We start from the raw sequence: 57671 nt of genomic DNA, 5'->3' as shown, positions 1-57671 counted from the left end.
TCGCAGCTGGCTGCCGGTATGCTCCTGCGATTCCTCTTCAGAGTTGCCGTAGCTGATAACCATGACCGCGCCATCTTTGGTGTTCAGCGCCTGGGTCAGGCCTGGCGCTTTAGTATCCGGCGCGACTATCTGGCTGGCATGCGCGTGGTCAGCGGTTACTACCACCAGGGTATTGCCATCTTTCTTCGCAAAAGCAAGCGCGCGCTGTACCGCTTCATCCAGATCGACCGTTTCGCCAATCTGTCCGCACGGGTTGGCGGCGTGGTCCTGTTTATCGATTGACGCCCCTTCCACTTGCAGGAAGAAACCTTTCTCATTTTTGCTTAACAGCTCAATCGCTTTATCCGTCATCTGCGCCAGCGTTGGCACGCTGTCGTCACGCTTTGGATTGGGGGTACAGGTCACTACCGGTTTATCCAGATTGCCGTGATAAGACGCTTTCGGCCCTTCCCAGCGTACCGGCATATTGCCGTCAGAGAACAGACCCAGCAACGGTTTATCCTGATTAGCTTCGGTAATCGCTGCCAGCGTCGCGGCATCGCTCACCATCTGATAACCGCGGGCAAGGGCTTGTTCACGCAACGTTTTACCCTGCCACTCGCCTGCCGCAGCGGTTTCCGCAAACGTTTTTGCCCCGCCGCCCAGCGTAACGTCAGCCCGGGCATTCAGTAATTGTTCGGTGATGGATCCTTTGCCGCCTTTTTCCAGCGCATTGGTTGGGCATTTTTCACGGGTCACGTCGGGACCATAGCACTTACGCGAGGTCACATGAGCAACCAGCGCCGCCGGGGTAGCATCCTGCAATTCAGCGGTAGAAACGTTGCCTGTCGCCAGACCCGCCGCTTTTGCCATTTCAAGAATTGTAGCGTGATCTTTTTCATGTATATCAACGCCCAGAGCACCGTTATAGGTTTTCACGCCGGTGGTCCACGCCGTTGCGGATGCCGCAGAATCCGTCACATAATCGGGTTTACCCGTTTTTTTATCCAGCGCATAGTGCGTGTATTGTCCGGTCAATGGTAAAGCATCAATACCTTTAAAAAAGCCGCCCGCGCCTTCGGCATAATTTCGCGCTGCAGTAATTTCTGAGTCCCCCATACCATCGCCAATCAGTAAAATAATATTTTTGGCAGGTTTATCGTTCAGAGATTCGCGCAGAGCCGCAGTTTGATCGGCTGACAATCGACGGGCGCCGCCCGGCGTGGTGATATCACCCTGAGCGGCACGATTATCCATAACCGCTACGGTAGAAGTTTCTGCATTAATAATTGGGGTAAACAGCAAAGGTATCAGGGCAATAGCGAGTGCGCTTTGTTTCACTTTATTTTCTCCATGTATAAATACGGTAAAATTAAAACAAAGCGACTATAAGTATTTGATGTGACACTTTTATGATAATTTGTGGATGGAACGCCACAGATTACTCAAAACGCTTTTGGCACGCTCTCGCCAGCGTTATGTACGTTCGCCAGAAACGCAGGCATACGGCCAGCTCCAGCCAGGGCATCCTCAATTTGGCGAATGAGTATTTGCCGATCGCTCCACGTCATATTGCGCAGCATTTCGATGATTACCTGCTCCAGCGTTTCAACCTGCGCCGCCAGGTCTTGCGACTCTTCTTCTTTTTGGGCGAGCTTAAGTAACAACTCAGTGACGAGATTTTTCATTTGCGTATTCCCTTAACAAAATATAGGCCACGTTATCATTAAGACTCACAACTGCCTAGAGGATGAAAGTTGTATTTTTATAAGTAATAAAACGTTTTGCGAAAACAATCACAACACAAAATAAGGGGAAAAGAGTCGTAGCGCAGAATTATTCAATATAAAAGGGTAAGGGGATTAATAATCACACAGATATATAATGCACATTTATGGATTAACAACGCTGACGGGCAGCGTTGTTAATCAGCAATTCAGCGTGCGCGGCGCCGACGTCGCAGCGCGATAGCCAGTTGCCAGATATTGATAAGCACAATGCTCGCGGTGGCAATAAACACCCAGCGAAAGCCTGCCATTGCTGAAACCGTCGCCCCCATTAATGGCCCGGCGACGTTGCCGAGGTACATAAATGACTGGTTATAACCAAAAATGCGCCCGGTTATCTGGTCGCTGGAGTATTTCACCAGCAGCGTCTGCACCGCAGGCAACATCGCGCCGTCGGCAAAGCCGAGCAGAAAACGCAAAATCCCCAGTTGCAACGGCGTGGTAACCCACGACATGGCGAAAAACAGCACCACCGCGAAGATTAAGGTCGCCATTAAAATCCGCTCGGTCCCAATACGGTCGCCTAATTTACCGAGTCGGGGGGCTGAAATCAGCGCCGAGATGCCCGGAACCGACGCAATCAGTCCGCTGAGAAAGGCAATATTCGAACTGTCTGGGACCATCGATTTAATAAACAGCGCCAGAATTGGCCCAATTGAGCCGTTACACAGTTGGATCACCATCGTCGTAAAAAACAGGCTGATCACCAGCGCCGGATAAGGCAGCGAGGCAAACACGGCCTTTCCGCTCAGACGCTCGCTTTTTTTGATTGTCGGACGCACGCCCTCTTTGATTAAGAACAGCGTGACCAGGAAGCTCACGACCAGCAAGGCTGCGGTAATACAGAATACAGCCCGTAAGCCAACGTGGTCAGCAATAAATCCCCCCATCAGCGGCCCGCCAATGACGCCGCTAATTTGCGCCGTTGAGAGCGTACTCAGCGCCCACCCGCTACGTTCACGCGGAACCTGTGAGGCGACCAGCGCCATCGCATTGGGAATATAGCCTGACGTTAACCCCATCACCCCACGCAGCAGAAAAAGCTGCCAGACGTTTGTCGCAAAGGCCTGCAGTAAAATCGCAATCGCCATACCCAAAGAGGCCCGTAGCAGCATCAGCTTGCGTCCTTTACGGTCGGCTAAACTGCCCCACATCGGAGAGACAATGGCTGAAATCAGAAAGGTGACGCTAAACGTTAAGCCGGACCACATTGAGAGCGCTTCATGCGAGGTCACCCCCAGTTGGGAGATATAGAGCGGTAAAAAAGGCAGGATTTGGCTAATTGCCAGGCCGGTGAAAAAGCAACCGAACCATACGGAAATAAGGTTTACTCTCCAGGATTCCATAGGGACTCATAACGATAAGCAGCTGAAAACTGCGAGCAGCTTAACAAATTACTTAGCCAAATAAGGGTTCACAGGTGCGATAAATCACAGTTCAGGATTTTATCTTCCCGCTCATCGTATTTGTGATACGCCTCACATGAAAGCCACAATACTAGCAGGGAATTATGCTTCACAGGCGAAACGCACGTTTGCGCGAATCTATTCCCTTGTGGCCCAGCAAAACAATCTGCCAGAAGCCGAGGAAACCTGCGTTTTGTCGTGGTAATGTATGTGCTTTGCATTCATGGAATGGGTTTTTAAGATGGCAAAGTTGCGGGTAGGAATCGTATTTGGTGGTAAATCAGCGGAACATGAAGTGTCATTGCAATCGGCAAAAAATATTGTCGATGCCATCGACAAGACTCGCTTTGACGTTGTGCTGTTAGGTATTGATAAACAAGGGCAATGGCACGTCAGCGATGCCAGTAACTATCTGCTTAATTCAGACGATCCGGCGCATATAGCGCTGCGTCCTTCCGCGACCAGCCTGGCTCAGGTACCGGGTAAACAAGCGCACCAGTTGATCGATGCGCAAAACGGTCAGCCGCTGCCAACGGTTGATGTTATTTTCCCGATCGTTCACGGCACGCTGGGTGAAGATGGCTCTCTGCAGGGCATGCTGCGGGTGGCGAATCTGCCGTTCGTCGGTTCTGATGTCCTGGGGTCTGCGGCCTGTATGGATAAAGACGTGACCAAACGTCTGTTGCGCGATGCCGGATTAAACATCGCGCCATTTATTACGCTCACTCGCGCCAATCGCAACAGCATCAGCTTTGCCGAAGTCGAATCTCGCCTCGGTTTGCCGCTGTTTGTGAAACCAGCCAATCAGGGATCGTCCGTTGGGGTCAGTAAGGTGACCAGCGAAGCGCAATATGAACAGGCCGTCGCGCTGGCATTTGAATTTGATCATAAAGTCGTGGTGGAGCAAGGGATCAAAGGCCGCGAGATCGAATGCGCGGTGCTGGGCAACGATCATCCGCAGGCCAGTACCTGTGGCGAGATCGTGCTGAACAGTGATTTTTACGCTTACGACACCAAATACATTGACGATAACGGTGCCAAAGTGGTGGTTCCGGCAGCGATCGCACCGGAAATTAACGATAAGATCCGTGATATTGCTATTCAGGCCTATCAAACGCTGGGCTGCGCCGGCATGGCGCGCGTGGACGTGTTCTTAACCGCAGAGAACGAGGTTGTGATCAATGAGATCAACACGCTGCCTGGCTTTACCAACATCAGCATGTATCCAAAACTGTGGCAGGCGAGCGGCTTAGGCTATACCGATTTGATCACTCGCCTGATCGAACTGGCGCTGGAACGCCATGCGGCGGATAGCGCGCTGAAAACCAGTATGTAATCCCGCCAGGATGCCTGATAGACCTCTATTGGGCATCCTTTGCTTCTTCTTCATCTTCCACGCGGCGACGGATAATTAATCCGGCCAGCCAAAAGCTAATCACCCAGGTGACCAGCCCTACCGCATAGGTTTGCCACCCCTGCGCTTCAAAACCGAGTAAGCCCACCACGCCGTTGAGAATAAAGATAAGCCCAATAGCGAAGGCATAATAGTGCCAGTCTCGGCGGATTTTAACAGGCAGGTTCATAACGGCTCCGGTGGATATACAACATGACAACGCATCCTCGCACATTTCCTCATACACGTCTGTGGCCTGTGCGGAATTTCTGAAATGTAAATTAATTTCACTTAAGGTTGCGCAATTGTGACGATCAGCAAAAAACCGAAATCCAGGAATAATCTCTACCTGAAATTACCATCATTCTGATATTGACATTGCCGATCACCTGTCAGACTCACTGTCAGTTCCAGGCAATACGTCAAAAAAGCAGGTTATTTCCGGAGGTCTTTATGGCTGATTTTACGCTCTCTAAATCCCTTTTTAAGGGCAAGCATCGGGATACCTCCTCCCTGCCCGGCAATATTGCGTATGCCGTTTTTGTGCTGTTTTGCTTCTGGGCGGGCGCGCAGATTTTAAATCTGTTGGCCCACGCTCCCGGCATCTATGAGCAGTTGATGCAGTTGCAAATGCAAGAGACAGGGCGCCCGCGAGTTGAAATCGGCCTGGGTGTCGGAACTCTTTTTGGACTGGTCCCTTTTCTCGCCGGAAGCCTGATTCTTGGCGCCATCGCGGCATTCGTGCGCTGGCGCCGCCGTCATCATAACGATGACTGACCCATACATTTCGCCCGACGATCGTCCACGCGTTTAGCAAACCACGCGGTAGTCAGATTACGTGTGATCTTCGGGCTTTCAAGTTGAATGCCAGGCAGCATTTCACGGGGAAGCGTTTTCCCGGCCTTCGCTTCCGCCAGCTTATAGACTTTCTCGTACAGCGCGGTCTCTTCAAAGGCCAGGCTGTCGCCTTTTTGCAGCTGACGGCGGATCTCACTCTCGCTCATGTCCAGCTTCCCGGCCAGTTTACGTACCGCCAGCTCCGTTTTGCCCGGCTCGCTGCTGCCATAGAGAATTAAATCACCGTCCATCGCCAGCTTCACGCCGCTGGCTTTACTGACCGCATTCTGGAAAGCTGAATTGCGGCTGGCATACCACCCGGCATTGAAATCGGCGAAGCGGAAAATTGGCGCACTGTAATTCGCCGGGTAGTTAAGCAGATGATACGTACCGAACCACAGCCCACCGCGGCGGCTAAATACTTCCTGGCGCACGGTTCCCGCCATTTTCCACGGGTAGCCGCTGGCATGCTGCTCAGCAAAGGCGATGCTGACCTGCATCGGCCCACCGGTATGCACCGGATTAAGCGAACCAAATAACGTCTGCCCCATCGGTACCATGTTGATAAAATCATCAAATATCGCGCTAAGCTGTTTTTCCGTCTTCACCGTATCCAGGCGCTCGCTGTAGCTTTTCCCCGTTGGCGAGTTAATCTTCAGCGCGGTATGCACCACAAATAGCGGGATGTGCATACGCTCGGCACGACGATCGATCTCTTTCCAGGCGATTTTACTTAAGTTCGGCACGGCTGGATCCGCCTGGTAATTTGACTCCTGTTGCGCGACCGCCAGCACCGAACAGATATTTTCAACCGTCGGCGCCAGCTTCTGGCTTTCAAAGGTCTTCGCCAAATCCTGCGCCCACGCGTCCCGGTCTTTTACGCTGGCGGGCATTTTCTGGCGCACCACGCTCGCCACATCGACGGCTTTCTCCCCTTTTTTTAGCGGCTGCGCGGGTTGGCTACTACATCCCACCAGCACCAGTGCAGCAAGACCAGACAAGGGGTAAAGACGGGAAACCGTCGACATAACATCTCCTTATTAACTAAGCGTATGGGTAACTTCCTGAATATCCTGACCATCAAGCTCTCGTTCAAAGCTGCGCAGACGCTTATAAATAGACATCAGTTCCACTAACGTTGTCCAGGAGTTAATCAGATACTGGAACGAACCGCGCACCTGGCCAAACACGTTGGTGATTTGCGTCATCAGGCCGAGCGTAATCGTACCGGCAACAATCGACGGAAACAGCAGGAACAAGCCGAAAACGTTATCAACCTGCAGGTAAAGAATACGGGCGATATTGAAGTACATATAGTGAAAATAGAGGCGGAAGTAGTTCTGGCGCACCGCATGAAACAGCTCACGCACCGTCGGCGGTGTCGCACGATTAGCGTCATCTTCGCCGTATACCAGTTCTTTACGGTAGGCCGCTTCCACACGCTGGTTTTTAAACTCCAGTCCCGGAAGTTTAATCCCAACGACCGCCAGCAAGCCGGTTCCCATCAGCGACCAGACAATTGCGGCAATCACCAGGCCATAAGGAACATGCCCAACAATCGGCAGGTCCGGAACATGGGCAGAGAGTGTGACCAGTACAGGTAAGAAGGCGATCAGCGTCATAATCGCATTGATAAAGCTGACCCCCATATCTTCCAGCGTGGAGGCAAAACGCATGGTGTCTTCCTGCACACGCTGCGCCGCACCTTCGATATGGCGCAGATGCTGCCAGTGCGCCATATAATGTTCGTTCATTGCTGTACGCCAGCGGAACACATAGTGACTAACAAAGAAGTTGTTCATCACGCCGATGACCACGGCAATCAGCGCGATGCCAAGAAAGATGCCCACTTCATGATAGAACTGCTCAATCTTCACCTTATGCGGTGCGCTGAGCGCGGATTGAATCAAATCATAAAATGGCGCATACCAGGCGTTGACGGCAACGCCAACTTCAACCAGAAACCAGGTCACGAAAATAATCAGCGACGTGCCGAGTATGGACCAGTACTGCCAGCGGTGCGGGCTGTAGAGAAACCAGAACAGCGCGAACACTCCAACGCAAAGAGTGTAGTACGCATAAAAAATCAGGTAATCCAGCGACCAGAAACGGGCCGCGCTAATCGGTACGTCTCCCGACGCGCCGGTAATGTGTGCAACCCAGGCTCCCCCACCTGCTTGCCAGAATACAACAGCGACCAGTGCCCAAATAAATGCCGAAATAAAGAACGGCCCCGGCTTTGGGAAAAAAGACTTAAACATAATGCTCTCCTGCTAACTTCTTATCGTTATGACGACTGCTGTGTATTTGCCACCGTGGAGTGCGGCGGCAAGACGGCTTACGCCCAAAAACACAAGCTGAAACCGACAAGTGTGACCAGAACCGCAGCGCTTAGTTCGCACCTGGGTTATGAAGAATTGTTTCTGTGGTTTTCACACTCGACAACGTTCCAGCAAGTGCAGATTATCACAGCGTGAGATCACAAAAGCGAACATCCATAATCGGGGAAACGCTCGCGTTTACTCATCGTTACGTTTTTCACACTATCATTGGCTGATAAGCGCTTTGCAATACGCCGATGAGTAGTATAAATACGCATACGCACGACATCCTTTTTCACTTTCTCTAACTCATGGACACCACCGTTGAAACGTAGTCTGCTTTTTTCTGCCGCGCTGTGTGCGGCGTCATTGACATCTGTCCAGGCGGCGCAGCCTATAACCGATCCGGTCTTCGCCTCTGATATCGTCGATCGCTATGCCGACCATATATTTTACGGCAGTGGTGCTACGGGGATGGCGCTGGTGGTGATTGATGGTAATCAGCGCGTATTTCGCAGTTTCGGCGAAACACGCCCCGGCAATAACGTACATCCGCAGCTGGATTCCGTAATTCGAATTGCCTCAATCACTAAATTAATGACCAGCGAAATGCTGGTAAAATTACTCGATCAGGGTACGGTTAAACTCAACGATCCTTTGAGTAAATATGCGCCACCTGGCGCGCGCGTGCCGACTTATCAGGGCACGCCGATTACGCTGGTGAATCTGGCAACGCATACCAGCGCGCTGCCACGCGAACAGCCTGGCGGCGCGGCCAAGCGCCCGGTGTTTGTCTGGCCAACCCGCGAACAGCGCTGGAGCTATCTCTCAACCGCCACGCTTAAAGCTGCACCAGGCTCGCAGGCTTCTTATTCCAACCTGGCGTTTGACCTGCTGGCTGATGCGCTGGGAGCCGCGTCCGGTAAGCCTTATCCGCAGCTGTTTGAAGAAAAAATCACCCGTCCGCTGGGGATGAAAGACACCACCTTCACCCCGTCCCCCGATCAGTGCAAACGCCTGATGGTCGCGGAAAAGGGCGCCAGCCCCTGTAACAATACGCTGGCAGCGATGGGCAGTGGCGGCGTCTATTCAACGCCTGGCGATATGATGCGCTGGATGCAGCAGTATCTCTCTTCTGATTTTTACCATCGTAGCCAGCAGGCTGACCGTATGCAGACGCTGATTTATCAGCGTACGCAGCTAACCAAAGTGATAGGGATGGATGTGCCGGGCAGAGCCGATGCGCTAGGTTTGGGCTGGGTCTATATGGCGCCGAAGAATGGGCGACCAGGCATTATTCAAAAAACCGGTGGCGGCGGCGGATTCATTACCTATATGGCGATGATCCCGCAGCAAAACGTCGGGGCGTTTATCGTGGTTACCCGTTCTCCGCTAACCCGTTTTACCAATATGAGCGACGGTATCAACGATCTGGTTGCAGAGTTGAGCGGGAACAAACCGCAGGTTATTCCCGCATCCTGACTTAATACTCAAAAGGCAAACGGTTAATGCCTACCAGTTTGCCTTTATTCATTTCAATGTAACCACCTTTACGCAGTGCCGCGAGAACCTCAGCAACAACTGAGCGTGAAATGCGAGTGCGTTGGTGAATATAGTTCATGACGCCGATACGTGAACGCAGCACATCGTCCCATTTCGTCATGGATATCAGCGTCGCGCGGATCTGATCGTAGGAGTTATTGCCGATCAGCTGCAGATCGCGCAATTCAAGGATGGAGTTTTGCCAGGCTAACCAGCAAAAGGCTTCCCGCCAAAGCTGGCATTGTTCAATTATATTTATCGTTTGCGAAGCAGGTAGGTGGTATCCCGTACAATTACTTTCGGTCATTAATCTGTATTGTACATCTGTTTTCATCACGCCATCGGAAAGGCCCATAATAAAAGGCGCCTGTGCAATCCCCACCAGCACGTTTTCCCCTCTACGCAGGGAAACTACACCACTTAAAATAACAAAAGTATCGTCGCTATTTATATCACTGGAATATATTATTTCTTTATCGTTATCACACTCAAAGTGTTTGCCATATTTTGCCAAACATTTATCAAGCTTACCAAATTCAAGAAGAGGTTTATTTGTAGATAGCATGAGCGCATTCCTTGCAATAAATGCCCGTCAAATCCGTGACGGGCATTATTCTGAATTAAATTACCTTATATTTCTCAGTGAGAAAGTACTTACCAGGTATATTTAACACCAACGTTTGCAGACCAGTCTTGATCGACATCACCGCCACCGAGGTAATTAGCATCGGTGTAGGCGCTGAAGTTCTTGGTGAAGCTGAACTGAGTACCCAGTCCAACACGTACTGCAGAACCTTCTACGCCGTTGTCGATAGAGTCACCGTTTACATCAGAATCGTTGTTAGAGTCGTCGTAAACGTAGGCCAGTTTGAAGTACGGGGTCAGCGCCTGGTCGTCGCTGTAGGCGAAGGTATAACCTGCATCTACACCGAGTTCATAACGCATGCTGTCATAAGACTGACCATCAACTTTCATGTCGTTGCTCAGCTTATAGTCATCACCAGACTGGAACAGACCGGATACGCTACCGTAAGGCGTTACGTAACCTGCATCACCCAGCTTCAGGTCATAACCCAGTTTCAAGCCAAAGCCCCAGGCATCAGAAGAGGTGCTGCCATCAACATACTGACCGTTGCTCATGTTGGCAGACAGATCGTTGTTGAAGTGAGAGTAGCTCAAGTTACCGTCAACAAAGATGTTGTTGGCGAAATGCGCAGAAGAGTAGATGTAGGCAGTCTGGCTGTCCTGATCCACCTGACCGGTACGGTCGCTCATATCACCTTTCGCGAAGCCTGCTGCGGCACCGACAATCCACTTAGCGTTGTTACCATCAATTTTGGAGTCAACACCGACCATGATGCCGTTAACGTCCTGATCGTAGTTAATGGTGCCGTTATCTGCATCGAAGCTACCACCGAAGTAGCTCACCCATGCGCCGCCGTTATCAACCAGACCATGACGCGCGTTAGTCAGACGAGTACCAACGGTGTCTTGTTCCAGGTTCCAGATATTGGTGTTGGCAGACGGGATGCTCAGCGCCATATTCGCGTAGTCGGTCAGTTCCATCTGCTGCAGAACAACGGTGTTACCCTGCTGCTGAGCCTGATAGGTGTAAGCGCCGAGGTCAGCTTTGTTAGCTGCAGAGAAGGTCGCGTTGCTGTTCGTGTCGTTAACGTAGATCAGCTCGTTACCTTTGTAATCCGCAACAGAACCCGCGCCAGTCGCGTTATCGATGCGAACTTTATAGTTACCGGTTGCTGCCGCTACGTGGTCACCGTAGTTATCAACTTCAGACTGATCGCCTGAGGTGTCGGAATCGCCGTTACCATTGATAGTCAGATGACCATCAGAGTTCATCGCGATCACGCCATAACCGTAGTTAGCCTGGGTCGTATCGTTGGTACGATCGTTGGTCAGGTCAGCATTCAGTACATAGTTAGTGCTGTTGATGTCGAAAACACCCGCATTAACATGGTTGTAAGCGTCGGTGTAGCTGGTCAGATTCAGCGTATCAACCTGCAGTGCATCGCCCGTGCTGTTGCCCACATCCAGAACACCGTTGTTGGTAACGTTGATGGTGTTGGCATACAGCGCAGCACTACCGACACCCCAGCCAGCAGCAACATCATCAGCAATCGTGACGATACTGTTGTCGATAGACAGCGTATCCGTCGCAACATGACCATCTTCGTTGATGTTCAGTGCAGAAGCACCGGTCAGAGAGATAGAGTCAGAAATCAGGGAAGAATCACCCACGTTGACGACGGAACCGCTATTGATGCTCAGGGTGTCGATCAGAGACGTTTTGGTGGTATCCCACTGTGAAGCGCCGTTCAGCGTGACGTTGAACAGACCGCTCTGGTAAACAGCGTTGCCAACCACATGACCATTTTCGTCATAAGAGGTTGTGTCGCTATCGATACCGTAGGTTGAAGAAGGCCACAGGCTGTTGGCAGCGATGTCGATCAGCGTTGCAGTGGCTTCAGTGCCTGCAGCATAGCTGTCGTAAACGCCGTCACCATCAACATCAACCTGATGTACGGACATGGCCGCGCCAACCCACTTACTGCCGTTGTTCAGGGTCAGATCCAGACGGTCAGTACCATCCCAGCCGTTGGTATCCAGATCGGCATCGGTATCACGATAAGTATCAGCACCGTTCGGGAAGAAGTTCTCGTCAAAATTGCTGGAGAACAGCACATCGCCCATCAGCGTAGAGTTATCAAACGTGGCAGTGGTCTGCATCGCGTTGTCGGCATCTGGATGCGCAATAACCGCTAAGGCAATATCGTCAGCAGTATAAGAACCGCTGTAATCGCTGGCGTTAGACGTATTACCAAACCAGCCTGATGTTCCTTCATCAGACCATGAACCAGAGGTAACGGTAGAATCGGTAACTGCGATGGTGTTGTTAAACACTTCGCCGCTGTTTACGCCGGTGCTGACGGTGTTATCGTCAATATCTTCCCACTCATAACCCTGAGTCAGCGTAATACCCGCAACGTGAGAGTTATTGGAGATAGACAGATCAACTTCTTGATCGAGAGTGATCGCCGTACCCAAGTTATAAACGTCGACAACGTGTGTATCAGCTGCGTCGTTATAGGTACCGTTGTAGGTATAATGTTCGTAGTTGTCATCGATAGTGGAGTTGATGACGTTCATCGCCAGACGATCGTAGTAATAGTCGGTACCCGTACGGTTAGTACAATCCGTGGTCATACACTCGGAAGTCACCATACCGTGAATGGTACTGTTTTTAATCGTCAGGCTGTTGTTATTGCTGTTAGTTGACAGTCCATCATCCAGATAATAAGTAGAAATAACGCCGTTAACAGTAGCGTTATTGATTACCGGATAAATATCACCGTTATAAATACTATCAGTATCGTAATTGTTCCAACCGACATATCCATCGTAGTAAACGCCATCAGCATAAGATGCGTCATTATAATGGGTGAACGTTGTGTACGTGGTTCCAGAAATATCAGTAGAAGCATTCGCCTGAGAAGTGATTGCCAAAGTGCAGGCTAATGCTAATTGTGAGACTACAAGTTTCTTTTTCCAAGTGTGCATTTGTCATCCCTCCTCAGGGACGTAATATAGTTGATCCATCAATTATCAATGCAAAGAAAACATTTTATGTTTCGCAGGACCGATTATGCGGTTTCACAACGGAAAGGTTCAATTATTCTTTGTCCGCTGTCCGAAACCGGACAACGCCATGAATTACGCCAGCCAAAAGGAGTTAACAAAAACACAATAACTTTCAATCAGATATGGAACACACGACATCTAACACATATAATTATCAAATGATTCACCTAGCATTCAAATAAATAAAAAATAAATATTCGAGAGTTATATTTCGCGCTAAACAAATAAATACATCGATATTTAAAATAATAAAAACAAGAACAAACAAAATAATGAATATGAATAAATTGCTATGCATGTGAATAAATTGCTCTAATGATTCAGCCTTGCACCACGTAAAATCCAGATATAACGCCAACTTTCGTAAACCACCCGCCCTCAGGTTCGGGTATACTACGGCCTTCGATTCCACAAACATCAGGCATACCATGACAGACCTAATCCAACGCCCTCGCCGCCTGCGCAAATCACCTGCGCTGCGCGCTATGTTTGAAGAGACAACACTGAGCTTAAATGACCTGGTGTTGCCGATCTTTGTTGAAGAAGAACTCGACGATTACAAAGCTATTGACGCCATGCCCGGCGTGATGCGCATTCCGGAGAAGCACCTGGCGCGCGAGATTGAACGCATTGCTAATGCAGGCATCCGCTCGGTCATGACCTTCGGCATTTCTCATCACACCGATGACACCGGCAGCGATGCCTGGAAAGAAGACGGTCTGGTGGCGCGCATGTCGCGTATCTGTAAGCAGACCGTACCGGAAATGATCGTCATGTCCGACACCTGCTTCTGTGAATACACCTCGCACGGTCACTGCGGCGTGTTATGCGAGCACGGCGTTGATAACGATTTAACCCTGGCTAACCTCGGCAAACAGGCAGTCGTTGCCGCCGCAGCGGGCGCAGATTTCATCGCCCCTTCCGCCGCAATGGACGGCCAGGTGCAGGCTATTCGCCAGGCGCTGGACGCCGCGGGCTTCACCGATACCGCGATCATGTCCTACTCCACCAAATTTGCCTCTTCTTTCTACGGCCCGTTCCGTGAAGCCGCAGGCACCGCGCTGAAAGGCGATCGTAAAACCTATCAAATGAACCCGATGAACCGTCGGGAGGCGATCCGCGAATCGCTGCTGGATGAAGCCCAGGGTGCAGACTGCCTGATGGTCAAACCGGCTGGCGCCTACCTCGATATTCTGCGCGATATCCGCGAGCGCACCGAGCTGCCGATTGGCGCTTATCAGGTCAGCGGTGAATACGCGATGATCAAATTCGCGGCGATGGCGGGTGCTATAGATGAAGAGAAAGTGGTGCTGGAAAGCTTAGGCTCGATCAAACGCGCTGGCGCGGATCTGATCTTCAGCTACTTCGCACTGGATCTGGCTGAGAAAAAAATCCTGCGTTAATCACATTGTTGCCGGATGGCGGTTTCGCTTTATCCGGCCTACAGATCGTAGGCCCGGTAAGTCAATCGCCGCCGGCAATCATCCCGCCCGATAAAACGGCTTGTCTCCCAAAATTGTCGCCCGGTGCATAATGCGCCTCTGTGGCAGATAATCCGCATTCGCATAATGCTGCGTCACGCGATTATCCCAAATCGCCACATCGTTGGGCTGCCAACGCCAGCGCACCTGAAACTCCGGTTTAGTGACATGCGCGAATAAAAAACTCAGTAACGCCTCACTCTCTTTTTCCGTGACATCGACAATTCGCGTGGTAAATCCTTCATTCACGAACAGCGCCTGCTTCCCGCTCACCGGATGCGTACGCACCACCGGATGCAACAGGGGCGGATGCTTCGCCACCGCTTCCAGCCAGCGCTGATGCTCCTCTGGCGTCTTGCGGTATTTATATTCCTGAAATGATTTACGAAAATCATGTTCTGCCCGCAGGCCGCTCAGCAACTGGCGAAACGGCTCAGACAACGCATCATAAGCGGCAATCCCACTGGTCCACAGGGTGTCTCCCCCGGTCGATGGCAGCTCTTTTGCAGCCAGAATCGCCCCGGCAGGCGGCGTGTCAATAAAGGTGACATCGGTGTGCCAGTTGTCGTTATCCGGCGGATTGTCGTTATGAGTATCCAGTACGATAATCTCTTCTACCCCTTCGGCATGCGGATAGACCGGGTGAATATGCAGATCGCCGAAACGCAACGCCAGTGCGCGCTGCTGTTGCGGCGTAATCACCTGCTCACGCAGGAACACCACCTGGTGGCGCAATACCGCGTGATAAAGCTGTTCAAACTGATTATCGCTCAGCGGACGCGTTAAATCCGCGCCGCTAATTTGTGCGCCAATGTACGGTCCCAGCGGGGTTATGCTCAGACGTTCACTCATTGTAATTCTCCATGCCAGGGCGTCAGGCGGCGCTGAAGCGCGCGCAGACCCAGTTCTAAAATAAACGCGATAACGGCAATCACCGCGATCCCCGCCAGCACCACATCCGTTGCCAGAAACTCACCGGCAGACTGCACCATAAATCCTAAGCCTCGCGTGGCGGCAATCAGCTCTGCTGCCACCAGCGTCGACCAGCCCACGCCAAGTCCGATACGTAACCCGGTGAGGATCTCCGGTAATGCCCCCGGCAAAATAACAAACCACAGCACCTGCTTACGGCTGGCCCCCAGCGACTGCGCGGCGCGCACTCTCACCTGCTGCGCGCTTTTCACTCCCGCCAGCGCCGACATCGCTACAGGGGCGAAAATCGCCAGATAGATCAGCAAGATCTTGGAGGTTTCACCGATGCCAAACCAAATGACCATCAACGGGAGATAGGCCAGGGGCGGAACCGGACGATACAGCTCAATGATCGGATCGAGAATGCCGCGCATCGTCGGACTCAGCCCCATCGCGATCCCAACCGGAACGCCCAGCAGCACCGCCGCCAGCAGCGCGATAACAATACGCGTCAGACTCGCCGCCAGATGCTGCCACAGCGTGGCATCCATAAATCCCTGCGGACCGGCAATGACTATCAATTTTTGCAAAACCTGCCCCGGTGGAGGTAAAAACAGCGGACTGATTAACTGCAGCGCCGCCACCGTCCACCACACCGCCAGAATGACGGCCAGCGTACCGAGGCTTAAGGTAATCTGCCGCGAGAACGGCCAGCGCCAGTTGAGTGCGCGCTGGCGGCGGGGTTTATCATTAATGACCACGCTCATGAGAATGCCTCCCGTTGTTCAAAGACCCGACCTAACACATACTCGCGCATGGCGATAAACTGCGGGTCGGACTTAATGCTGCGGCTCGACTCTCCGGCCACAAAGCGACGGGCGAAATTCAGCGGCAGACGCTCCAGCACCCGGCCTGGGCCCGGCGACAGCAATACCAGCTCCGTCGCCATAAACACGGCTTCTTCGATATCGTGGGTAATCAGCAGCACCTGTTTGCCGGTCTCATACCACAGCTTCAGCAACAGGGTTTGCATCTGCTCGCGGGTAAAAGCGTCGAGCGCGCCAAAGGGTTCATCCAGCAGCAATAGCTGCGGGTTGGCCGCCAGCGCCCGCGCAATGCCGACGCGCTGACGCTGCCCACCGGAAAGTTGCCAGATAAAGCGTTTCCCCGCGTCCTCCAGCCCGACTTTCTGCAACATCTCCTTAGCGATTCGTTGGCGTTGGGACTTCTCCACCCCCGCAAGTTGCAGCCCGAAGGCTACGTTATCCTGCACGTTGCGCCAGGGCAGCAGTCCTTCGTTTTGGAATACAACCCCGCGCTCAGCGCCTGGACCTTCAACTTTTTTACCCGCCAACGTAATGCTGCCATGCTGATACGGCACAAACCCGGCAATCAGATTTAACAACGTGGTTTTCCCGCAACCGGAAGGTCCGAGTACCACCAGCAGTTCACCGCTATCGAGCGTCAGGTTGATATCCTCCAGCGCCGATTTTCCACCGTAGCTGGCAGCAAGATGAGAAATTTGCAGCATCAGCGCCTCCTTATTTATTGCACGAAGCGATCGGTCACGTACTGACTGTAATCCGTCGCGACCGCAGGAACTTTGCCCTGCTCTTTGAGGAACTGCGCGGTATCGATAATCGCTTTATTCACCGGCCCGGTTAACTCCGCGGTTTGCTGCTGCGCCGTCAAATAAGTATTTCCTTTCACCAGCCCTGGCACATCCGCCTCCGGTACCCCGCTTAAACGCGACAGTTTGCTGATATTTTCCGGCTGCTTCAGCCATTCATCAGGATTAGCGATATAAGGCTGCTGCGCATCGATAGCGCTTTTGGCAAAGGCTTTCACCACTTCAGGATGCTTCTGGGCAAAATCTTTGCGCACCACCCACACGTCCAGCGTCGGCGCGCCCCACTCGCCAACCTGCGAGGAGTCGGTTAACACCTTACCGTCTTTTTCCAGCGCGTTGACCGCAGGCGCCCAGACATACGCACCATCAATATCTCCGCGCTGCCAGGCGGCAATAATCGCCGGTGGTTGCAGGTTCACAATCTCAACCTGCCCCGCTTTGATACCCCAATGTTTCAACGCCGCCAGCAGGCTGTAATGGGTGGTGGAGATAAACGGCACGGCAATGCGCTTACCAATCAAATCTTCCGGTTTACTGATGTTTTTCTTCACCACCAGCGCTTCGGAGTTGCCGAGTTTTGACGCCAGCAGGAAAACCTCAATCGGCACCTGCTGACTGGCTGCGACCGCCAGCGGGCTGGAGCCAAGATTACCGATCTGCACATCACCGGATGCCAGCGCACGAACGATGCTCGCGCCGCTGTCGAATTTGCGCCAGTCAACGGTAGCACCGCTTTCTTTAGCAAAAGTGTTATCTGCCTGCGCCACTTTGGCGGGTTCGGCGGAGGTCTGATAAGCAACGGTGACGTTCACCGCCTGCGCCTGAAATGCGATGAATGCCAGTGCGGCAAGAAGTGCGTTACGCGATGAAATAGCCATGATTGTCTGCTCCCCTGTCTTGTTATGAGGGCAGTATTTCGTTGCGGCACAATTTGATAAAGGAATTAAAAATTCTGGCTAAGAACAAAGCGTTTTTAGAAAAAAAGCGGCAATAGTTAGCTATTTCGCTCATTACAGAACGTAGGCCGGATAAGGCGCTTGCGCCGCCATCCGGTAATCATATGCCTGATGCGCTGCGCTTATCAGGCCTACACTCGCTATAACACCCGGCAAATTATTGCGATTTTGTTACATTCGTTACATATCCGCGCCACGGTGATTGCCAGTGCGGCGCTGACAGGCATCATAGACGCCATTATCAGGTAAGAGAGTAATATCATGATTCATGTTGTGCTGGTGGATGACCATGTGGTGGTGCGTTCCGGCTTTGCGCAATTACTCAGTCTCGAAGACGATCTCAACGTCATCGGCCAGTTCAGCAGCGCGGCCCTGGCGTGGCCTGCGTTACTGCATGATGACGTCAACGTGGCGGTGATGGACATCGCCATGCCGGATGAAAATGGCCTGAGCCTGTTAAAACGACTGCGGGCGCAGAAGCCCGGTTTTCGCGCCATAATTCTCAGCATTTATGACTCGCCCACGTTTGTGCAAAGCGCGCTGGATGCCGGCGCCAGCGGCTACCTGACCAAACGCTGCGGACCGGAGGAACTGGTGCAGGCGGTACGTTCGGTAGGTATGGGCGGGCATTACCTGTGCGCCGATGCGCTGCGTGCGCTACGCGGCGGCGAACAGCCCGCGCAGGTTCTGGAGGTACTGACCCCACGCGAGCGCGAAGTGTTTGATCTGCTGGTCAAAGGCGACAGCGTGAAAGAGATCGCCTTCAAACTCGATCTCAGCCACAAGACGGTGCACGTTCATCGGGCGAACGTGTTGGGCAAACTGCAATGCCATAGCACCATCGATCTGGTGCATTTTGCGCTCGACCACCAGCTATTGACGGGGCATTAATGTCGCGTAACCTTCGGCATTGGGTTATTTCTCTGTTTATTCTGCTGGCCTGGGGATCGGGCTGGCTGATGCTGTGGACGCTGGGGTTTTATCTGACCCACAACGGCCAGCAAGCGGCGCTATTTCTACCGCACGGCGTCTATCTCGCGCTGTTAATCCTGCTTTCTCGCCGTTACTGGCCCGCGCTGGTTCTGCCGCCGGTGTTGATGTTGCTCTGGCTGCACAGCGAGCAATTACTGAATGGCTATATCCTGCTGGCTGCACCATTAATTAGCCTGATTCCGGCGAGCATCGGCCAGTCATACTGGCACCGATTCCCCCTTTACTGGCAGCGCTTAACCCTGCTACTAGCCGCCGTGACGCTCACTTCATTGCTCAATACCGCCCTACTTTCACCGTTTATTCAAAGCCCGGCGACGTTAATAGGTCTGGCGTCGTTTACCGGCGGCGTGCTGCTAACGCCGTTTGTCTATCTGATCTATGAATTTTTGCGCCAGCAGCACCGCTATCATCTGCTCGGACTGGATACCACCAATCCCCCGCTGCGCACTTCGCTTATCATCTGGTGCAGCCTGTTTTTTATTATTGGCATCGGCACTCAGATGGTTCTGTCGCCGGAGATCGAGCGCCTGTTGCTGATCGTGGTGTTCTTACCGAACGTGGTGATGGCGTGGAAATTTGGCTGGCAGGGCGGCGTGTTATCCGGATTGCTCGGCAGTATGATGATCACCATCGCCCGGCAAATCGGCGTCGGGTTCAGTAACTTACTGGAGCTGGAAATTTTTCTCGCCACCCAGGCGCTACTGGGTATAGGGCTGGGGATCGCCATCAGCCGCCAGCAGCATCTGGCGCAAAATTTGCACCATTATCGCCAGCGTCTGGAAACCGAACTGGCGGCACGACGCGCGCTGACCGAACAGCTGATCCGCACCGAAGAAAATACGCGCAAAAGCCTGGCGCGGGAGCTGCATGACGAAATTGGGCAGAACATCACCGCCATTCAAATTCAGTCGCAACTGGTCAAACGCGCGCCAGGCCCTGAGCAAACGCTCGAAGCGGCAAATCAGATCAACAACCTTGCCCGGCGCATTCACCATTCCACCCGCCAGTTGCTGCGCCAGCTACGCCCACCCGCGCTCGATGAACTGGCCTTTAAAGATGCACTACATCATCTGGTGAATGAATTTGCTTTTGCTGAACGCGGTATTCGCTGTCGCTTTGATTATCAGCTAGAGAATACGCCAGAAAACGAAACGGTGCGCTTCACGCTGTATCGCCTGCTACAGGAGTTACTCAATAACGTCTGTAAACATGCGAACGCCAGCGACGTGTCGATTACGCTGCGCCAGCGGGAACAACGTTTGTTTCTGGATGTCGCTGACAACGGCGTTGGTATTCTGCCTGAAAAAATTCCCGGTTTCGGTATCCAGGGGATGCGTGAGCGGGTGAGCGCCCTTGGCGGCGAACTGACGCTCGAATCAAACAACGGCACGCACGTAATTGTTAACCTGCCCACAAATTTGCAACAAATCAGCCGCTAACCAGGAAAAAGTCTTAGTCACTGCGGACTTTCTCTCATCCCCTTTTGCTTTCACTTTCCTATAGTCAGCACAAACGGAGACTGCCATGCACGCACGCTCAACCAGCGAAACAGACCAACAATACCGAGCGCTACGCCCCCGGCTGCTGATGTGTATGGTGATAGGCTACGCCGCATTTTATTTGACGCGCAAAAGCGTTAACTACGTCCTCCCGGCGCTACAAACGGACCTGGGTCTGGATAAGGGCGATATCGGCCTGCTCGGGTCACTGTTTTATCTGACCTATGGTCTGTCGAAATTTACTGCCGGGCTGTGGCACGACAGCCACGGACAGCGCGCGTTTATGGGGATTGGCCTGTTTGCCACCGGCGTTTTAAACGTGCTGTTCGCCTTTGGTGAATCACTGACGCTGCTGCTGGTGGTCTGGACGCTGAACGGATTTTTTCAGGGCTGGGGCTGGCCGCCCTGCGCCCGCCTGCTGACCCATTGGTACTCGCGCAACGAACGCGGATTCTGGTGGGGCTGCTGGAATATGTCGATCAATATCGGTGGCGCCATTATCCCGCTGATTAGCGCTTTTGCCGCCCACTGGTGGGGCTGGCAGGCAGCCATGCTGGCACCGGGGATAATCAGCATGGCACTGGGAATCTGGCTCACTCTGCAATTGAAAGGCACTCCCCGGGAAGAAGGATTACCTACGGTTGGGGAATGGCGTCATGACCCGCTGGAACTGCGTCAGGAGCAGCAAAGCCCGCCGATGGGGCTGTGGCAAATGTTACGCACCACCATGCTGAAAAACCCGATGATCTGGTTGCTCGGCGTGTCGTATGTGTTGGTCTATCTGATTCGCATTGCGCTCAACGACTGGGGCAACATCTGGCTGACGGAAAGCCACGGCGTGAATCTGCTCAGCGCCAATGCCACGGTGATGTTGTTTGAAGTCGGCGGCTTGCTGGGGGCGCTGTTTGCCGGATGGGGATCGGATCTGCTGTTCAGCGGTCAGCGTGCGCCGATGATTTTACTGTTCACGCTGGGACTGATGGTGTCCGTCGCCGCGCTGTGGCTGGCGCCGGTACACCACTACGCGCTACTGGCAGTGTGTTTCTTTACCGTGGGCTTTTTTGTGTTTGGCCCACAGATGCTAATTGGCCTCGCAGCCGTTGAATGCGGACACAAAGCGGCGGCAGGTTCAATTACCGGTTTTCTCGGGCTGTTCGCCTATCTGGGGGCCGCGTTGGCGGGTTGGCCGCTGTCGCTGGTCATAGAACATTACGGCTGGTCGGGAATGTTCAGTTTGCTCTCGGTTGCCGCTGTCTTTATGGGTTTATTGCTGATGCCTCTGCTCATTGCGGGCATTACCCCTTCTCTCAGTCAAAGGATAAAACAATGAAACTGACGCTTACCTCTACCCTGATTGCTTCCGCTCTGACGCTGGCGGCTTTCAGCAACGCAGCCCAGGCACAGGGTCGTCTGGTGGTGTATTGCAGCGCCACCAACGAGATGTGCGAAACCGAAACCAAAGCCTTCGGTGAAAAATATGATGTGAAAACTTCATTCATTCGTAACGGCTCGGGCAGTACGCTGGCGAAAGTCGATGCCGAGAAGAAAAACCCGCAGGCGGATGTATGGTACGGCGGTACGCTGGATCCGCAGTCTCAGGCCGGTGAAATGGGCCTGCTGCAGCCGTATAAATCACCAAACCTCGAGCAGATTATGGAGAAATTCCGCGATCCCGCGAAGGTAAAAGGTAACCTCTCTTCGGCGGTTTACGTCGGGATTCTGGGCTTTGGCGTCAATACCCAGCGCCTGAAAGAGAAAAACCTGCCGGTACCAAAATGCTGGAAGGATCTGACCAAACCGGAATACAAAGGCGAAATTCAGATTGCTGACCCGCAAAGCTCTGGTACCGCCTACACCGCGCTGGCGACCTTTGCCCAGCTATGGGGTGAAGATCAGGCTTTTGACTACCTGAAACAGCTCAACGCCAACGTCTCCCAGTACACCAAATCCGGCATTGCCCCGGCGCGTAACGCCGCTCGTGGCGAAACGGCTATCGGCATCGGTTTCCTGCACGACTACTCGCTGGAGAAAGAACAGGGCGCGCCGCTGGAGCTAATCTCCCCATGCGAAGGTACTGGCTATGAAATTGGCGGCGTAAGCATCCTGAAAGGCGCGCGCAACGCCGACAACGCCAAACTGTTCGTTGACTGGGTGCTGTCGAAAGACGCACAGGAGCTGGCGTGGAAGAAAGGCAAATCCTATCAGATCCTGACCAACACCACCGCCGAGACCTCTCCTAACTCACTGAAGCTCGACGACCTGAAGCTTATCAATTACGACATGGATAAGTACGGCTCGACCGACGTACGTAAGGCGTTGATCAATAAGTGGGTTAGCGAAGTTAAGATGGGTAAATAAGCCCACGTTACGTTCATTTGCCGGGTGTGGCGCAAACGCCTTACCCGGCCTGGATTACCGGAAACGCTATGTCACACACACTTGCACTCCATCCCGTGAAAAAACGGGATGCGATATTCCTTTGGGTTTTGCTCGGCTGGCTGGCGTTTGCCCTGCTTCCGAGCTGGAGCCTGGACTATGGTCTGCTGGAGTCCACGCGCGAAGAAATACTCGCCGCCTACGGCTGGTCACAGTTCAATATCAGTTGGCTCTGGTATCTGCTGCCAAGCCTGTTGCTGGTGCGTCCATTCCATGAAGCCAGACGCGAGCAGCGCAACCGCCATTATCTTGACGCGGGATGGGCATTTTTCTGTATGGCCTTTATCGTCGCCAGCGCCACCCTCGAGGGCCGCGGCTTAGGCTATGCCACCATCGTGTTGTTTGTGGCACTTGGCGCAATCATGACCCTGGCGCTCACTCGCCTGGAATGGCTGGGCGGCGACCGTTTCGTCATCGGCTCGCTCACCGCGATAGTCGCTCTGATCGGTATTTTTATCGTCTGGCCGAGCATCGCCATTTTCATTCCGATGTTCACCAACGACGCCGGAGAATTTGCCCCGCTGGCGTTTATGAATGTGCTGTCGCAAGCGCATATCATTCAGGTGATCCTCAACTCAATTATGCTGTCGATTGCCGTCGGCGTCGGCTGTACCTTCTTTGGTCTGGTACTGGCTATCTATACCACTCGTATCGCCAGACGCAGCGCCATCATCGGACGTATTTTCTCGATTTTGCCGATCGTCACTCCGCCGTTTGTCGTCGGTTTAGGCGTCACGCTGATGATGGGACGCTCCGGTTACATCACCGAATTTATGGTCGAATGGTTTGGTTTAACCAACACCAACTGGCTGTATGGTTTTACTGGTATCTGGCTGGCGCAGGTGCTGGCCTTTACGCCAATGGCGTTTATGATCCTCGATGGAGCAATCAAAACTATTCATCCATCGCTGGAAGAGGCGTCATATACCCTGCGCGCCAGCCGCTGGCAGACCTTTAACGGCGTGTTTGTCCCGCTGCTGAAACCGGCGCTGGCGAACGCCTTTTTAATTGTGGTGGTGCAGTCGCTGGCCGACTTTAGCAACCCGCTGGTGCTCGGCGGTAACTTCGACGTGCTGGCTACGCAAATTTACTTCTACATCACCGGTTCGCAGCTCGACTACCAGGCCGCCAGTACGCTGGGTGCCTTCCTGCTACTGTTCTCGCTGCTGGTGTTCTGCGTGCAGTATATGTGGATTGGTAAACGCTCGTACGTCACCGTTTCCGGTAAATCCTACCGGGGCGACGTGCAGCCGCTACCAGTCACGCTGGTGTGGAGCGTGGTCGCACTGCTGGCGGTGTGGATTGCCTTTAACGCCCTGCTCTACGGCAGCATTTTCTACGGCAGTTTCACCGTCAACTGGGGCGTGGACTACACCCTGACGCTGGCGAACTTTACCAAACTGTTCGGTCAGGGGATGAGCGACGGCGCGTGGCCTTCACTGCTCGACACCCTGCTCTACGCCGGGATTGCCGCGCCGATCACCGCGATTTTCGGTCTGCTGATCGCGTGGATTGTGGTGCGCCAGCAGTTTAAAGGCAAAAAGACCATCGAGTTCACCACTATGCTGTGCTTTGCCGTTCCGGGCACCGTCGCGGGCGTGTCGTACATTCTGGCCTTTAACAGCGCCCCGGTGTATCTCACCGGCACCGCCGCCATCGTGATCATCTCGATGGTGATGCGTAACGTCCCGGTCGGTATCCGGGCGGGTATCGCGGGCTTAGGCCAAATCGATAAATCGCTCGATGAAGCCTCGCTCAGCCTGCGCGCCGGTTCTCTGCGCACCATTACACACATTCTGCTGCCGCTGCTGCGCCCGGCGATCCTCTCGGCGTTGATTTACAGCTTTGTGCGCGCCATTACCACCGTCAGCGCCATTGTGTTCCTCGTCACCCCGGATACCCGCGTGGCGACGGCCTACATCCTGAACCGCGTGGAAGACGGCGAATACGGCGTGGCGATTGCCTACGGTTCCATTCTGATCGTGGTGATGCTGGCGATTATTTTCATCTTTGACTGGCTGATCGGTGAATCACGTACCTCCCGTTCAAAAGCCAAAAACCAGGCGTAATGGAGCGCACTATGACTCAGAAAAATTTCGTTGAACTGCGCAACGTCACTAAACGATTTGGCAGTAATACGGTAATAGACAATATCAACCTCACCATCCCGCAGGGGCAAATGGTGACCCTGCTCGGCCCATCCGGCTGCGGCAAAACCACCATATTGCGCCTGGTCGCCGGGCTGGAAAAACCGAGCGAAGGACAGATTTACATTGATGGCGAAGACGTCACTCATCGCTCTATTCAGCAGCGTGATATCTGTATGGTGTTTCAGTCCTATGCCCTGTTCCCGCATATGTCGCTGGGGGAGAACGTCGGTTATGGCCTGAAGATGCTCGGCGTGTCGCGCGCAGAGGTGAAAGCTCGCGTCAAAGAGGCACTGGCGATGGTGGATCTGGAGGGTTTCGAAGACCGCTTTGTCGATCAGATTTCCGGCGGGCAGCAACAGCGCGTGGCGCTGGCCCGCGCGTTGATCCTCAAACCGAAAGTGCTGCTGTTTGATGAGCCGTTAAGTAACCTCGACGCCAACCTGCGTCGCAGCATGCGCGACAAGATCCGCGAACTGCAAAAGCAGTTTGATATCACCTCGCTGTACGTCACCCACGATCAGAGCGAAGCCTTTGCGGTTTCTGATACCGTGTTGGTGATGAACAAAGGACACATCATGCAGATCGGCTCACCGCAGGATCTCTATCGCCAGCCCGCCTCCCGTTTTATGGCGAGCTTTATGGGCGATGCCAACCTGTTCCCGGCTACCTTCAGCGACAAATACGTTGATATCTACGGCTATCATCTGCCGCGCCCGCTGCACTTTGGTACACAAGGTGAAGGCATGGTCGGCGTGCGTCCGGAAGCGATCACGCTCAGCGATCGCGGTGAAGAGAGTCAGCGCTGCGTGATCCGCCACGTCGCGTATATGGGACCCCAGTATGAGGTCACGGTGGAGTGGCACGGGCAGGAGATTTTATTGCAGGTCAATGCTACGCGTCTGCAGCCGGACGTCGGCGAGCAGTATTACCTCGAAATCCACCCGTACGGCATGTTTGTCCTGGCGGATGCGGCATGATTTGTGCCGCATGGCGCTGTGCTTATCAGCGCCTACAGTGAACGATGTAGGCCCGATAAACTCTCAGCTTCGCGCTTTTAGCGCGGCAATATCCGCAGGCGTGGTGCGACAGCATCCGCCAATCAACCTTGCGCCTGCGGCCTGCCACTGCGGCAGATAATCCGCCAGCTGCGCGCAATGCTCACCGTGATGGTGCCAGGTTTTGCTCACCGCATCGTAATGCTCGCCCGAGTTCGGATACACCACCAGCGGCAGCGTCGTTAAGCTGTGTAAATACTGCAACGCGGCAGTGGTGTTCTCCAGCGCAATGCAGTTAATGCCTAACGCCACCACCTGCGGATATTGCTCAAGGAAAGCGACCACGTCGCACAGCGGCGTACCGTCGCTCAGGTGCTCGCTGTCGCGCAGGGTAAACGAGAACCATGCCCGCGCACGCGGATACGCGGTCAACAACTCAGCCAGTGCGCGAATTTCGGCAAAATTTGGCAGGGTTTCACAGGCCAGCAGATCGGCCCCGGCATCCAGCAAGGCTTCCACGCGCGGGCGATGAAACGCCTGGAACGCCTCGGCGCTGCACTGATAATCGCCACGGTATTCAGAGCCATCCGCCAGATACGCGCCGTAAGGCCCGACGGATCCCGCCACCAGCAGCGTGCCCGCCTGCGGGTTCTCTGCCAGATATGCTTCACGGGCTTTACGCGCCAACTCCACGCTTTTGCCAATCAGCGCTTTCGACTGCGCTTCATCCAGACCTCGCGCGGCAAAGCCCGCCGGCGTCGCCTGATAGCTGGCGGTGATCGCGCATTGCGCCCCCGCCCGGTAATAGTCAAGATGAACTTCGCGGATAAGCTCCGGGTTTTCTACCAGCACTTTGGCTGACCACAGGCTGTCGGCTAAGTTACACCCTCGCGCTTCCAGCTCCGTCGCCATCGCGCCATCCAGCAACAGGACATCCTGTTTATCAAGGAGAGCGCGTAACGGATTATTCTGCGACATGTTCTGGCTCCTGTTTTGCGTTACGGGGTTGAGTAAGGAAATAAGCACCATAGCACACCGCGACAAACGGTAACCCGCACCACAACGCAATTCTCTGCGCTGGATCGAATGCCAGCCCTACACAGGCCACCAGGCACAGCACAAAACCTAATACCGGCACCAGCGGATACCACGGCGCACGATAATGTAATTCACTCAATGCCTTACCTTGTTGCAGATGACGGCGGCGAAAAACAAAATGCGAGGCGCATATGCTCAGCCACACCGCCACCACCGCAAATCCGGAGATTGCCGACAGCGCAACAAATACCGTATCCGGAGCCACCACACTGGAAAACAACGCCAGCACGCCGCCGAGCATACTGACCGACAGTGCCGTCAGCGGCACACCGTTTTTCGTCACTCGGGCAAAACAGGCTGGCAGCGTACGTTCATTCGACAGCGACCACAGCATGCGCCCGGAAGCGTACAGCCCGGAGTTCGCCGCAGACAGGATGGCCGTCAGAATCACGAAGTTAAAAATATCGGCGGCGTACGGAATCCCTACTTTCTCAAACACCAGCACAAACGGGCTTTTCTCCACGCCCGCCTGCTGCATCGGGATCAGCGCTGCCAGCACAAACACGGTGCCAATAAAGAAAATAATCAGCCGCGCGATGGTGGTACGAATCGCCACCGGGATAACCTTGCGCGGGTTTTCTGTTTCACCCGCGGCAATGCCGATAAGCTCGGTGCCCGAAAAAGCAAAGTTCACTGCCACCATAGTCATCAGGATCGGTAAGCCGCCGTGCGGGAACCAGCCTTCTGCCGTGATGTTACTCAGCCCCGGCGCGGGGGAACCATCCTGCATCGGGATAAAACCGAAAATCGCCGCCCCACCGAGGATGATAAAGGCGATGATAGTGACAACTTTTACCAGCGAGAACCAGAACTCCCCTTCGGCAAAAAAGCGCGTGGAGATAACGTTCAGGCCAAAAATAATCACGCAGAACAACACACACCAAACCCATACCGGCACCTGTGGAAACCAGTACTGCATACAAAATCCGGCGGCGGTAAAACTCGAACCCAGCGCCACGGTCCAGGTCAGCCAGTAAAGCCAGGCCACGGTATACCCCGTTGCCGGGCCAAGATAGCGCGCAGCATAGACGTGAAACGCCCCCGTCTCCGGCATCGCCACCGACAGTTCGCCCAGACACTGCATAACCAGCCAGACCACCAGCGCACCAATCAGATAGGCCAGCAGCGTTCCCGCCGCTCCGGTGGTGGAGATGATGTACCCGGTATTAAAGAATAACCCTGTGCCAATCACGCCGCCTAAGGAGAGCATAATCAGGTGACGCGTTTTCATTGTGCGCTTCAGTGGCGCATTTTGTTGTGTTGTTTGCATATGACCTTCTAAACGTATGGACATCTAAACATCCAAAGAAGGTTTGTTATACCGCGTTTGTTAACAGAATGCAAAGTCAACCCTGCACCAGACGCAGATGACCACGCCGGGCGCTTAATATCGGGTGAGGATTAATAATCAAATACAAAAAGGGCCGCCAGCTCATAACACCTCCGTTGCCAGACTTTATATAAACTCTGGCAACGTGGTCGTCGGCTGACGCTCACCCGGAAGTGGGAACCGTATCTCCCCGCTCATACAACCGAATGAGTGCTTAAGCACCGCTGGCCGGGATCGGCCTTTACGATTTGCGGATCATCTGATTGATAGCTGGAATAACTCACTCGCTGACCAAAATAACACTGTGACGTCTTGCCCTAAATATATCTTCATCGCATAGTGTGCATTCATTTTCTGCCAGGAGGCTGCATGTTAAAGGTCATTGCCGAAGATTTCATCAAACCTGAGTTCATTGAAACCGTTCTCCCTTTGTATCGTGAGCTAATATCGGCAACGAAGAAAGAACCGCAGTGCATTGCATATGACCTCTATATTGATGAAAAAGATCCGGGCCATTTTGTTTTTATCGAAGAATGGCCAAACCACGCGGCTCTCGATGAACATTGTGCCAGCGAACATTTCCGACGACTTGTACCGTTAATCGATCAATACTCACGCCAGGAAGCACGTTACATACTGATGGATGACGTGGTAAATCCGACTGTTGCTTAAAAATAGAGGAATATGGTCAGGAGGGTAATAACGAAAGTAAGGAAATAACTTTTTGGCAGAATGCTTAAAAGCGCTGCTGTTAATGATAAAATAGCAAGTACAAATAGTAAGTTGAAACTGGGTGGCCTATTAAAAATGAATAAAAAATGTCTGGGATATATTTCGATTGTTGTCGATGATTACGACAGAGCTATCGATTACTACACAAATAAGCTCGGCTTTACCCTGATTGAAGATACTCCGCAACCGGGGAAACGTTGGGTTGTGGTATCACCGAACCCCGACAGTGACTGTCATTTGTTACTTTCCAGAGCGGCTAATGAGATTCAGGAAGCATTCATCGGTAACCAATGTGGCGGACGCGTATTCCTGTTTCTGCAAACCGATGATTTTTGGCATGATTACAATGCAATGAAGTTGGCTGGCGTTCAGTTTTGCGAAGCCCCCAGAGAAGAAGAATACGGTACCGTTGTTGTTTTTGAGGACCTCTATGGTAATCGATGGGATTTATTACAGAGAAAGTAAACGCCATATGTGGTCATTAGACGTATCCAACTCAACTGGATGTCTGTTTCTGGCACAACGTTGTTCTTCCCACGCCCGAAATAAAAATACCGAAACCCCGCTTCAATAAAGAGCAGGATTTCGGTATTCATTCAGTCCGCAGGGCTTCAGACCTTAAGCAGTTTCACCGTCTCGTCGATATCGATTTCATCTTCCGAGAAAATCAGCGTCGTCCCCTGGAAGGTGGTGATCGCCAGTTTTTTCAGTGTGCGCATTTCGCCAGGCTTGACGTCTGATTTCGGTCGGATGCTGTTCATCAGCACGCCAACAGACAGCACCGCATTTTCTTTGTCGATACGAGTCTCAGCAGGGACTTCTTCGCTGTAGACTAGGTATGACTTGATCGCCGTGAGCTTCAGACGCTCGCCTGCGATATAGATATATTTGCTGTCTGGTATGACTTTTACCGCATAGGCAGACAAGCCTTTGTTGTTGGTGGTAGGCTCGAAGGTCACCGCCGCGTCTTTCTTGATCAGCTCAGGGTTAGCAACCTTAATCACATGAAAATAGCGGTTGTCGCCGTTTTCATCTTTGATAAATCCAAAGCCTTTATCTTTAAACCACGTTGTGATTGTTCCGTTCATTGCTGTTTCCGCCTGATTAAACCTAATACTCGTAGAGTATATCTACTCAATTTGCGCGCAGTGTAAAACACAGGCCATGTCTTTGGCTACTCGTTACCCCAGCGATTGAGGAACTCCGCGATATCATCGATACGCAGTGGGTCGACGCCGGCCATGGTTGCCATCTCCTGCTGCGCTTCTTCACTGATCTCTTCGTTGTTCATCAAACGAGTGATCAACTGCTGGAAGTAATGCGCCAGCGCGTCGCGTTCGGCATCGCTCACCGACTTTGCGGCCTCGGTCGCGTACTCGTCGGCGATATCATAATATTTTAGCGGAATGTCGTTGTTCATCAGGTGCTCCGGGGTGAATGCGTGTGCCAGCAGTTGCCTGCCGCGTCTGATGTGAATGATAGCATTCTTATTTCATGGTTCGCGATCTGTTTTATTGGCTGTAACACATTACATATATCAACACTATTTTCTGGAGCCACTTTGCATTTAATAAACATGCCATTTTTAAATGACGACATTTTTATTAATTACGGTGTGATAGCCATAGGTTAAATAGTGTAGAAGCAAAGGAGCACAAACACCTTTATTCCGCTTAGCACATGACTATTTACAAGAAGTTGATTTTCGCTGACACAAATTTTATGCCAGAACCCGCCGTTGCCCAAGCAGATTCAGGTGTTTTACCAGATGACCCGTAAAACCACGAGCTACTACGCAAAAAACCGCTTTCCCCCTGCACAGTATGCTGACAGGTACGGCTAGTATTCACCCACGAACGTAATCAGCGCAGGACAGTTCCGCTTTCAGCCAGCTTTTCCCTGACCTGATTTTTCAGGGATTCAGCAGCCTGTTTCGCCGCTTCGCGGGCCCGATCACCACTGAGCGAGTTATTCTCAACTGCGTTTTTACCAGACTGCGCACCCGTTGTCGTGCTTTTCGAATCACCACCGGCCAGATTACCTGCCAGACCGGATGCGATGGTCGCAAGATTGCTGACTAACTGCCTGTCACTTTCATCCAGCTCGCTGGCGTGCTTGCCCGGATACATCGTTTTCAGTATCGCATTCGCAGCAAGCTCTCCTGCCGCTGCACCAGCCGCTCCGGCTGCTGCATTGTTCCCCTGCATAGCCGCCGCAGCACCGCCCAGTATCGCATGCGCGATGGCTTTAGCCGCGATATCATCCTCATTGAGGCCCGCCTTATGGCCTATGATATTGGCAAGCTCCGGTGCCGATGCACCCGCCAGCGCCGCGCCAATATCACCGCCAGCCAGCCCCTGCAGAGCGCCTACGGCAGCCTGAATACCCCGCTGAATATCGCTAACCGTTCGCCCATCGGGTAGTTTACCGCCCCTTCCACTTGGTATTTCTTTAATTTCTGTGGGAGATAAGGCATCGAACTCTTTATTAGCAGCATTACTACCACCTGTTCTTTCGAAAAGTTTTGAACGCCCTGTAGTTTCAGGCCCCTTCGATGATGTCGAGGTTAAATCCTCAACAGTAATATTTTGCTTTTGACTGTTCTGCGCATTCTCCTCATCCTGCGGCTCCCAGCCGCCCGGCGTTCCTGAACCTGCACCACCAAATTCAGCCTTCTCAGCATCCGTCAGGTTATTGCCCGCATTCGGCCCTTCTGTCTGCCCTACATCATCAGCAGAACAGGCCCGACCGAAGGAACACTGGGTCGCTTTATCCAGCGCCTCCTTCATTTCTTTCAGCTTCTTGTCCAGGGCCGTTGCTGTTGGCATCATTCACCGCATCGCCGGTATTGTTGCCTGCGACCGGTGGCGGCGGAGCTGGGATTGCCAGCGCATTATTCTCAACAACAACTCGATCCTGTGCACATTGCTGTGATGAAACAGTTTTGCCCTGTGCTTTCCGTGAGTTACAGCGGTTTTTCCCTGTTGCATTTTCTCCACGTTTTTTTTTGCGTTGTTACCCTGTCCCGCTGTTGAGAGGAAAACCGTGTAAAGCTATGGCAGATGACGCGCAAAAAAATCCCGGCATAATGGCCGGGATTTGCAAGCTTTCCCACTATTTCTTGATTCCTAAACGGAACATATCAGTTGGGAATAAAGGTTGTATTATCACTTCATCATTAAAAATGAATAATTTGGGCGATAAAGCTGTTACGTCATAGATATTTTCAGCGATTAATCTTAGATTTGACCTAAAAACTGGAATACTTGCATCATCTGCAAAGACAAACATGTCATCGTTTTTTACAGAGTTTGCACTCAATAGCTCATCAAAACTCTCATAATCAGAATGCCTGATCTCTGACCAAGTAACACTTCCTTTCGCGAGAGGATACTTATTTAAAATGCCCAGAGCCTCCTGCTGAGCCAGCCCCTCTACTATATTAAAATCAGCACTCAGTGCTTCCCGACACTCATCAAATAAAGTCATTTGCTCTACCTGTTTAGCTGTTTCAATATTGTTTCAAAAGACTTTTCATTGCCTTCAAAAGGTATGACTTGCTTCACCGCTTTTCCAGGGCCTTTACCCTGCGAGTAATCCCATATATTGATGTGTGTGCCTTTTTCAGGATCATAATCAACACGCCAACCAACTTTTCCGTCGCTGGATTGCCGCCCTATGACTTTCCCATTACCAGCGCTGACTTCCAAACGTCCGATAACTGGCTTAGAGTCCGCTCCTAAATTACCTACAAGATCCAATGCCTTGTTTCGAGCCGTTTCCCAGTTTTTCTCTGGCTTGAGGATTTGTTCAATTTTAGGCTGGGAATTCCCTTTAGCCTTACTAATTCCCCCAAATGCTGACGCCGCAGCGCTCGCGACTATTCCCGCCTGAACTTCATCCAGACCGTATTCTTTCTGGAGTGCTTCCGAGACTTTGTTGGTCGCGACAACCCCTTCGGCCTGCATTTGCTGCGCAAAAGTCGCCGTCAGATCGTAGACCATCTTGATCGGGATATCTTCACCCAGAGCACGATCTATTGCCTGCTTCACCGCCAGACTGTCAGTCAGTACATCACCGTATTTCTGCTGGCAGGTTGCCGGGCTAGCTGCACAGTCGCTGATCAGTTGCTTCTGCTGTGCCGTACTCAACTCTTCGTACTTTTTGATAATACCGCCGCAGTCACCGCCTTTCGCCTGACAGGACTTCATTTCAGCGGACCAGGCATCTAACTGCTTACTGCTCAGATAGTTATTCTCAACTGCGTTTTTACCAGACTGCGCACCCGTTGTCGTGCTTTTCGAATCACCACCGGCCAGATTACCTGCCAGCCCCGATGCGATAGTCGCAAGATTGCTGACTAACTGCCTGTCACTTTCATCCAGCTCGCTGACGTGCTTGCCCGGATACATCGTTTTCAGTATCGCATTCGCAGCAAGCTCTCCTGCCGCTGCGCCAGCCGCTCCGGCTGCTGCATTGTTCCCCTGCATAGCCGCCGCAGCACCGCCCAGTATCGCATGCGCGATGGCTTTAGCCGCGATATCATCCTCATCGAGGCCCACCTTATGGCCTATGATATTGGCAAGCTCCGGTGCCGATGCACCCGCCAGCGCCGCGCCAATATCACCGCCAGCCAGCCCCTGCAGAGCGCCTACTGCAGCCTGAATCCCCCGCTGAATATCGCTACCCGTGCCGTATTTTGCCTGCTCGGTCTTATATGCCGCTGAGTTCCGTAGTTGCGTCTGGTATCTTGCTTTTTCTTCATCACTGGCGTTCACATCCGGCTCAGGAATACCTTCCTTTGCCAGCGCTTTTTTACCCGCATTCAGGCCATTTATCTCACCCTGCGTCCTCGCGATATCCGCCGCCTGGTTACCTATCTGGCCTATCAGTTGCACTTCCTGCAGGCGCTTCTGCTCTTTTTCCTTGTCAAAAATCGGACTGATGCTGCCGTTTGCATGCTCCGCATCACGGCTCAGACCGGCGACATCCTGCTTCTGATTTTCCGTGTCGCGAACAGTTATCGTCCCCTCACTCACCGCCGCCTGCGTTGTTCCTTCCGCATGCCCACTGCTGCCACCTCCGGCAATCAGGGCGTTCGCCAGATTACCCGCGAACTGTTGACCAATACTGCCCCCTGTACTGATCCCTCCCCCCTGGTGCTCCACTTTGTAATCTGCCTTATTGTGGATATCGCCAAAGCCCAGCGTGCCCGTATCCAGACTGTTTTTATCCGCCGAACCGGTAGAAGCAATGACCGCGCCATCCAGTTGGGTATGCTTGCCCACTGTGATATCAAAGCCACCGTCACCCGCGAAGATGCCACTCTGCTCCTGCACTGAATCAAAGTCGCTCTTCATCCTGTCGCGGCTGGCATTAAGACTTGCGGAAGCGGTCCCCGCGCCGAAGGTGTACCCCACACCTCCGCTCACGCTGTTCTGTTTACTGTCGTAGTGGTCGCTATCTTGTGTGCTGGTTATCGTCAGATCGCGGCCTACATCCGCCGTCACCTGTTTGCCATTGACCTGCGCACCAGCAAGCGTGGTATCCCGCCCGCTGTGTATCGTGACCTGATTACCCGCATCCACCGTGGTTTCATTCTGCCAGGTACCGTTGCCTTTCTCATGCCCTTTGCTGCTGTTGGCGTTCGCCGAGACGCTGATCCCCGCACCACCAGAGCCCACGCCGATACCCACGCCAATACTGCCACCGCTGCTACTGTTTTTACCGGTTGTCAGTTGCGTATCCTGTGAAGCGATGAGATTCACGTCCCGGGCGGCATCCAGTGCCACATCCTTACCGGCCTTCACTTCACTACCAGCAATAGTAATATCGCTACCTGTGGACGTGATATTGACGCTGTTGCCTGCGTTCAGAGTACTTCCCGTCGTTGAATCCTGCTCACTATGGGAGGTCGATTTTGAGGACTGTGAGCCCAGAGAGGCACTAATACCTATCGTATTGGTATTGTCTTTAGCGGTCCCTTTCGCCTGATCCAGAGCCACGGCCTGGCCGGCTTGTACTCCGGAGAGCACTGCCTGCGTACCCTGCAGTGCCGCCAGTCGGGAATCGCTGCTTTGTTTTGCCCCCTGCGCTGCTGAAACCGCGCTGTTCACCGCACTGCCAGCAGCCCCCGACAGCGCCACCGTCAGTCCGCTGGTTTTCTGCTCAAACTTCTCATCACGGGTGCGTTTGTCATGACCCGGTTCAATAAGTACGCTGTCGCCGCGAACAGCAATATCTTTCTGGGCGATGATATCCGCTCCGCCGATATGTGCCTGCTGGCCTGCGGTGATACTGACGTTGCCCCCCGTTGAGCCGACAGTGCTGAAGCTCTCGCTTTGGGTGGTGCCTTGTTCGCGCAGATCGTGCGTCGTTTTACTGCTACCGATGGTGAAACCGATCCCGCCCGACCCCATCAGACCGCTCTTTTTAGTCTCTTTAAAGCGCCATGAGGTATCCGTATTGGTGGCGGCAACAATATCCACATTGTTGCCAGCCCCCAGCGCCACATTGCCGTCACCGGCAACGGCTGAGCCCTGTACCAGAATGTTATTCCCGGCGGCGACCGTCACATTGTTCCCACTCAGCAGCGCGCCTTTTTCCCGCGTAGCGCTGTCTTCTTCAATCGTATGGGTAGTCTTTTTACTGAGGAATCCTTTTTTGGTTTTCGTGGTTTCCTGGTAGTGATAATCGCTCTCTGTGGCGGTCGTAAGATTCACATCCCGGCCTGCCGTTACGCCGATATCGCCCTGCGCCGTAACATCCGCTGCCTGTGCGTTTACATCACGCCCGGCAATAATGACGGCGTCGCCGCCGCTGGCAATTTCCGTTCCCTGCTGGCGTACGGCGTCATTGACCACGGTTTTCTTCTTCGCACGATAACTGTCGCCGTCTGTCGTTGCGTCAGCCAGCAGGTTGACATCTCGCCCGGCCAGCAGACCGACATCATTCTCCGCAGCCAGCCCGGTCGCATGGGAATTAATATCCTGGCCCGCTTTTAACACCAGATTGTCACCCGCTGACACGGTGGTACGGGAAAGTCCTGTGCTGTGCGATTCACTGCCGCCGTTACGGCTACTTTGCTGAGTGGTGGCCGCATTCAGATTAAGATCGTTACCCGATGTAAGCTGAGCATTCCCCCCCGCGTTAACATCGCTGGCGGTGACGTTGAGGTTATTCCCGGCATTGATACCGAGCTTACCGCCCGAACTGATGGTGCTACCCTGCCAGTCCACTGACGAACGGCTAGTCTCGGTTATCCAGCGTCCGGAGTGGCTCCGTGCATCGTTAATCTGGTTGGCATTTACCGCAATATCTCCCCACGCCTCCATCAACAATGAACCGCCCGCAGAGAGATTGGCGCCCGTAACGGTGATATCTTTGCCTGCCGAGAGCGACAATCCGTCCTGCGCGGTAATGGATGCCGTAGACCCCAGCAACGTATCTTTAAAGCTCACATTGCGGTATTTGTCCCTGGCACTCACATCAATCTGTTCCGCCAGCGTCAGGTTATTGATGTTGCCGCCCAGGCTTTCCAGCGCCACCGTTTTTCCGCTGATGGCGGAGCTGACGTTATTAATATCACCCCTCGCGCTCAGGTCGAGATTACCCCCGGCCTGCATCAGACTATTGTTAAGGTTGTTAATACTGTTTTGGCTGTCGAGAGTGAGATCGTTTCTCGCCAACAGCGTACTGCCGGAGTTGGTGATATTCCCGCTAGTCAGTTGGACATTATTCCCGGCAATGACGCTACCGTTGTTCACGGTGATATCTTTCGGCGAGAGATACAGCTTCGGTATCATTACTGTCTCACCGTTGACGGTCGCGGCTTCCCACCACAGCATGCTGTGCTCAAGGGACGCTATTTGATCGGCCGTCAGCGCCACGCCAAATTTCAGTCCCAGCGACTGCTGGGTGCTGGCAGCGCTATCCATCAGATAACGCATCTGATCAAGGTCAGAACCAATACCGTTGATATATCGACTTCCCGTCTGATTCAGCATGGCGTTACTGACATAGCGAGTATCAAACGCCGCATCACCGAGGAAGCGGTAGTCATATTCCGGGTTCAGTTTGAGACGATCGAGCATATAGGCCGATCCCAGGAACTGGTTTTGATCGGTATACGCAATATTGGTTTCACGCGGCGCTTCGCCAGGTTTGATACCCAGCATTGCATTCAATTCACCAAACAGGCTGGGATCGAGCTGACCAAGACCGTTCAGTTTCGGATTAACGTTGATCAGGTACGGGCTTTTCGGATCGTCAGAGACGACGAAATACCCGTTCTTTCCGGAAGGTAACGGATACGAGCTGGTATCCACCGTTTTGCCCTGATTTTGCCCGGCGGTATTCACGCCCTTCTCGCCTGGGTTAATCAGGCCATTGAGTTGACCGAGGCTGGCGTTACCTTTCTGCGTGGTAGAAACAGGGTTGAGCGTAGAGTCTGATACGCCACCGCTTTCCAGCGCGCCTCCGCCGTTAATCTGCTGCAATGCGTCATGCAGTCGATCGTTCCACTGTGGGGAACTGACGCTCACCGTGTCATTGCCAGCCAGTGCCTGCTTTTGCACCCCATTACTGATAGTTTGGTTGCTGAGGGTGTTGAGGGTCGGGGTAACGATGGTATTGCTAACCCGTCCCCCACCAGAGGTTGCGTTTTCGTTGCCAATAGAAGCAGTAAACCTGGCGTTTACATTACCGCCCGCCTGAATCACAGAACGGTACGTTTCTCCCCCTTCCTGAACCCGGTCATGCCCTTCCAGGGTAAATGTTATTGTGCGTTCTTTAGGAAGCACAATAGTTTCACCTTTACTGTTTCTCCCCTCGTTATAACGCGGAGGTAACACATCTATATTATTTACGGCAAATTTCTGACGTGAGTATTTCTCTGGGGTATAGGTATAAACCAGATAATCAGTAAGCGTCCCGGACTGCCAGCTCTGGTTATTTAATGTGCTTCCTGAAAGGTCGATATTATTATTTGCCAGAATAGTACTGGCTGCGTTATCCAGCGTGTTTGCGCCAATTGACAGATTTCGCCCTGATGAAATACGAGCTGCGCCGCCAGAGCTGGAAACCTCTGTTTTTACCTGGCTGGAAATGAATTTTTGCGTCGCGGTATCTTTGAACGGCGCGTAGTAATACTGATAATAATGGTGGTAGCTACAGGCTCCATGTGCGTTACAGGCTCCTGATTCTGTTGTGTAGGAATAACCATTAACACCATAGGAGCCTGACGGTAATTCGCTTATATCAACTTTTATTGTCGCATCACCTATCCCTGGAATACTGTTTGATCCAGCTATTTGTGTCTGGTTTGTTTTCAACCCATCCCGCTGGTTCAGCAGATGTCCTGTTTTGATGGTGATATCACCGTTCTGGGTTTCGATATTGCCGGAAGAGTTGACCACTTCACTGTTGGCATTGCCCGCAGCATCTCGCTGCATCCACAGATTGTTGCCCGCGAGGATATCGCCGCGCTGGTTGGTAATAGTGTTAGCATAAAGCGCCAGATTATTTGCCGCGTACAACAGCGCCGTATTGACGATGGCGCCCGGTGCATTGAGCGTCAGAGAGCCACGCGTTCCGGTGAAACCAGCGACTGAAATATTACCGCGACTGGTCAGCGTAATATCGCCACCGCCCTGTAACGTTCCGGCGGCATTGAGCGCCACGTTGCTGCCACTGAGGTGGCTCGCACCGTTGCCCGTTGTAATTTGCCCGTTATTGCTGAGCTGTCCGCCCGCAGCCAGGTTGAGCGATTGCCCCTGAAGCACGCTACGGTTGTCGATAGCGCCATCGCTGGTAATGGTCAGCGTTTTACCCGCGGCAAACGCGCTTTGCGCAGTAAAACCATTCACCAGTTTCAGCGTCAGATTACCCAGCGCAACCACCTGTCCCAACGCACCCAGCCCGCGACTTTCAACGGACAGGTCGCCGCCGCTGAACAGTTTCCCGGCCGCATTCTGATTAACTTCACTAGCATTCACACTCAGCTGCGAGTTCCCTAACAGCGTACCGTTATTCGTCAGTTGCTCGTATTTCACCGACAGTTGACCGGCCTGCGCGGTTCCCTGGTTGGTAAACCGGGTCCCTGCAAGCGTGGCGCTATCGGCCAGCCAGTTACCGTCACTGGTGGCCGTTGTCGCATTCAGAATGAGATTTGTCGCCTGTAACCAGCCTGCGCCGGAATACTGCGCCGTGGTCAGCGTCAGCCCCGCGCCGGAAAGTAGTTTGCCGTCATTGAGCGCGCGAGTTGTGGCGTTAAGATGAGTCTCTCCACCGCCCTGCATCAAACCGTAGTTGGACAGCACTGGCGTAGAAAGCGTCAGCCCCTGGCGGCTGACAATCTCCCCGGAAGCCTGGTTTATCAAATCACCGCTCAGCGACAGCGTTGCGCCATTATCCCCTTGTAGTCTTCCGCTGTTGGTCAATGCGCCGGTCGTCATGCCCAGCGTCGCACCCTGAATTTTACCCTCGTTGGTGACTGACGCCGCAGTCAGATCCAACGCGCCGCCGCTCAGCATACTGCCCGCTTTCTGCTGCCTGACCGCGCCGTTCATGGCAAGCGTGAGCGCATTTACGCCGCTAATCGCCGCGCTGTTATCAAGGGTTGTCCCCTTCAGCGTAAGATTTTTCGCCGTCCATTGCCCGGAGTTAGTCAGAGAAAGCGCCTGTAGCGTCGCGTTACCAAGGGCGGTAATTTTGCTGCCAGCCGCAGAAGTCAGGTTATTTGCGAGCGTAAGTTGCAGGGCGTCGGCGCTTTGTATTGCCCCATTGTTTGTCAGCGTTTGCGCACTGAGCAGAACGGACTGTCCCTGCCACGTGCCATTATTCGTCACATCGCCAGAAGTGAGTTTCAGCGCCCCCTGCGTCAGCAGTGAACCACCTGCTGCGTTAATCAATTCCTGTTGCGGTGAAGCCATCGCCATTCGCGCCATCAGACGCTGACGAGCCTCCAGCGTCAGGCTTTGCAGGCCGGTCAGCGTGCCCTGATTGTGGATCCGGTTTTGCTGCAGGGTCAGGGTATTTCCCTGTACCGTGCCACTGTTATCGAACTGTGCGCCGTCGAGCGTTACGTCGCTCTCGCTGAGCAGTTTTCCGCTGTTATCAAGCTGCTGCGCGGTTAGTGACATTCCGCCATGACTCATCACATCGCCTGATGTGGTAAGGCCGTTGTTTACAGTAGCCGTCAGATTACCCAGGCTTATCAGCGATCCTTTGTGCAGCCAGTTATCAGCGGTCAGCGTAAGCTGCTGCCCCTGCAGCGTTCCTTGCGTCGTTATATTGCCAGCATCAAAGGTCAACGCGCCGCCGCTCAGCGTACGGGAGGTTGTACCCGTCGTGAGTACATCGCCAGACAGCGCAAGCCCGTTCGTCCCCTGCCACAGGCCTGAATTGTTTAACGTCGAGGCTGCAAGTGTCAGCCTGTCACCGGCAATACGTCCGGCGCTGTTGATATCATCAGCCGTAAGCGCCAGCGCGCCGCCACTTTGAATGTGTCCGGGGTTAGTAAGTCGCCCGGATAGCTTGCCTTCCAGGCCATGTAAACCGTTAAGCACGCCGCTGTTATTCAGCGAGTCGGCAGTGAATGTCAGGGTATTTCCCTGCAGTACGCCGGCGTTTTCCATCGCACCGGTATGCACCAACAGCGCATTACCGGCCAACCATTTACCTGTAGCATCCGTGGTGAAGTTATTCGCAGAAACCGAGGTACTGTCATTACCCTGAACCAGACCGCTGTTACGGATGGATTTTCCATCCAGAGTGACACTTTTCGCCGCCAGCGTACCGCGGTTATCCAGGGATGCAGTATTTATCGACGCCCCCTGTTTCGCCACCAGGTTACCCTGGTTTTCAACTGAGTTTGCCAGCGTCAGGTCCAGGGAATCGGCCTGAATATCACCGGCGTTAATTAATGTGTTGCTGCGCAGCGTGAAGTTGGTATTTGTCAGCAGCAGACCGTGGTTTTCCAGCGAATCGAGGCCTAAATCCAGCCCCGCACCGCTAACCAGTTGCCCCTGTTGGCCATTGAACAGATTGCGGGTGGTGAGCTGTAGCGCCGAATTACCCTGCACAATGCCGTTATTCATAAGCTCCGGCGCGGAAATGCTAAGGGATTTTGCTGCAATCGTTTTGTCGTTAAACAACTGCGCCGCAGCCAACTCGAACAGGTTGAGACTGCGCAGCGATCCCTGGTTATCCAGTCGCCCGTTAGCCTCAATTTTCAGGCTATCCAGTGCCTGAACGCTGCCGCTATTGCGCAGGTTATCCAGTCTAATCGCCGCCGTACGGCCCTCCAGTTGGCCATCATTTTCGAAACGTTTTCCGCTAAGCTGTAGATCTTCACCGCTGGTCACCTGCCCACCCGCAAGGTTAGTGAAGCGATTGCCATCCCAGGCGAGCGTCTGATTCCCCTGCAGGATCCCACTGTTGCTGAGATCGCCGTGTAATGCCAGCACCTTCGCCGCCAGCATTCCGCTGTTATTCGCACTGGCGGCATGCACGGTCATACCTTGTTGACTGAGTACCTTGCCCTGGTTAGTGAACGCGTCGTGTACTGTCGCCGTTACCCCCGTTTCACCCAACGCATTACCGCTGTTTTGCCACGTATTTGCTTCCAGATTCAGCGTGCCGCCCTGCAGCAAGCCGGTGTTGTGCAGGGTCTGACTCTTCAGGCTCAATTCACCCACCGACAACACATTCCCGTCGTTTTTCACGTCCTGACTGTTCAGCGCGAGAGTATCAGCAGCCATGAGTCCGAGGTTATCTGTCTGCTGTCCGTTAACAGATAATGACGTGTCCGCCAGCAGGCGCCCCGCGGCCTCGTTTTTTACCGTCGCATATTCACTTTGCAGATTAACGCCGTTAATTTCTCCGCCGTTAACCAACTGGCGGCCGTTGAGATGCAATGAACCGTCGGTGGTAATCAGCCCATGGTTGGTCAGATACGGAATATCCAACGCCAGAGAATGCCTGGCATAGAGCGAGCCGCCGCTAAGGTTATCTAACTTATCAATCTGCAGGTCCATTGCCGCGTTGCCCTGCATCAGACCGCTATTCACAACATGCTGACTGTGGAGAGTTAGCGTGTCGGCTATCAGAGAGCCGCTGCTGGTCAGCAGTTCAGGTGCAATAATCGAGATGCGTTCAGCGCTGGCGCTGCCGCTATGAGTCAGCGTCGCCGCGCTGAGCGTCAGGGTGTCTGCCAACAGTTCGCCATGGTTATCAACTGACTGCTGTGCGCTGAAACCAACGCGTGCCCCGGTGGATTTCCCGCCATGACTGAGCCTGTCAGCCGTCACATCCAGCGAACCTTTCGCCGCCTGTACGCCGTCCAGCATCACGCTGTTGCCGGTAATCGCAAGGTCCAGACCGCTCTGTAAATGACCGCCTTTGCCGGTAGTCAGTTGCTTTGCACCGACGTTAAGCGCACCGGCGGCATTAACCTGACCGTTCAGGTTAAGGTTTTGCGTAACGTTTAACCGTATGTCTTGTTGCCCGGCGATCAGCGAATCTTTCGCGGCAGTGAGGTTTTCAGCATTGAGCGTTACCCCCTGGTTGCCAGAGAGGACGCCATATTGTTCAACTGACGCGGCCTGCACCGTTAGAGTGCCATCAGAGAGCAACTTTCCACTATTACGCAGCGTGACATCTGCCCGGATATCCGCATCGTTTTTCGCGCTCAGGATCCCCTGCTGGTTGAGCGATGCCGTCTGAACTGAAAGCTGGCTGCCGCTCGCCAGCGTGCCCATATTATCCAGCGACCCGCTGCGGACCGATACGCTGTTACCCTGCATCAGACCTGTGTTACTAAGGCTGCTGACAGAAGTATCAAGACTGCCGATTGCCGCCAGTTGACCACCATTAACGAGGAGGTCACCGGAGAGAGATAAAGCATCTCCCGCATTAACCTGTCCCTGGTTGTTCATTTCGCTACCGGTCAGGCTTAATGCGCCTTTCGCATCGGCCCGACTGGCGTTATCCAGTGCTATGCGCTGCGCCTTCAGCGTTAATCCGTTACCTGCTGAGAGCAATCCCCCTTTCGCCGACAGATCGCCGTTACTGTTAAGGCTAACATCAGCATCGCTACCCAGCGTGGAACGGGTCAGCGTCAGTCCATGAGTACCCTCGACATCCAGTTTTTCTTTGCTGGTCAGGTTGCCGTCGGTGACTGTCAGCGAGCCGTCACTGCGCAGTGAGGTGTTTTTCTGGCTAACCAGAGTGGTTGCAGCAACGGCTACATCCTGTTTAGCAGCCACCTGCAACTCGCCAGCTGCGGCAATCCCGCCACCATCGATCGTCACCTTGCCATCGCTACCCAACTGCACGTTTGCGCCGCTGGAGAGATTTGCATCCTGTAGCGCTAACGCCCCGGTGCTGTTGATGGTCATCCCGCTTGCGGTCTTATGACTACCGGTTAGCGTGACGCCTTCGCCCCTGGCAGAAAGACCACCATTTGCCAGACTGTTGCCGATCGTTAATTTCCCGTTAGCATTGAGGGTGATATCACCCTGACGGGCATTCAGATTCCCGAGGTTGACCCCCAGCCCTTTCTCGCTGGAGACCAAATGAATTCGATTAGCATACATGCCGCCTAACGCGCCGGTATCAACCGCGATTTTCGGTGCTTCTCCTTCGCCATTTAGCGGGCTCGTCTGGCCATTCGCCGCAACGCGATTCGCCCCAGCGATAACTGTCAAATCTTTGGCGTGTAGCGCAGCATTGATTTCCGTGGCGCGAGCAATAATCGACACTGCATCGCTCTGGCTACCATCCAACCCCTTACCTTCGATGGTAATACTGCCCTTGCTTACATCCAGCGACTGCAGGTTGCCATTGGCGTCCAACACAGGTTTACCAGTGGTCAGGGTGGCGTTAGGCGTGTTGATAAATCCACAACCATTACAGGTAATGCCATAGGGGTTAGCGACCATGACGTTGGCGGCTTTCCCCGCAACTTCGGTATAGCCCTGCAGTTGCGAACGGTTAGCGCCGGTAACTTCGTTGATGATCCCTGAAGCTTCCTTTCCTGGCTGTAGGTTTGGGTTATTCTGGATAATGCCGCCGAGCTGAGTTTGGGTAAATTGCCCGGTCGCGTTGTTAAGGATCAGCCCCTCTTTTCCCACGTTGTAGTCGTTATATTTATTGTGTGAAATCCCGGACTGGTTCGGCGTGGCAATATTCACCACCGGAACACCATTGGCGGCTTTATCCATCTGCGTATTGCCTTCAGGCGTGATGACGGCAGCCATCGCCGGAAGCAGTGGTTGGGTAGCCAGCAGGAAACTCAACATGCCGCTTAGCAAACGCTGGGAAAAACGAACCGGATCCTTTTTCATCACCCTTGTTCCTTAAAATGCCACCGCAACGCGGTAATACACATTGAGATGATCCGGGGCCAGCCAGTCCGGATAGTTAACTGGCGTTCCTACGGTAAACTGAGTGGAAAACCAGCGACCTGAACTGGTTAATCCCAGCGCAGCCCCCCACAACGTGCCGGAGGCATACCTGTCAACGCTATCCTGTTTCAGCCAGCCGCCGTCGAATGCCGCCATCGCGCCAATCTGTCCGAATACCGGCAGCGTAAACAGCGAATAATTCACTTCGTTGCGCCAGTAGCCGCCGTTATCTCCAGAAATGTATTGTTCTTTAAAACCGCGAACGGAGGTTTCTCCGCCCAGCGTCAGGCGTTCACTGCCGTAGAGTCGGTCCACAGACCATTGAAAATAGACGCTGCTAAGCCACCACAGTCTTTCTGCCAACGGGCGCTGAAAACTGCCATTGACGCTCCATTTGCGAAATTCCGCCCTTGGCACATCCCCCTGTTTATCGTTGTCATCCTCTGCGCCAAACCACGGCACGCCCTGGGTGAATGAAGGGTTAAACGTCGCAACGCCAGAAGCAATTTTTTGCGTATGGTTGATGCCCAGCGAAACGCTGGAAAGCTTGCGGCTACTGGTTTCCAGCAGGACATCATTCAATCTGTTACGGTTAATTCGATGCGTGAGACCCAGCGATGCAGCGGTCTTGACATCACCATTGCGAAACAAAACCCAGGATCCGTTCAACCGATGGGTTTCGCTATCACCAGTGGAACGCCAGGCATAACCATTGTTATCAATAGTGCTGAGGTAGTTACTCCAGCTGTAGCTGTAATCAAGCAGTCCGTAGCCATAAGGAATACTCACACCGGCTGCAAAGTTCTGCGCATCTTTGCTACTGGAAAAATCGCTGCTGCGTCCGCCGCTGATAAACCATTTATCTGCCAGGCCGAGCATATTATTGAAAAATAATGCACCACTGAGTTGCCCGGTTCCGGTGCTCTTTTGCCCGCTGTTATCAAAACTTACTGAACCATTGAGTGGAAATTCTGGCGTGGCGGTGAGGTTAACTATTGAGAACCCTTGCTGACTGCCCGGCAAAATTTCAATTTCCACCGGAGTCTGGCGAACGCGGTTCAACTGCTCCATCCCCTGTTCAATGTCACGCAGATTGAGAATTTTTCCTTCCATTCCGGGAAAAGTCATCAGCAGAGTGCGCGATGGGACGCCTTCCAGACGTATTTGCTGCAATTTCCCCTCAAGCACCGCGATATGCAGCACCCCGGATGAGAGATCCTGTTCGGTTAAAAAGGCACGACTGGTGATATAGCCTCGACTGATATACCAGTCGGAAATTGCATTTGTCAGTTCCGTCAGCCGGGGAATATCCAGGCATTGATTCACCCACGGCGCGATAAGCTTTGCCGAGGCAGCGGCGGACAACTTCGTTGCGCCGTCAATATCAATGCGCGAAATCATAAAACACGGCCCTTCAGCCCGGGCTGGTGTTTTCGGCGTTACGGTTTCAGGCAACGTAACGCTACGCTCCAGCTCTTCACGCTGACGCTGGTTTTCATTAAGTAGCTGCTGCTGTTGCTGCTGAATGGTATTACGATCCGCAGGAGAGAGTGGTGCGGCAGAAACAGTTGTGAACGGCAAAATTAACATCCCAATCAGTAATGCCAACTTTCTTTCATCCCTGAACTTCACCCCACCCCCCCAAAAAGTACGAAAGCGAACTTGACTGCAAAGCACAGTCGACTGTTTTAAAAAAGCACAAAATGTAAACAAAAGTAAAGACATTAAGTGCTGTTTCACTTCATTCCTATTGCATTTTAGGATTTTTTATAACTTTAAATTAAATTATTCTTATTCTGTTGGCCCAATCCCATCGCTAGTCGCCCAATTGCCCACATTCATCTTCTGGACAACGCTCCAGGATGACACCACACGCATCGTGCCAAAAGTCCCCCCTCCCCTGAAACTAAATAAGAGGAATACGCAATACCTGGAAATTGTACTATTATCGCTTAACTTAATTGTCGTAAAGTAATAGTATTGAAAGACATGGAATAATTAAAAATGAATATCAGTATAATTAAGCCTTCCGCGATCGTTCTTTTCTTCCTTACTCTGGCCATGTTCAATGGTTTTATTGCAACCCTGAGTTTTTTCTTGTCTATTTATACCATCAATAAATTTCGTTCCGATGAATACAGTCAATACCAACTTTTTTTAGCAACCACCTCAATTATTCTAACAATCATACCTTTTGTTTTAATGGTCCTAACCAAAATAGAAGGGAAAGATTACTCAGCGCAAATAGATATAGCGGCATTTAACAGTTCCTCCCCTGAAACCTGCCCTACTATTAACGAACAATTTCGTGACAGATACGACACTGTTATAAAAAAAATCCCCTCAGTTTGTGGAACAGAGCGTATCAAAGATGTTGAATATTTGACGCAGGGGCTTGGCATTATTTTCTATTCAATAATTTTTTCCCATTTCTCAGTCGCCGCATATTTTTTCCCCCAGCCAGAAGTCGTCAACACATGCCAGAAATACGTAAAAGAGTATGCTGAAATATGCCCTCCAATAAAAGGATCAGCGCTGGATAAAACAATAAACAACCTACTAGCCCTCAAGTTCCGGTAGATTTAAAAAAACACTTCAGAATAATACTTTGAGATTTAGCCTGTTTTTTGCGCCAGCCAGATGGTATGTCCGGCGCAATGCGGATCTTCCATCATCATCTCGACCACCGCAAAGCCATACGCTGACAGCAATGCGCGGTATTCGTCCGGCGCGAGGCTGGCGTGAAACAGCGGCTCGCCCTCAAATTGCCCCATGGCAATGCCGTTGTCCGTACCGCTGGTAAACATCAGCGCGCTACCGGGATGGCTGAGGCGGTCAAAGATCGGGAACATCTTTTGCTGGTCCTGCTGGGTTAGATGGAAAAAGCTGTCCCAGGCGATCAGGCCGTCGAACGTCTCGTTAAGCACCAGCTCGCGCATATCTTGCTCCAGCCAGCGCTGTGCGGGAAATGAGTGCCGGGCGCGGGCCAGCATCGCCTGAGAACCATCAATGCCCGTAAGCTGAAAGCCTTGCTGGATAAAATAACCGGCAATCGGCTGACCGTTGCCGCAGCCAATATCCACAATGCTGCCCTGCCCGCCCATCACGGTGATGAACTTATCCAGCCAGCTTTTCTCGAACAGGGCGCGTGAGCGCTGACTGGCAAAGGCATCCGCATGGCGTCGGTAGATGGACAGAATATTATTTGCCGCAGAATCGCTCACAATGTCCTCACTTTTTTATTCTGTTAAGCACAACGACGATAAATCCTCCAGCACACGAGGCGCAACCCTGGAATGCGCCTCGCAGAACCCATGCGCAAATCCCCCAAAACCGTCCCGCTGTGGCATCATAGCGCGCAGATAACGTCATGAAAGGGGTGATAAACGTGAAACCGGTAACGCTATACGATGTGGCAGACCATGCAGGAGTCTCTTACCAGACCGTCTCGCGCGTCGTGAATCAGGCCAGCCACGTTTCCGCAAAAACCCGACAGAAAGTTGAGGCCGCGATGGCGGAGCTCAATTACATCCCTAACCGCGTCGCACAACAGTTGGCGGGAAAACAGACGCCGCTGATTGGCGTCGTGACGGCGAACCTTGCCCTGCATGCCCCGTCGCAAATCGTTGCCGCCATAAAATCCCGCGCCGACCAGTCGGGTGCCAGCGTGGTGATCGCCATGGTCGAGCGCAGCGGCGTTGAGGCATGCAAAGCCGCGGTTCATAACCTGCTTTCTCAACGCGTAACCGGGCTTATCATCAACTATCCACTGGATGAAGAAGACGCCATTGCCGTGGCTGCCGCCTGCGGTACGGTGCCGGTGCTGTTTCTTGATGTCTCTGACCAGACGCCAATTAACAGCGTGATTTTCTCCCATGACGACGGCGCGCGCCTCGGTGTTGAGCATCTGGTGCAGCACGGACATCAACGGATCGCCCTGCTGAGCGGGCCACACACTTCGGTTTCGGCAAGGCTTCGGCATGCGGGGTGGCACAAATATCTGGCGCACTACCAGCTGCAACCCACCGCGGAGCTGGAAGGCGACTGGAGCGCGATGTCTGGTTTTCAGCAAACGCTGCATATGCTTAATGACGGTAACCTCCCCACTGCCATGCTGGTCGCGAACGATCAGATGGCGCTGGGCGCGATGCGGGCAATCAGCGAGTTTGGTCTGCGGGTGGCGGTGGATATCTCAGTGATCGGCTACGATGACACTGAGGACAGCGCCTGCTACATTCCACCGCTGACCACCATCAGGCAAGATTTTCCGTTATTGGGTGAAACCAGCGTCGACAGGCTTCTGCAACTTCCCCGTGGCGAATCGACCGTGGGCAACCAACTGCTGCCCGTAACCCTGGTTAAGCGCAAAACGGTTCTGCCACCCGATACCCAAACCACCTCTCCCCAGGCGCTGGCAGATTCACTGATCCAGCTGGCACGGCAAGTTTCTCAGCTCACACCAAAATTGTGAACGCATAACAATTGTGTGAGTCAGTTCACTCATTGAACGCCCTATCCTTTACAGTTGGGATCGCTTATTCGTATTTTGATTGAAATTGTGAGCGAATAACAAATTCAAACAGGATACCGTTATGAACCTGAACACTGATTCACTCTCCGCTGTTCTGAAACGTCGCGACTGGGAAAATCCCGGCGTCTCGCAGCTCAACCGTCTGGAGGCGCACCCGCCGTTCTGTTGCTGGCGCTCAGCGGATGATGCGCGTACTAATCAGCGCTCGACTCAGTTACGTTCGCTGAATGGCCAGTGGCAATTCGCCTGGTTTCCCGCGCCGGAAGCAGTGCCGGAAAGCTGGCTGACAAGCGATCTGCCACAGGCTGACACTATCAACGTTCCCTCTAACTGGCAGATGGACGGTTACGATGCGCCAATTTATACCAACGTCACCTACCCAATCCCGGTTAATCCTCCGTACGTTCCGGCACAGAACCCGACAGGATGTTACTCGCTCACATTCAATATTGAAGACGCGTGGTTAGATGAAGGTCAGACACGCATTATTTTTGACGGCGTCAATTCCGCGTTTCATCTGTGGTGCAACGGCCGCTGGGTCGGCTACGGTCAGGATAGCCGCCTGCCATCGGAGTTCGATCTTAGCGATTATCTGTTACGCGGCGAAAATCGTCTGGCCGTGATGGTGCTGCGCTGGAGCGACGGCAGTTATCTGGAAGACCAGGACATGTGGCGCATGAGCGGGATCTTTCGCGACGTATCTTTGCTGCATAAGCCCACTGTGCAAATCTGCGACCTGCGTATTAACACCCATTTTAACGACGACTTCAGCCGCGCCGTGCTGGAGGCGGAAGTCAGAGTGGCGGGCAACGCGAGCGAAGAGTTACGCGTCACCCTGCAATTGTGGGAAGGTGAAACGCTCACTCACGAAACGACCTCCCCACTCGGCAGCGAGATTATTGATGAACGCGGCGCTTATCATGACCGGGTTACCCTGCGTCTGAACGTCGAAAAGCCGGCGCTGTGGAGTGCCGAAACGCCCAATCTGTACCGTGGCGTTGTGCAGTTATGCACCGCGGACGGAGTGCTGATTGAAGCGGAAGCCTGTGACGTAGGCTTTCGTCAGGTTGGTATTGAAAACGGCCTGCTGTTACTTAACGGTAAGCCGCTGTTGATTCGCGGCACCAACCGTCATGAGCACCATCCGGTCAACGGCCAGGTGATGGACGAGGCGACGATGGTGCAGGATATTCTGCTGATGAAGCAGAATAACTTTAACGCCGTGCGCTGCTCCCATTACCCGAACCATCCGTTGTGGTACACCCTGTGCGATCGCTACGGTCTGTATGTCGTCGACGAAGCCAACATTGAAACCCATGGCATGGTGCCGATGAACCGCCTCACCGACGATCCCGCCTGGCTGCCTGCCATGAGCCAGCGCGTCACGCGCATGGTACAACGCGATCGCAACCATCCGAGCATTATCATCTGGTCACTGGGCAATGAATCCGGCCATGGCGTCAATCACGACGCACTCTACCGCTGGATAAAATCAGCAGACCCGTCACGCCCGGTACAATATGAAGGCGGCGGCGCAAATACCGCGGCGACCGACATTATTTGCCCGATGTACGCCCGCGTAGATCAGGATCAGCCCTTCCCCGCTGTCCCCAAATGGTCGATTAAAAAATGGCTGTCGATGCCCGGCGAGCAGCGTCCGCTGATCCTCTGCGAATACGCCCACGCCATGGGCAACAGTTTTGGCGGCTTCGCCAAATACTGGCAAGCGTTCCGTCAGTATCCGCGCCTGCAGGGCGGGTTTGTCTGGGACTGGGTGGATCAGTCGTTGATTAAATATGATGATAACGGCAAGGCATGGTCAGCCTACGGTGGCGACTTTGGCGACACACCTAACGATCGTCAGTTTTGCATGAACGGACTGGTATTCGCCGATCGCACTCCGCATCCGGCGTTATACGAGGCCAAACATGAACAGCAGTTCTTCCAGTTCACGTTACTGCCGGGCGCTGAACGCCAGATTGAAGTGACCAGCGAATACCTGTTCCGCCGCAGCGATAACGAAGTTCTGCACTGGTCGATAGCTCAGGACGGCAATCCGCTGGCCGCCGGAGAAATCGTTCTGGATATCGCCCCACAGGGCCGCCAGGTGATTACCCTGCCTGATGTCCCGATGCCGGAAACCGCTGGCCAGCTGTGGTTGACGGTGCGCGTAGAACAACCTCAGGCAACCGCGTGGTCAGACGCCGGGCATATCAGCGCCTGGCAGCAGTGGAAGCTGGAAGAAAAACTCAGCCTGGCACGGCTGCCAACTCACTGTTTCGCGCCACAGCTTAACGTTAGCGAAAACATCTTTACCGTTGAGAACGATAACAAGCGCTGGCAATTCGACCGTCAGTCTGGCCTGCTGACACAGTACTGGATTGGCGATAAAGCCCAACTGTTAACCCCACTGACCGACCAGTTCACCCGCGCGCCGCTGGATAACGATATCGGCGTGAGCGAATCAACCCGCATCGACCCTAATGCCTGGATTGAACGCTGGAAGGCTGCCGGTCATTATCAGGTCGAAGCAACGTTACTGCACTGTGCTGCCGACACGCTGAGCAATGCGGTACTGATCGCCACCGAACATGCGTGGCAGTATCAGGGTGAAACGCTGTTCGTCAGCCGAAAAAGCTACCGCATCGACGGCAAGGGTGAAATGCAAATAACGGTGGATGTCGACGTTGCCAGCGGTACGCCGCATCCGGCCCGTATCGGCCTGAGCTGCCAACTGTCGCAGGTCGCAGAGCGAGTGAACTGGTTAGGTCTCGGTCCGCATGAGAACTACCCGGATCGCCTGAGTGCCGCCTGTTTCGATCGCTGGGATCTGTCGCTAGATGAGATGTACACCCCGTATGTTTTCCCGGGCGAAAACGGTTTGCGCTGCGGCACGCGTGAACTGCACTACGGCGCGCACCAATGGCGCGGAGACTTCCTGTTCAACATCAGCCGCTTTAGCCAGCAGCAACTGATGGAAACCAGCCACCGCCATCTGCTGCAACCTGAGGCGGGCACCTGGCTCAATATTGATGGCTTCCATATGGGCGTCGGCGGCGATGATTCGTGGAGTCCTTCCGTGTCACCGGAATTTCAGCTGAGCGCCGGGCGTTATCACTACCGGGTTATCTGGGGTTAAACATAATAATAATGGGCAGGTTATGACCTGCCCTTATTTTTCCTGAGGAAGTCTGTTATGTATTATTTAAAAAACACTAACTTTTGGATGTTCGGCTTTTTCTTCTTCTTTTACTTTTTCATTATGGGTGCCTATTTCCCCTTCTTCCCTATCTGGTTACACGATGTAAATCAGATCAGTAAAGGTGACACCGGGATAATCTTCGCCTGTATTTCACTGTTTTCGTTATTATTCCAGCCAATTTTCGGACTGCTTTCCGATAAGCTTGGCCTGCGTAAACACCTGCTGTGGGTCATTACCGGAATGCTGGTAATGTTTGCCCCGTTCTTTATTTACGTTTTTGGCCCGTTATTACAGGTTAATATTTTACTGGGTTCGATTGTCGGCGGGATTTATCTTGGCTTTATTTACAATGCCGGCGCTCCGGCGATTGAAGCCTATATTGAAAAGGCCAGCCGCCGAAGCAACTTTGAATTTGGTCGCGCGCGCATGTTTGGCTGCGTGGGCTGGGCGCTGTGCGCCTCAATTGCCGGAATTATGTTCACCATCAATAACCAGTTTGTCTTCTGGTTAGGTTCTGGCTGTGCGGTCATTCTGGCATTGCTGCTGCTCTTTTCAAAAACAGATGCCCCCTCTTCAGCAAAAGTCGCGGATGCGGTAGGCGCCAACAACTCGGCATTCAGCCTTAAGCTGGCGCTGGAATTATTCAAACAACCGAAACTCTGGTTCCTCTCCCTGTACGTGGTCGGCGTTTCCTGCACTTATGACGTATTTGACCAGCAGTTCGCCAACTTCTTTACCTCATTCTTTGCCACCGGCGAACAGGGTACCCGCGTGTTTGGCTACGTCACGACGATGGGGGAATTGCTCAACGCCTCGATCATGTTCTTTGCGCCGCTGATTGTGAACCGCATCGGCGGAAAGAACGCCCTGCTGCTGGCCGGTACGATCATGTCGGTGCGGATCATTGGTTCATCATTTGCCACCACTGCGCTGGAGGTCGTGATCCTCAAAACGCTGCATATGTTCGAGATACCGTTCCTGATTGTCGGTTGCTTCAAATACATCACCAGTCAGTTTGAAGTGCGTTTCTCGGCCACGATTTACCTGGTGTGTTTCTGCTTCTTCAAACAGTTAGCCATGATTTTCATGTCAGTTCTGGCCGGAAAAATGTATGAAAGCATTGGTTTCCAGGGGGCGTATCTGGTGCTGGGGATCATTGCGCTGAGCTTCACGCTAATTTCCGTATTCACCCTTAGCGGGCCGGGACCGTTTTCCCGCGTTTTCACTCCAGCAAGTAAACAAGCCTGAAGACCAATGACACAGAGGGAATATCTTCGATGAGCATGTCGATAAGAGACCGAATAAAAGCAGGCAAGCTGTTTACCGATATGGGCGAGGGACTGCCGCAGGAGAGACTGCGCGGAAAAGAGTTAATGTATGAATTTAACCATACGCGTCCATCGGAGGTTGAAAAGAGGGAAAGACTGATTCGTGAAATGTTTGCCACCGTGGGAGAGAATGCGTGGATCGAGCCCCCCATTTATTTCTCCTACGGCAGCAATATTCACATTGGCAAAAATTTCTATGCCAATTTTAACTTTACCATTGTGGATGATTACACGGTCACCATTGGCGATAACGTTTTAATTGCGCCAAACGTCACGATCACGGTAACGGGTCACCCTGTTCACCACGAATTAAGGAAATCCGGAGAGATGTTTTCCTTTCCGGTCATCCTCGGCAATAACGTATGGATTGGCAGTAACGTAGTCATCAACCCGGGCATAACGATTGGCGATAATTCCGTTATTGGCGCGGGGAGCGTGGTCACAAAAAACATTCCGCCAGATGTCGTAGCCGTGGGGGTTCCTTGCAGGGTAATAAGAAACATTAACGAACGAGATAGAGAGTACTATTACCAAAATTATAAAGTGGATCCGTCAATTTAAACCGTCATGCCGGATGCACCACTCACGTGGTTTATCCGGCCTACGATGTGCAATCCTCACACCATAATCAGCCGTTTGAACAACAACTGTTGGATGTCTTGTCGATAGGCCAGAATTGCATGAGCCGTCGCTACCGCGCCCTCAAAGGTATAGAGCACCCGATAGCCTCCGGCATGATTAAACTCGCGATATTTTGCGCATCCTATCTTGAGCAATTCCGGGCAAATCTGACATCCAAGCGGAAACTGCCCGACTGTACGCTCAAAATGTGTCAGGATATCTGCGACAACCGGGCGCGGATCGACCTGCGCCCGACGAAGATGAATCACAATATCGTCAATGCAGAGCTTTACCGTCAGTGTGTACTCAAAAGTAATCTTGTGTTCCATTTAAGACCCTTTTCAATGAAGAGTTTCCCCCTCAATCAGTAATGCCATCCAGCAGTTGATCTTTGGTGAATACACGTCCCTCAGCTTTGTCTTTTTCCGACAGGGTAAGCAATTTCAGCAGTGCGATCGCATTCTCCCGCTCCTGCTGTTGTTCATAAGACTCAATAACATATGCCGGTACGCCATTCTGTGTCACCAGGATAGGTTCCGAGAGTTCGAGCGTCGCCGCATTTTTTTTAATGAAGCTGATAGTTTCTACTTTCATTGTCTGGCCGTCGTTGGACATATCTCGGTTTAAATATAGACCATATTCAGACCACCAACAAGAACAGCATTCGCCGCAGCCTACTTGCCCCCATCATTGGGCTTAAGTTCCTAAGACAACCAGCCGCTTTTTTACCGTTATGATAAAACGGGGCGAGAAGCCAGGTCATAGCATGAGCAAAAAGACGGTTGCGGTAATGGCGCTCTTTATCAGCGTATTACTTTCAGGATGCGGCAGCATTGATGCACGCACGGCAGGTGAGGATTCAGATACGTATTACGTGGGTATGCACCATGATATTGATAAACTAAAAAACCCGGGCGCTTACGATTATAACTATTTCGATTTAGCACTGTTATTTGTTGATGTGCCGTTATCGTTCGTGGCCGATACGGTGTATGCGCCGTTTGATTACTATCACGGACCGTATAAGAAAGCGGATTAAAACGCAGGCCCGGTAAGCATTGCGCCACCGGGCATAACACGACGCTACTCCTCGATCGCCTGACGGATTTGCTGTAACGACGAGGGATCGTCAATGGTCGTCAGATCGCCAGGATCGCGGCCTTCGCAGATCGCCTGAATCGTTCGTCTGAGCATTTTGCCGGAGCGTGTTTTCGGCAGTTGCGATACAAACCAGACGTGCGCCGGACGGCCAAAGTTACCAATCTGACTGTCCACCAGCGCCATAATCGCCTTCTCTTCCGAATGAGCAATGTCGCGGTCTTCCAGGCTGTCGCTCTGTTTCGGAATGACAAACGCGACCGCTACCTGCCCTTTCAGCGCGTCCTTCACGCCGACGACCGCCACTTCGGCGACGTTTGGATAGCTGGAAATACTCTCCTCTATCTCGCGCGTCCCCAGCCGGTGCCCGGCCACGTTGATGACGTCATCTGTCCGACCAAGAATAAAGTAATAGCCGTCCGCGTCACGAATCCCCCAGTCAAAGGTGGCGTACACCTGGCGGGAAAACAGCGACCAGTAAGTATTTACAAACCGCGCGTCATCCCCCCAGATGGTCTGAATACAGCCCGGCGGCAGTGGCCCTTCAATCACCAGCATCCCCTTCTCGTTCGCCGCGCAAGGTTCACCGGTCACCTCATTGAGCAACTGCACGTTATAGCCATACATCGGCACGCCAGGACTGCCCAACCGCGACGGTCTGTCGTCCAGCCCGCGGGCGATCGCCATAATCGGCCAGCCGGATTCGGTCTGCCAGTAGTTGTCGATAACCGGGACGCCCAGCGTTTCCGTGACCCAACTGGCGGTCGGCTCGTCCAGCGGCTCACCCGCCAGATACAGCACTTCCAGCGAGGAAAGATCGTGATTACGGATTTGCGCGGTCGGGAATTTCTTCAGTACGCGAATAGCGGTCGGAGCCGAGAACATCCGGCTGACTTGATACTTCTCAACAATTTTCCACCATACTCCGCAGTCCGGATACGTTGGCAGCCCTTCGTAAACCACCGTCGCCATCCCCGCCAACAGCGGGGCGTACACGATATAGGAATGTCCAACCACCCAGCCGATGTCCGACGCGCAGAAGAACACGCCGCCTGCTTTACCGCCGAAAATGGTGTCCATCGAGGTCGCCAGTGCGACTGCATAGCCGCCAACGTCGCGCTGGACGCCTTTCGGTTTGCCGGTTGTCCCGGAGGTGTAGAGAATGCAGGACGTTTCGTTTGATTCCAGCCAGACAACTGGCACCCGCGCCCCGAGATGCTGTTGGCGAAGGGCGGCAAAGTCGAGGTCACGCCCCTCGACCCGCGCCATTTTCGCCAGACCGCGATCGACCAATACCACATGACGCGGCTGGTGCTGCGCCTGATCGATCGCATCATCGAGCAGCTTTTTATACGGCAGGATCTTGCCGCCGCGCGCCCCGGCATCCGCCGAAACAATAACTACCGGTCGGGCGTCGTCGATGCGCGCCGCCACGCTGTGCGAGGCGAAACCACCGAACACCACCGAATGGATCGCCCCAATGCGCGCGCAGGCCAGCAGCGTAATGTGCGCCTCGGCGATCATCGGCATATAAACCAGTACCCGATCGCCGCGCTGTACGCCCAGCGACAACAGCATCGCCGCCGCGACGTTTACTTCGTCATACAGCTGACGAAAGGTAAACGTGCGTTCTTCTTCGGTTTCTGATGACACCGCAATCAGCGCCAGAGCCTCGGGCTGTTTGTCCAGCCAGCGATCGATGGCGTTATGGCACAGATTGGTCGTGCCGCCGCAAAACCAGCGGGCAAACGGCGGGTTGCTGTGATCCAGTACCTGCGTATACGGCTGCTGCCAGTCAATACGCTGGGCCTGCTCGGCCCAGAACGACTCCGGCTGCGTAATCGAACGTTGATAAAACTCGCTATAAGACATAATGCTCTCCTGTTGAACTTACGCCTGATGAGTCGGGTTTCAGATAACAAATAAATCCATATATTCATTGACCGGCATCTGCTCCAGGCGAGTTCTGTCCAGGGAGACATCCAGGATGCGCTGCTGCTGACGGGTCGGAAACTGACGCGCCAGGTTGATTTTGAACTTCTCGACCAGCTTCGGCATGCCATCGTTACGGCGACGCGCGTGGCCGATTGGGTATTCCACTACCACTTCTTCAAAACGTGAACCGTCGGTGAATTCCAGGGTGATGGCGTTGGCGATGGCGCGTTTCTCCGGATCGTGGTAATCGGCGGTGAAGGCTGGATCTTCAAAGCAGGTGATCTTCTCGCGCAGGGCATCAATGCGTTTGTCCTGCGCCACGCCGTCTTCATAATCTGCCGCCGTTAAACGTCCGAACAGCAGCGGAACGGCAACCATATACTGGATACAATGGTCACGATCTGCGGGGTTATTG

Annotated in this window: 43 protein-coding genes (2 of these 43 cut by a window edge); 18 read left to right on the top strand and 25 right to left on the bottom strand. The window is 53.2% G+C overall.

What is annotated here, in order from left to right:
* From phoA to LA337_04810, 3 genes are all read right to left on the bottom strand, one after another.
* On the bottom strand, positions 1-1320 hold the 5' portion of the coding sequence (gene phoA / locus LA337_04820; GenBank protein ID UBI17023.1) for an alkaline phosphatase. 96 nt of this gene lie to the left of the window's left edge; only the first 1320 of its 1416 coding nucleotides appear in the window; its start codon is at positions 1318-1320; the stop codon falls past the left edge of the window.
* 104 nt (positions 1321-1424) lie between these two features.
* A complete protein-coding gene (locus LA337_04815) occupies positions 1425-1667 on the bottom strand; it encodes an anti-RssB factor (protein ID UBI17022.1) in 243 nt (80 codons plus the stop codon).
* A 248-nt stretch (positions 1668-1915) separates the two neighbouring features.
* Complete coding sequence (locus tag LA337_04810; protein UBI17021.1) at positions 1916-3112, bottom strand: multidrug efflux MFS transporter; 1197 nt, start codon at positions 3110-3112, stop codon at positions 1916-1918.
* Positions 3113-3413: 301 nt separating this feature from the next.
* Between LA337_04810 and ddlA the strand changes: the two genes are divergently transcribed.
* Positions 3414-4508, top strand: coding sequence for a D-alanine--D-alanine ligase (gene ddlA / locus LA337_04805; GenBank protein ID UBI17020.1), 1095 nt, complete (start codon positions 3414-3416; stop codon positions 4506-4508).
* Positions 4509-4533: 25 nt separating this feature from the next.
* Here the strand turns inward: ddlA and LA337_04800 are convergent, their stop codons facing one another.
* Entirely contained in the window at positions 4534-4755 is a 222-nt protein-coding gene (locus LA337_04800; protein ID UBI17019.1) for a DUF2754 domain-containing protein, read from the bottom strand.
* Positions 4756-5018: 263 nt separating this feature from the next.
* Here LA337_04800 and LA337_04795 point away from each other — a divergent pair, with 263 nt between their 5' ends.
* Positions 5019-5342 carry a YaiY family protein gene (locus LA337_04795; GenBank protein UBI17018.1) on the top strand — a complete coding sequence of 108 codons (324 nt, stop codon included), beginning with the start codon at positions 5019-5021 and terminating at the stop codon, positions 5340-5342.
* On the opposite strand, the gene LA337_04790 is transcribed toward LA337_04795, so the two are convergent.
* Positions 5327-6430, bottom strand: a complete 1104-nt coding sequence (locus LA337_04790) for a DUF1615 domain-containing protein (GenBank protein ID UBI17017.1) — start codon at positions 6428-6430, stop codon at positions 5327-5329. The genes LA337_04795 and LA337_04790 overlap by 16 nt on opposite strands.
* 12 nt (positions 6431-6442) lie before the next feature.
* A complete protein-coding gene (sbmA, locus tag LA337_04785) occupies positions 6443-7663 on the bottom strand; it encodes a peptide antibiotic transporter SbmA (GenBank protein ID UBI17016.1) in 1221 nt (406 codons plus the stop codon).
* Between the two features lie 384 nt (positions 7664-8047).
* Between sbmA and ampH the strand changes: the two genes are divergently transcribed.
* On the top strand, positions 8048-9205 hold the full coding sequence (ampH, locus tag LA337_04780; protein ID UBI17015.1) for a D-alanyl-D-alanine-carboxypeptidase/endopeptidase AmpH: 1158 nt from the start codon (positions 8048-8050) through the stop codon (positions 9203-9205).
* A gap of 1 nt (position 9206) precedes the next feature.
* Here ampH and iprA read toward each other — a convergent pair whose 3' ends face one another.
* Together iprA and ehaB are read right to left on the bottom strand one after the other, a co-directional pair.
* Positions 9207-9830 (bottom strand): hydrogen peroxide resistance inhibitor IprA, encoded by a 624-nt coding sequence (gene iprA / locus LA337_04775; protein ID UBI17014.1) that lies wholly within the window; start codon positions 9828-9830, stop codon positions 9207-9209.
* A gap of 89 nt (positions 9831-9919) precedes the next feature.
* Positions 9920-12841, bottom strand: a complete 2922-nt coding sequence (ehaB, locus tag LA337_04770) for an autotransporter adhesin EhaB (GenBank protein UBI17013.1) — start codon at positions 12839-12841, stop codon at positions 9920-9922.
* Between the two features lie 509 nt (positions 12842-13350).
* Here ehaB and hemB point away from each other — a divergent pair.
* Positions 13351-14325 carry a porphobilinogen synthase gene (gene hemB / locus LA337_04765; GenBank protein UBI17012.1) on the top strand — a complete coding sequence of 325 codons (975 nt, stop codon included), beginning with the start codon at positions 13351-13353 and terminating at the stop codon, positions 14323-14325.
* Between the two features lie 78 nt (positions 14326-14403).
* On the opposite strand, the gene tauD is transcribed toward hemB, so the two are convergent.
* Genes tauD through tauA form a run of 4 tightly spaced genes read right to left on the bottom strand, consistent with a single transcriptional unit; the run spans position 14404 to position 17823 of the window.
* Positions 14404-15255, bottom strand: a complete 852-nt coding sequence (gene tauD / locus LA337_04760; GenBank protein UBI17011.1) for a taurine dioxygenase — start codon at positions 15253-15255, stop codon at positions 14404-14406.
* Complete coding sequence (gene tauC, locus LA337_04755) at positions 15252-16082, bottom strand: taurine ABC transporter permease TauC (protein UBI17010.1); 831 nt, start codon at positions 16080-16082, stop codon at positions 15252-15254. Before tauC ends, tauD begins: the two co-directional genes overlap by 4 nt.
* Positions 16079-16846: a taurine ABC transporter ATP-binding subunit gene (gene tauB / locus LA337_04750; protein ID UBI17009.1), complete on the bottom strand. Its 768-nt coding sequence runs from the start codon at positions 16844-16846 to the stop codon at positions 16079-16081. The genes tauC and tauB overlap by 4 nt, the downstream gene beginning before the upstream one ends.
* 14 nt (positions 16847-16860) lie before the next feature.
* The gene (gene tauA, locus LA337_04745; GenBank protein ID UBI17008.1) at positions 16861-17823 is read right to left on the bottom strand and encodes a taurine ABC transporter substrate-binding protein; all 963 of its coding nucleotides are present in this window, start codon (positions 17821-17823) and stop codon (positions 16861-16863) included.
* 339 nt (positions 17824-18162) lie between these two features.
* Here tauA and LA337_04740 point away from each other — a divergent pair, with 339 nt between their 5' ends.
* The 6 genes from LA337_04740 to fbpC all read left to right on the top strand — a co-directional run bounded on the left by LA337_04740 (position 18163) and on the right by fbpC (position 25956).
* On the top strand, positions 18163-18792 hold the full coding sequence (locus LA337_04740) for a response regulator transcription factor (protein ID UBI17007.1): 630 nt from the start codon (positions 18163-18165) through the stop codon (positions 18790-18792).
* Positions 18792-20333, top strand: coding sequence for an MASE1 domain-containing protein (locus LA337_04735; GenBank protein UBI17006.1), 1542 nt, complete (start codon positions 18792-18794; stop codon positions 20331-20333). The genes LA337_04740 and LA337_04735 overlap by 1 nt, the downstream gene beginning before the upstream one ends.
* Before the next feature lie 85 nt (positions 20334-20418).
* Positions 20419-21723: an MFS transporter family glucose-6-phosphate receptor UhpC gene (gene uhpC / locus LA337_04730; protein ID UBI17005.1), complete on the top strand. Its 1305-nt coding sequence runs from the start codon at positions 20419-20421 to the stop codon at positions 21721-21723.
* A complete protein-coding gene (locus tag LA337_04725; protein UBI17004.1) occupies positions 21720-22751 on the top strand; it encodes an ABC transporter substrate-binding protein in 1032 nt (343 codons plus the stop codon). The genes uhpC and LA337_04725 overlap by 4 nt, the downstream gene beginning before the upstream one ends.
* A 68-nt stretch (positions 22752-22819) precedes the next feature.
* Positions 22820-24898, top strand: coding sequence for an iron ABC transporter permease (locus LA337_04720; protein UBI17003.1), 2079 nt, complete (start codon positions 22820-22822; stop codon positions 24896-24898).
* An 11-nt stretch (positions 24899-24909) separates the two neighbouring features.
* Complete coding sequence (fbpC, locus tag LA337_04715; protein ID UBI17002.1) at positions 24910-25956, top strand: ferric ABC transporter ATP-binding protein; 1047 nt, start codon at positions 24910-24912, stop codon at positions 25954-25956.
* 63 nt (positions 25957-26019) lie between these two features.
* Here fbpC and mmuM read toward each other — a convergent pair whose 3' ends face one another.
* Together mmuM and mmuP are read right to left on the bottom strand one after the other, a co-directional pair.
* The gene (gene mmuM / locus LA337_04710; protein ID UBI17001.1) at positions 26020-26952 is read right to left on the bottom strand and encodes a homocysteine S-methyltransferase; all 933 of its coding nucleotides are present in this window, start codon (positions 26950-26952) and stop codon (positions 26020-26022) included.
* On the bottom strand, positions 26939-28342 hold the full coding sequence (gene mmuP, locus LA337_04705) for an S-methylmethionine permease (GenBank protein ID UBI17000.1): 1404 nt from the start codon (positions 28340-28342) through the stop codon (positions 26939-26941). Before mmuP ends, mmuM begins: the two co-directional genes overlap by 14 nt.
* 429 nt (positions 28343-28771) lie before the next feature.
* Between mmuP and LA337_04700 the strand changes: the two genes are divergently transcribed.
* Positions 28772-29074 (top strand): antibiotic biosynthesis monooxygenase, encoded by a 303-nt coding sequence (locus LA337_04700; protein ID UBI16999.1) that lies wholly within the window; start codon positions 28772-28774, stop codon positions 29072-29074.
* A 135-nt stretch (positions 29075-29209) separates the two neighbouring features.
* Positions 29210-29599 (top strand): VOC family protein, encoded by a 390-nt coding sequence (locus LA337_04695; GenBank protein UBI18402.1) that lies wholly within the window; start codon positions 29210-29212, stop codon positions 29597-29599.
* Positions 29600-29745: 146 nt separating this feature from the next.
* Here the strand turns inward: LA337_04695 and LA337_04690 are convergent, their stop codons facing one another.
* The 6 genes from LA337_04690 to LA337_04665 all read right to left on the bottom strand — a co-directional run bounded on the left by LA337_04690 (position 29746) and on the right by LA337_04665 (position 46131).
* The gene (locus LA337_04690) at positions 29746-30222 is read right to left on the bottom strand and encodes a cold shock domain-containing protein (GenBank protein UBI16998.1); all 477 of its coding nucleotides are present in this window, start codon (positions 30220-30222) and stop codon (positions 29746-29748) included.
* 86 nt (positions 30223-30308) lie between these two features.
* Positions 30309-30554, bottom strand: coding sequence for a YmjA family protein (locus LA337_04685; GenBank protein UBI16997.1), 246 nt, complete (start codon positions 30552-30554; stop codon positions 30309-30311).
* Positions 30555-30996: 442 nt separating this feature from the next.
* A complete protein-coding gene (locus LA337_04680) occupies positions 30997-31965 on the bottom strand; it encodes a VENN motif pre-toxin domain-containing protein (protein ID UBI16996.1) in 969 nt (322 codons plus the stop codon).
* Between the two features lie 283 nt (positions 31966-32248).
* Entirely contained in the window at positions 32249-32623 is a 375-nt protein-coding gene (locus LA337_04675; GenBank protein ID UBI16995.1) for a hypothetical protein, read from the bottom strand.
* A gap of 5 nt (positions 32624-32628) precedes the next feature.
* Positions 32629-44481 carry a hemagglutinin repeat-containing protein gene (locus LA337_04670; GenBank protein UBI16994.1) on the bottom strand — a complete coding sequence of 3951 codons (11853 nt, stop codon included), beginning with the start codon at positions 44479-44481 and terminating at the stop codon, positions 32629-32631.
* 12 nt (positions 44482-44493) lie between these two features.
* A complete protein-coding gene (locus LA337_04665; GenBank protein UBI18401.1) occupies positions 44494-46131 on the bottom strand; it encodes a ShlB/FhaC/HecB family hemolysin secretion/activation protein in 1638 nt (545 codons plus the stop codon).
* A 414-nt stretch (positions 46132-46545) separates the two neighbouring features.
* Here LA337_04665 and LA337_04660 point away from each other — a divergent pair, with 414 nt between their 5' ends.
* Positions 46546-47121, top strand: a complete 576-nt coding sequence (locus LA337_04660) for a hypothetical protein (GenBank protein UBI16993.1) — start codon at positions 46546-46548, stop codon at positions 47119-47121.
* A 35-nt stretch (positions 47122-47156) separates the two neighbouring features.
* Here the strand turns inward: LA337_04660 and LA337_04655 are convergent, their stop codons facing one another.
* Positions 47157-47765 carry a class I SAM-dependent methyltransferase gene (locus LA337_04655; GenBank protein ID UBI16992.1) on the bottom strand — a complete coding sequence of 203 codons (609 nt, stop codon included), beginning with the start codon at positions 47763-47765 and terminating at the stop codon, positions 47157-47159.
* A 155-nt stretch (positions 47766-47920) separates the two neighbouring features.
* On the opposite strand from LA337_04655, the gene LA337_04650 reads away from it, so the two are divergent.
* The 4 genes from LA337_04650 (at position 47921) to lacA (ending at position 54163) form a co-directional block, all read left to right on the top strand.
* On the top strand, positions 47921-49012 hold the full coding sequence (locus tag LA337_04650; protein ID UBI18400.1) for a LacI family DNA-binding transcriptional regulator: 1092 nt from the start codon (positions 47921-47923) through the stop codon (positions 49010-49012).
* Between the two features lie 121 nt (positions 49013-49133).
* Positions 49134-52211 (top strand): beta-galactosidase, encoded by a 3078-nt coding sequence (locus LA337_04645; protein UBI16991.1) that lies wholly within the window; start codon positions 49134-49136, stop codon positions 52209-52211.
* A gap of 57 nt (positions 52212-52268) precedes the next feature.
* Positions 52269-53522 carry an MFS transporter gene (locus LA337_04640; GenBank protein UBI16990.1) on the top strand — a complete coding sequence of 418 codons (1254 nt, stop codon included), beginning with the start codon at positions 52269-52271 and terminating at the stop codon, positions 53520-53522.
* Positions 53523-53551: 29 nt separating this feature from the next.
* The gene (gene lacA, locus LA337_04635; GenBank protein ID UBI16989.1) at positions 53552-54163 is read left to right on the top strand and encodes a galactoside O-acetyltransferase; all 612 of its coding nucleotides are present in this window, start codon (positions 53552-53554) and stop codon (positions 54161-54163) included.
* Between the two features lie 56 nt (positions 54164-54219).
* On the opposite strand, the gene LA337_04630 is transcribed toward lacA, so the two are convergent.
* Both LA337_04630 and LA337_04625 read right to left on the bottom strand, forming a co-directional pair.
* Entirely contained in the window at positions 54220-54552 is a 333-nt protein-coding gene (locus tag LA337_04630) for a type II toxin-antitoxin system RelE/ParE family toxin (GenBank protein ID UBI16988.1), read from the bottom strand.
* Positions 54553-54583: 31 nt separating this feature from the next.
* Positions 54584-54817: a type II toxin-antitoxin system Phd/YefM family antitoxin gene (locus LA337_04625; GenBank protein ID UBI16987.1), complete on the bottom strand. Its 234-nt coding sequence runs from the start codon at positions 54815-54817 to the stop codon at positions 54584-54586.
* 172 nt (positions 54818-54989) lie between these two features.
* On the opposite strand from LA337_04625, the gene LA337_04620 reads away from it, so the two are divergent.
* Positions 54990-55262 (top strand): YceK/YidQ family lipoprotein, encoded by a 273-nt coding sequence (locus tag LA337_04620; GenBank protein UBI16986.1) that lies wholly within the window; start codon positions 54990-54992, stop codon positions 55260-55262.
* A gap of 44 nt (positions 55263-55306) precedes the next feature.
* Here the strand turns inward: LA337_04620 and prpE are convergent, their stop codons facing one another.
* Both prpE and LA337_04610 read right to left on the bottom strand, forming a co-directional pair.
* Positions 55307-57193 (bottom strand): propionate--CoA ligase, encoded by a 1887-nt coding sequence (gene prpE / locus LA337_04615; protein ID UBI16985.1) that lies wholly within the window; start codon positions 57191-57193, stop codon positions 55307-55309.
* Positions 57194-57232: 39 nt separating this feature from the next.
* Positions 57233-57671: the 3' end of a bifunctional 2-methylcitrate dehydratase/aconitate hydratase gene (locus LA337_04610; GenBank protein UBI16984.1), read on the bottom strand. It continues 1013 nt past the right edge of the window; only the last 439 of its 1452 coding nucleotides appear in the window; its start codon lies beyond the right edge, outside the window; it ends in the stop codon at positions 57233-57235.

Source organism: Citrobacter europaeus (genome assembly GCA_020099315.1).
Taxonomy (GTDB): Bacteria; Pseudomonadota; Gammaproteobacteria; order Enterobacterales; family Enterobacteriaceae; genus Citrobacter; species Citrobacter europaeus.
Note: the sequence above shows the minus strand (reverse complement) of the source record. Positions and strands in the feature narration are given on the sequence as shown.

What these genes read in the sequence shown, in the direction of transcription:
- LA337_04815 (UBI17022.1), bottom strand. Translation starts at nt 1,667, where the DNA reads ATGAAAAATCTCGTCACTGAGTTGTTACTTAAGCTCGCCCAAAAAGAA.
- LA337_04810 (UBI17021.1), bottom strand. Translation starts at nt 3,112, where the DNA reads ATGGAATCCTGGAGAGTAAACCTTATTTCCGTATGGTTCGGTTGCTTT.
- ddlA (UBI17020.1), top strand. Translation starts at nt 3,414, where the DNA reads ATGGCAAAGTTGCGGGTAGGAATCGTATTTGGTGGTAAATCAGCGGAA.
- LA337_04800 (UBI17019.1), bottom strand. Translation starts at nt 4,755, where the DNA reads ATGAACCTGCCTGTTAAAATCCGCCGAGACTGGCACTATTATGCCTTC.
- LA337_04795 (UBI17018.1), top strand. Translation starts at nt 5,019, where the DNA reads ATGGCTGATTTTACGCTCTCTAAATCCCTTTTTAAGGGCAAGCATCGG.
- LA337_04790 (UBI17017.1), bottom strand. Translation starts at nt 6,430, where the DNA reads ATGTCGACGGTTTCCCGTCTTTACCCCTTGTCTGGTCTTGCTGCACTG.
- sbmA (UBI17016.1), bottom strand. Translation starts at nt 7,663, where the DNA reads ATGTTTAAGTCTTTTTTCCCAAAGCCGGGGCCGTTCTTTATTTCGGCA.
- iprA (UBI17014.1), bottom strand. Translation starts at nt 9,830, where the DNA reads ATGCTATCTACAAATAAACCTCTTCTTGAATTTGGTAAGCTTGATAAA.
- ehaB (UBI17013.1), bottom strand. Translation starts at nt 12,841, where the DNA reads ATGCACACTTGGAAAAAGAAACTTGTAGTCTCACAATTAGCATTAGCC.
- hemB (UBI17012.1), top strand. Translation starts at nt 13,351, where the DNA reads ATGACAGACCTAATCCAACGCCCTCGCCGCCTGCGCAAATCACCTGCG.
- tauD (UBI17011.1), bottom strand. Translation starts at nt 15,255, where the DNA reads ATGAGTGAACGTCTGAGCATAACCCCGCTGGGACCGTACATTGGCGCA.
- tauC (UBI17010.1), bottom strand. Translation starts at nt 16,082, where the DNA reads ATGAGCGTGGTCATTAATGATAAACCCCGCCGCCAGCGCGCACTCAAC.
- tauB (UBI17009.1), bottom strand. Translation starts at nt 16,846, where the DNA reads ATGCTGCAAATTTCTCATCTTGCTGCCAGCTACGGTGGAAAATCGGCG.
- tauA (UBI17008.1), bottom strand. Translation starts at nt 17,823, where the DNA reads ATGGCTATTTCATCGCGTAACGCACTTCTTGCCGCACTGGCATTCATC.
- LA337_04740 (UBI17007.1), top strand. Translation starts at nt 18,163, where the DNA reads ATGATTCATGTTGTGCTGGTGGATGACCATGTGGTGGTGCGTTCCGGC.
- LA337_04735 (UBI17006.1), top strand. Translation starts at nt 18,792, where the DNA reads ATGTCGCGTAACCTTCGGCATTGGGTTATTTCTCTGTTTATTCTGCTG.
- uhpC (UBI17005.1), top strand. Translation starts at nt 20,419, where the DNA reads ATGCACGCACGCTCAACCAGCGAAACAGACCAACAATACCGAGCGCTA.
- LA337_04725 (UBI17004.1), top strand. Translation starts at nt 21,720, where the DNA reads ATGAAACTGACGCTTACCTCTACCCTGATTGCTTCCGCTCTGACGCTG.
- LA337_04720 (UBI17003.1), top strand. Translation starts at nt 22,820, where the DNA reads ATGTCACACACACTTGCACTCCATCCCGTGAAAAAACGGGATGCGATA.
- fbpC (UBI17002.1), top strand. Translation starts at nt 24,910, where the DNA reads ATGACTCAGAAAAATTTCGTTGAACTGCGCAACGTCACTAAACGATTT.
- mmuM (UBI17001.1), bottom strand. Translation starts at nt 26,952, where the DNA reads ATGTCGCAGAATAATCCGTTACGCGCTCTCCTTGATAAACAGGATGTC.
- mmuP (UBI17000.1), bottom strand. Translation starts at nt 28,342, where the DNA reads ATGCAAACAACACAACAAAATGCGCCACTGAAGCGCACAATGAAAACG.
- LA337_04700 (UBI16999.1), top strand. Translation starts at nt 28,772, where the DNA reads ATGTTAAAGGTCATTGCCGAAGATTTCATCAAACCTGAGTTCATTGAA.
- LA337_04695 (UBI18402.1), top strand. Translation starts at nt 29,210, where the DNA reads ATGAATAAAAAATGTCTGGGATATATTTCGATTGTTGTCGATGATTAC.
- LA337_04690 (UBI16998.1), bottom strand. Translation starts at nt 30,222, where the DNA reads ATGAACGGAACAATCACAACGTGGTTTAAAGATAAAGGCTTTGGATTT.
- LA337_04685 (UBI16997.1), bottom strand. Translation starts at nt 30,554, where the DNA reads ATGAACAACGACATTCCGCTAAAATATTATGATATCGCCGACGAGTAC.
- LA337_04680 (UBI16996.1), bottom strand. Translation starts at nt 31,965, where the DNA reads ATGATGCCAACAGCAACGGCCCTGGACAAGAAGCTGAAAGAAATGAAG.
- LA337_04675 (UBI16995.1), bottom strand. Translation starts at nt 32,623, where the DNA reads ATGACTTTATTTGATGAGTGTCGGGAAGCACTGAGTGCTGATTTTAAT.
- LA337_04670 (UBI16994.1), bottom strand. Translation starts at nt 44,481, where the DNA reads ATGAAAAAGGATCCGGTTCGTTTTTCCCAGCGTTTGCTAAGCGGCATG.
- LA337_04665 (UBI18401.1), bottom strand. Translation starts at nt 46,131, where the DNA reads ATGTTAATTTTGCCGTTCACAACTGTTTCTGCCGCACCACTCTCTCCT.
- LA337_04660 (UBI16993.1), top strand. Translation starts at nt 46,546, where the DNA reads ATGAATATCAGTATAATTAAGCCTTCCGCGATCGTTCTTTTCTTCCTT.
- LA337_04645 (UBI16991.1), top strand. Translation starts at nt 49,134, where the DNA reads ATGAACCTGAACACTGATTCACTCTCCGCTGTTCTGAAACGTCGCGAC.
- LA337_04640 (UBI16990.1), top strand. Translation starts at nt 52,269, where the DNA reads ATGTATTATTTAAAAAACACTAACTTTTGGATGTTCGGCTTTTTCTTC.
- lacA (UBI16989.1), top strand. Translation starts at nt 53,552, where the DNA reads ATGAGCATGTCGATAAGAGACCGAATAAAAGCAGGCAAGCTGTTTACC.
- LA337_04630 (UBI16988.1), bottom strand. Translation starts at nt 54,552, where the DNA reads ATGGAACACAAGATTACTTTTGAGTACACACTGACGGTAAAGCTCTGC.
- LA337_04625 (UBI16987.1), bottom strand. Translation starts at nt 54,817, where the DNA reads ATGAAAGTAGAAACTATCAGCTTCATTAAAAAAAATGCGGCGACGCTC.
- LA337_04620 (UBI16986.1), top strand. Translation starts at nt 54,990, where the DNA reads ATGAGCAAAAAGACGGTTGCGGTAATGGCGCTCTTTATCAGCGTATTA.
- prpE (UBI16985.1), bottom strand. Translation starts at nt 57,193, where the DNA reads ATGTCTTATAGCGAGTTTTATCAACGTTCGATTACGCAGCCGGAGTCG.